The organism is Thalassospira sp. MCCC 1A02898 (assembly GCF_001618185.1).
In the GTDB taxonomy this organism is placed as follows: Bacteria; Pseudomonadota; Alphaproteobacteria; order Rhodospirillales; family Thalassospiraceae; genus Thalassospira; species Thalassospira tepidiphila.
The window spans coordinates 171,899-229,569 of sequence record NZ_LPXK01000013.1 but is presented as its reverse complement, the minus strand read 5'-3'; the positions used below and the strand labels follow the sequence as shown (position 1 = coordinate 229,569).

General features: G+C 53.4%; 55 protein-coding genes and 1 tRNA gene (2 of these 56 running past the window's edge). 37 read left to right on the top strand and 19 right to left on the bottom strand.

Annotation, left to right across the window (positions count from 1 at the left end; translation table 11 throughout):
* The 4 genes from AUQ41_RS17755 to AUQ41_RS17740 form a co-directional block, all read right to left on the bottom strand.
* Positions 1–244 carry the beginning of an ABC transporter permease gene (locus AUQ41_RS17755; RefSeq protein ID WP_008891030.1) on the bottom strand. The gene continues 449 nt to the left of window position 1, outside the view, so 244 of the gene's 693 nt are visible here — the first part of the coding sequence; the start codon lies at positions 242–244; its stop codon lies beyond the left edge, outside the window.
* A 114-nt stretch (positions 245–358) separates the two neighbouring features.
* Positions 359–1,156: a transporter substrate-binding domain-containing protein gene (locus tag AUQ41_RS17750; RefSeq protein WP_063089584.1), complete on the bottom strand. Its 798-nt coding sequence runs from the start codon at positions 1,154–1,156 to the stop codon at positions 359–361.
* Between the two features lie 88 nt (positions 1,157–1,244).
* Positions 1,245–2,006, bottom strand: a complete 762-nt coding sequence (locus AUQ41_RS17745) for an ATP-binding cassette domain-containing protein (protein WP_343834339.1) — start codon at positions 2,004–2,006, stop codon at positions 1,245–1,247.
* 363 nt (positions 2,007–2,369) lie between these two features.
* A complete protein-coding gene (locus AUQ41_RS17740; RefSeq protein WP_063089581.1) occupies positions 2,370–4,316 on the bottom strand; it encodes a methyl-accepting chemotaxis protein in 1,947 nt (648 codons plus the stop codon).
* 291 nt (positions 4,317–4,607) lie between these two features.
* On the opposite strand from AUQ41_RS17740, the gene AUQ41_RS17735 reads away from it, so the two are divergent.
* Together AUQ41_RS17735 and AUQ41_RS17730 are read left to right on the top strand one after the other, a co-directional pair.
* Complete coding sequence (locus tag AUQ41_RS17735) at positions 4,608–5,582, top strand: TAXI family TRAP transporter solute-binding subunit (RefSeq protein ID WP_063089580.1); 975 nt, start codon at positions 4,608–4,610, stop codon at positions 5,580–5,582.
* Between the two features lie 113 nt (positions 5,583–5,695).
* A complete protein-coding gene (locus AUQ41_RS17730) occupies positions 5,696–7,936 on the top strand; it encodes a TRAP transporter fused permease subunit (RefSeq protein ID WP_063089578.1) in 2,241 nt (746 codons plus the stop codon).
* 87 nt (positions 7,937–8,023) lie between these two features.
* Here AUQ41_RS17730 and AUQ41_RS17725 read toward each other — a convergent pair whose 3' ends face one another.
* Positions 8,024–8,362 (bottom strand): zinc ribbon domain-containing protein YjdM, encoded by a 339-nt coding sequence (locus AUQ41_RS17725; protein WP_063089576.1) that lies wholly within the window; start codon positions 8,360–8,362, stop codon positions 8,024–8,026.
* 109 nt (positions 8,363–8,471) lie between these two features.
* Positions 8,472–8,561, bottom strand: a tRNA-Ser gene (locus AUQ41_RS17720).
* Between the two features lie 161 nt (positions 8,562–8,722).
* Between AUQ41_RS17720 and AUQ41_RS17715 the strand changes: the two genes are divergently transcribed.
* The 9 genes from AUQ41_RS17715 (at position 8,723) to AUQ41_RS17675 (ending at position 18,016) form a co-directional block, all read left to right on the top strand.
* Complete coding sequence (locus tag AUQ41_RS17715) at positions 8,723–9,547, top strand: YdcF family protein (RefSeq protein WP_083952771.1); 825 nt, start codon at positions 8,723–8,725, stop codon at positions 9,545–9,547.
* A gap of 23 nt (positions 9,548–9,570) precedes the next feature.
* Complete coding sequence (locus tag AUQ41_RS17710) at positions 9,571–10,575, top strand: lytic transglycosylase domain-containing protein (RefSeq protein ID WP_063089573.1); 1,005 nt, start codon at positions 9,571–9,573, stop codon at positions 10,573–10,575.
* A 72-nt stretch (positions 10,576–10,647) separates the two neighbouring features.
* On the top strand, positions 10,648–11,694 hold the full coding sequence (locus AUQ41_RS21295; protein WP_063089571.1) for a septal ring lytic transglycosylase RlpA family protein: 1,047 nt from the start codon (positions 10,648–10,650) through the stop codon (positions 11,692–11,694).
* Between the two features lie 234 nt (positions 11,695–11,928).
* Positions 11,929–13,017: a D-alanyl-D-alanine carboxypeptidase family protein gene (locus AUQ41_RS17700; protein WP_232308443.1), complete on the top strand. Its 1,089-nt coding sequence runs from the start codon at positions 11,929–11,931 to the stop codon at positions 13,015–13,017.
* On the top strand, positions 13,014–13,670 hold the full coding sequence (gene tmk, locus AUQ41_RS17695) for a dTMP kinase (RefSeq protein ID WP_063089568.1): 657 nt from the start codon (positions 13,014–13,016) through the stop codon (positions 13,668–13,670). The genes AUQ41_RS17700 and tmk overlap by 4 nt, the downstream gene beginning before the upstream one ends.
* A gap of 2 nt (positions 13,671–13,672) precedes the next feature.
* A complete protein-coding gene (locus AUQ41_RS17690; RefSeq protein WP_063089566.1) occupies positions 13,673–14,779 on the top strand; it encodes a DNA polymerase III subunit delta' in 1,107 nt (368 codons plus the stop codon).
* An 86-nt stretch (positions 14,780–14,865) separates the two neighbouring features.
* On the top strand, positions 14,866–16,431 hold the full coding sequence (gene metG, locus AUQ41_RS17685; protein ID WP_063089565.1) for a methionine--tRNA ligase: 1,566 nt from the start codon (positions 14,866–14,868) through the stop codon (positions 16,429–16,431).
* On the top strand, positions 16,428–17,240 hold the full coding sequence (locus AUQ41_RS17680; protein ID WP_063089563.1) for a TatD family hydrolase: 813 nt from the start codon (positions 16,428–16,430) through the stop codon (positions 17,238–17,240). Before metG ends, AUQ41_RS17680 begins: the two co-directional genes overlap by 4 nt.
* Before the next feature lie 2 nt (positions 17,241–17,242).
* Positions 17,243–18,016 (top strand): MBL fold metallo-hydrolase, encoded by a 774-nt coding sequence (locus AUQ41_RS17675; RefSeq protein WP_063089562.1) that lies wholly within the window; start codon positions 17,243–17,245, stop codon positions 18,014–18,016.
* An 82-nt stretch (positions 18,017–18,098) separates the two neighbouring features.
* Here the strand turns inward: AUQ41_RS17675 and AUQ41_RS17670 are convergent, their stop codons facing one another.
* On the bottom strand, positions 18,099–18,527 hold the full coding sequence (locus AUQ41_RS17670; protein WP_063089560.1) for a 4'-phosphopantetheinyl transferase superfamily protein: 429 nt from the start codon (positions 18,525–18,527) through the stop codon (positions 18,099–18,101).
* A 258-nt stretch (positions 18,528–18,785) separates the two neighbouring features.
* On the opposite strand from AUQ41_RS17670, the gene AUQ41_RS17665 reads away from it, so the two are divergent.
* The 17 genes from AUQ41_RS17665 to AUQ41_RS17585 all read left to right on the top strand — a co-directional run bounded on the left by AUQ41_RS17665 (position 18,786) and on the right by AUQ41_RS17585 (position 34,112).
* Positions 18,786–19,187, top strand: coding sequence for a hypothetical protein (locus tag AUQ41_RS17665; protein WP_063089558.1), 402 nt, complete (start codon positions 18,786–18,788; stop codon positions 19,185–19,187).
* A gap of 11 nt (positions 19,188–19,198) precedes the next feature.
* The gene (locus AUQ41_RS17660; RefSeq protein ID WP_063089556.1) at positions 19,199–19,942 is read left to right on the top strand and encodes a beta-ketoacyl synthase chain length factor; all 744 of its coding nucleotides are present in this window, start codon (positions 19,199–19,201) and stop codon (positions 19,940–19,942) included.
* Positions 19,935–20,777 (top strand): 1-acyl-sn-glycerol-3-phosphate acyltransferase, encoded by an 843-nt coding sequence (locus tag AUQ41_RS17655; RefSeq protein ID WP_063089555.1) that lies wholly within the window; start codon positions 19,935–19,937, stop codon positions 20,775–20,777. Before AUQ41_RS17660 ends, AUQ41_RS17655 begins: the two co-directional genes overlap by 8 nt.
* The gene (locus AUQ41_RS17650) at positions 20,752–21,015 is read left to right on the top strand and encodes a phosphopantetheine-binding protein (protein WP_063089553.1); all 264 of its coding nucleotides are present in this window, start codon (positions 20,752–20,754) and stop codon (positions 21,013–21,015) included. The genes AUQ41_RS17655 and AUQ41_RS17650 overlap by 26 nt, the downstream gene beginning before the upstream one ends.
* Before the next feature lie 2 nt (positions 21,016–21,017).
* Positions 21,018–21,266 carry an acyl carrier protein gene (locus AUQ41_RS17645; RefSeq protein WP_063089551.1) on the top strand — a complete coding sequence of 83 codons (249 nt, stop codon included), beginning with the start codon at positions 21,018–21,020 and terminating at the stop codon, positions 21,264–21,266.
* A 64-nt stretch (positions 21,267–21,330) separates the two neighbouring features.
* Positions 21,331–21,840: a hypothetical protein gene (locus AUQ41_RS17640; RefSeq protein ID WP_143588716.1), complete on the top strand. Its 510-nt coding sequence runs from the start codon at positions 21,331–21,333 to the stop codon at positions 21,838–21,840.
* A complete protein-coding gene (locus tag AUQ41_RS17635) occupies positions 21,837–23,522 on the top strand; it encodes an AMP-binding protein (protein ID WP_083952773.1) in 1,686 nt (561 codons plus the stop codon). Before AUQ41_RS17640 ends, AUQ41_RS17635 begins: the two co-directional genes overlap by 4 nt.
* The gene (locus tag AUQ41_RS17630) at positions 23,519–25,204 is read left to right on the top strand and encodes a glycosyltransferase (protein ID WP_063089546.1); all 1,686 of its coding nucleotides are present in this window, start codon (positions 23,519–23,521) and stop codon (positions 25,202–25,204) included. Before AUQ41_RS17635 ends, AUQ41_RS17630 begins: the two co-directional genes overlap by 4 nt.
* Before the next feature lie 39 nt (positions 25,205–25,243).
* A complete protein-coding gene (locus tag AUQ41_RS17625; RefSeq protein WP_063089544.1) occupies positions 25,244–25,651 on the top strand; it encodes a thioesterase family protein in 408 nt (135 codons plus the stop codon).
* Complete coding sequence (locus AUQ41_RS17620; RefSeq protein WP_063089543.1) at positions 25,648–26,286, top strand: outer membrane lipoprotein carrier protein LolA; 639 nt, start codon at positions 25,648–25,650, stop codon at positions 26,284–26,286. The genes AUQ41_RS17625 and AUQ41_RS17620 overlap by 4 nt, the downstream gene beginning before the upstream one ends.
* Entirely contained in the window at positions 26,286–28,589 is a 2,304-nt protein-coding gene (locus AUQ41_RS17615) for an MMPL family transporter (protein WP_063089541.1), read from the top strand. The genes AUQ41_RS17620 and AUQ41_RS17615 overlap by 1 nt, the downstream gene beginning before the upstream one ends.
* The gene (locus AUQ41_RS17610; RefSeq protein WP_063089539.1) at positions 28,586–29,824 is read left to right on the top strand and encodes an NAD(P)/FAD-dependent oxidoreductase; all 1,239 of its coding nucleotides are present in this window, start codon (positions 28,586–28,588) and stop codon (positions 29,822–29,824) included. The genes AUQ41_RS17615 and AUQ41_RS17610 overlap by 4 nt, the downstream gene beginning before the upstream one ends.
* A gap of 8 nt (positions 29,825–29,832) precedes the next feature.
* Positions 29,833–30,444: a DUF3261 domain-containing protein gene (locus AUQ41_RS17605; RefSeq protein WP_063089537.1), complete on the top strand. Its 612-nt coding sequence runs from the start codon at positions 29,833–29,835 to the stop codon at positions 30,442–30,444.
* A gap of 2 nt (positions 30,445–30,446) precedes the next feature.
* Positions 30,447–31,652, top strand: a complete 1,206-nt coding sequence (locus tag AUQ41_RS17600) for a beta-ketoacyl-[acyl-carrier-protein] synthase family protein (protein ID WP_063089536.1) — start codon at positions 30,447–30,449, stop codon at positions 31,650–31,652.
* Positions 31,649–32,158 carry a hypothetical protein gene (locus AUQ41_RS17595; protein ID WP_063089534.1) on the top strand — a complete coding sequence of 170 codons (510 nt, stop codon included), beginning with the start codon at positions 31,649–31,651 and terminating at the stop codon, positions 32,156–32,158. Before AUQ41_RS17600 ends, AUQ41_RS17595 begins: the two co-directional genes overlap by 4 nt.
* Positions 32,155–32,880: a 3-oxoacyl-ACP reductase FabG gene (gene fabG / locus AUQ41_RS17590; RefSeq protein ID WP_063089532.1), complete on the top strand. Its 726-nt coding sequence runs from the start codon at positions 32,155–32,157 to the stop codon at positions 32,878–32,880. Before AUQ41_RS17595 ends, fabG begins: the two co-directional genes overlap by 4 nt.
* Positions 32,877–34,112: a beta-ketoacyl-ACP synthase gene (locus AUQ41_RS17585; RefSeq protein ID WP_063089531.1), complete on the top strand. Its 1,236-nt coding sequence runs from the start codon at positions 32,877–32,879 to the stop codon at positions 34,110–34,112. The genes fabG and AUQ41_RS17585 overlap by 4 nt, the downstream gene beginning before the upstream one ends.
* A 38-nt stretch (positions 34,113–34,150) precedes the next feature.
* Here the strand turns inward: AUQ41_RS17585 and AUQ41_RS17580 are convergent, their stop codons facing one another.
* The 5 genes from AUQ41_RS17580 to AUQ41_RS17560 form a co-directional block, all read right to left on the bottom strand.
* A complete protein-coding gene (locus AUQ41_RS17580) occupies positions 34,151–35,098 on the bottom strand; it encodes an SMP-30/gluconolactonase/LRE family protein (protein ID WP_232308441.1) in 948 nt (315 codons plus the stop codon).
* Positions 35,099–35,161: 63 nt separating this feature from the next.
* Positions 35,162–36,163, bottom strand: coding sequence for an ABC transporter permease (locus AUQ41_RS17575; protein ID WP_063089527.1), 1,002 nt, complete (start codon positions 36,161–36,163; stop codon positions 35,162–35,164).
* 9 nt (positions 36,164–36,172) lie between these two features.
* Positions 36,173–37,198 (bottom strand): ABC transporter permease, encoded by a 1,026-nt coding sequence (locus AUQ41_RS17570; protein WP_083952776.1) that lies wholly within the window; start codon positions 37,196–37,198, stop codon positions 36,173–36,175.
* Entirely contained in the window at positions 37,195–38,760 is a 1,566-nt protein-coding gene (locus AUQ41_RS17565) for a sugar ABC transporter ATP-binding protein (protein ID WP_198155651.1), read from the bottom strand. Before AUQ41_RS17565 ends, AUQ41_RS17570 begins: the two co-directional genes overlap by 4 nt.
* A gap of 74 nt (positions 38,761–38,834) precedes the next feature.
* Positions 38,835–39,947 (bottom strand): substrate-binding domain-containing protein, encoded by a 1,113-nt coding sequence (locus AUQ41_RS17560; RefSeq protein ID WP_063089524.1) that lies wholly within the window; start codon positions 39,945–39,947, stop codon positions 38,835–38,837.
* Between the two features lie 438 nt (positions 39,948–40,385).
* Here AUQ41_RS17560 and AUQ41_RS17555 point away from each other — a divergent pair, with 438 nt between their 5' ends.
* Positions 40,386–41,591 (top strand): hypothetical protein, encoded by a 1,206-nt coding sequence (locus tag AUQ41_RS17555; protein ID WP_063089523.1) that lies wholly within the window; start codon positions 40,386–40,388, stop codon positions 41,589–41,591.
* Positions 41,572–42,306: a response regulator transcription factor gene (locus AUQ41_RS17550; RefSeq protein ID WP_063089521.1), complete on the top strand. Its 735-nt coding sequence runs from the start codon at positions 41,572–41,574 to the stop codon at positions 42,304–42,306. The genes AUQ41_RS17555 and AUQ41_RS17550 overlap by 20 nt, the downstream gene beginning before the upstream one ends.
* Before the next feature lie 38 nt (positions 42,307–42,344).
* On the opposite strand, the gene AUQ41_RS17545 is transcribed toward AUQ41_RS17550, so the two are convergent.
* The gene (locus tag AUQ41_RS17545) at positions 42,345–43,766 is read right to left on the bottom strand and encodes a sensor histidine kinase (protein WP_063089520.1); all 1,422 of its coding nucleotides are present in this window, start codon (positions 43,764–43,766) and stop codon (positions 42,345–42,347) included.
* A complete protein-coding gene (locus tag AUQ41_RS17540) occupies positions 43,763–44,428 on the bottom strand; it encodes a response regulator transcription factor (protein ID WP_008891048.1) in 666 nt (221 codons plus the stop codon). Before AUQ41_RS17540 ends, AUQ41_RS17545 begins: the two co-directional genes overlap by 4 nt.
* 113 nt (positions 44,429–44,541) lie before the next feature.
* Between AUQ41_RS17540 and AUQ41_RS17535 the strand changes: the two genes are divergently transcribed.
* Entirely contained in the window at positions 44,542–45,696 is a 1,155-nt protein-coding gene (locus AUQ41_RS17535; RefSeq protein WP_232308440.1) for an ABC transporter substrate-binding protein, read from the top strand.
* Between the two features lie 26 nt (positions 45,697–45,722).
* Here AUQ41_RS17535 and AUQ41_RS17530 read toward each other — a convergent pair whose 3' ends face one another.
* Together AUQ41_RS17530 and AUQ41_RS17525 are read right to left on the bottom strand one after the other, a co-directional pair.
* Positions 45,723–46,568, bottom strand: coding sequence for a citryl-CoA lyase (locus tag AUQ41_RS17530; protein WP_063089518.1), 846 nt, complete (start codon positions 46,566–46,568; stop codon positions 45,723–45,725).
* Positions 46,565–47,782, bottom strand: coding sequence for a CaiB/BaiF CoA-transferase family protein (locus AUQ41_RS17525; protein ID WP_063089517.1), 1,218 nt, complete (start codon positions 47,780–47,782; stop codon positions 46,565–46,567). The genes AUQ41_RS17530 and AUQ41_RS17525 overlap by 4 nt, the downstream gene beginning before the upstream one ends.
* Before the next feature lie 119 nt (positions 47,783–47,901).
* Here AUQ41_RS17525 and AUQ41_RS17520 point away from each other — a divergent pair, with 119 nt between their 5' ends.
* The 6 genes from AUQ41_RS17520 to AUQ41_RS17495 all read left to right on the top strand — a co-directional run bounded on the left by AUQ41_RS17520 (position 47,902) and on the right by AUQ41_RS17495 (position 54,800).
* Positions 47,902–48,582, top strand: a complete 681-nt coding sequence (locus AUQ41_RS17520) for an IclR family transcriptional regulator (protein ID WP_063089516.1) — start codon at positions 47,902–47,904, stop codon at positions 48,580–48,582.
* A gap of 317 nt (positions 48,583–48,899) precedes the next feature.
* Positions 48,900–49,898 (top strand): tripartite tricarboxylate transporter substrate binding protein, encoded by a 999-nt coding sequence (locus AUQ41_RS17515; RefSeq protein WP_174713879.1) that lies wholly within the window; start codon positions 48,900–48,902, stop codon positions 49,896–49,898.
* Positions 49,899–49,942: 44 nt separating this feature from the next.
* A complete protein-coding gene (locus AUQ41_RS17510) occupies positions 49,943–50,431 on the top strand; it encodes a tripartite tricarboxylate transporter TctB family protein (protein ID WP_063089512.1) in 489 nt (162 codons plus the stop codon).
* Positions 50,424–51,962, top strand: a complete 1,539-nt coding sequence (locus AUQ41_RS17505) for a tripartite tricarboxylate transporter permease (RefSeq protein ID WP_008891055.1) — start codon at positions 50,424–50,426, stop codon at positions 51,960–51,962. Before AUQ41_RS17510 ends, AUQ41_RS17505 begins: the two co-directional genes overlap by 8 nt.
* 34 nt (positions 51,963–51,996) lie before the next feature.
* Entirely contained in the window at positions 51,997–53,679 is a 1,683-nt protein-coding gene (locus tag AUQ41_RS17500) for a methyl-accepting chemotaxis protein (protein ID WP_063089510.1), read from the top strand.
* Positions 53,679–54,800 carry an AbrB family transcriptional regulator gene (locus tag AUQ41_RS17495; RefSeq protein WP_063089509.1) on the top strand — a complete coding sequence of 374 codons (1,122 nt, stop codon included), beginning with the start codon at positions 53,679–53,681 and terminating at the stop codon, positions 54,798–54,800. Before AUQ41_RS17500 ends, AUQ41_RS17495 begins: the two co-directional genes overlap by 1 nt.
* 27 nt (positions 54,801–54,827) lie before the next feature.
* Here AUQ41_RS17495 and AUQ41_RS17490 read toward each other — a convergent pair whose 3' ends face one another.
* The 3 genes in view from AUQ41_RS17490 to AUQ41_RS17480 are tightly spaced (at most 49 nt apart) and all read right to left on the bottom strand, a layout consistent with a single transcriptional unit that may run on beyond the window.
* Positions 54,828–56,102: an NAD(P)/FAD-dependent oxidoreductase gene (locus AUQ41_RS17490; RefSeq protein WP_063089507.1), complete on the bottom strand. Its 1,275-nt coding sequence runs from the start codon at positions 56,100–56,102 to the stop codon at positions 54,828–54,830.
* Positions 56,103–56,151: 49 nt separating this feature from the next.
* Complete coding sequence (locus AUQ41_RS17485; protein WP_063089506.1) at positions 56,152–56,598, bottom strand: hypothetical protein; 447 nt, start codon at positions 56,596–56,598, stop codon at positions 56,152–56,154.
* On the bottom strand, positions 56,598–57,671 hold the 3' portion of the coding sequence (locus AUQ41_RS17480) for a c-type cytochrome (RefSeq protein WP_063089504.1). The gene runs 27 nt beyond the window's last position; only the last 1,074 of its 1,101 coding nucleotides appear in the window; the start codon falls outside the window, past its right edge; it ends in the stop codon at positions 56,598–56,600. Before AUQ41_RS17480 ends, AUQ41_RS17485 begins: the two co-directional genes overlap by 1 nt.

The following is a 57,671-nucleotide window of genomic DNA, read 5'->3' as shown; positions in this document are numbered from 1 at the left end:
CAAGGCTTTGGACAGCAATGGTGCCGCCGAAATAAATCAACAAAATAACAAGCAGCTCGGGAATGCCGCGAATAAGAACGGTATAGCTTTCCCCGATCACACGCAGGGTGCGATAGCGCGACAGCTTTGCTGAGGCGCCCAATAAACCAATAACAATCATGAATGGCAAAACGGTTAGGCAAAGCTGAACTGTAACCAGTCCCCCTTCAAGCATCTGCCAGCCGCGACCGTATAAATCAAGCATGGTATCTCCAGCTTTCCTTGATGCTGAACGTGCTTATCACCCCTGATTAAAAGCAACAGCCAACAATAAGGGAGGGGCGGCGAACAATTCGCCGCCCCGGATAGATCAGGCAGATCAATTCGGATGCAGATCGATCGCCGGGAAGTATTTCTTGTTCAGTTCTTCGTAAGAACCGTTTTCAAGCATTTCAGCCAGGGCTTTGTTGAAGATTTCCTTCAGGTCCTGGTCTTCCTTGCGAATACCGATACCGGCACCTTCGCCAAACCATTCGCTTGGTGCGAACTGGTTGGAAACGAAGCCGTAACCGTTGCCTTCTTCGGAGTTTACCCATGCTTCGAGGGTGCCAGAGTCAGCAAGGGTCGCATCGACACGGCCAGCGGTCAGGTCAAGCAGGGCTTCGTCCTGGGTGCCGTACATGCGGATTTCGATACCCGGGAAGTTGTCTTCAAGGAAGTTTGCGTGCGTGGTCGAACGCTGAACACCGATCACCATGCCATCAAGCGCGTCTTCAATGACTTCGCCGTCTTTGTACGCGGTGATGCTCATGCCGTCCTTACCAACGAACACTGCCGGAGTGTTGCTGTAATAGTCTGAGAAATCGATGGAGCGCTTGCGCTCTTCGGTGATCGACATCTGAGCGATGATCGCGTCATATTTCTTGGCCAAAAGACCCGGGATCATGCCGTCCCAGTCCTGAGCAACGATTTCACATTCGATCTTTGCGGTTTCGCAAAGCTTGTTGGCGAAATCAACGTCGAAACCGATGAGGTTGCCATTGTCGTCCATCATGTTGAACGGAGGGTAGGCACCCTCGGTCGCGATAACGACTTTTTCCCAGGCAGCACTTGCTGCCGAAGCACTCAGTGCAATGCCAATTGCTGCGGCAGATGCAACCTTGATCCAGTTTTTCATTCATAGTCTCCCTTGTTGATTGGAATGGCGCGCAACGACGTGCTCCCATTCTTGCGGCCAGAGCCAACCAGGCCCTGGTCTGCCCAAATCAGAAATCGCGCTGAAGAAACTGCTTCATGCGTTCCGATTTTGGATTCTCGAATACATCGGTCGGATTGCCGAATTCCTCAACCCGTCCCTGATGTAAATACATCACATGACTTGATACACCGCGCGCAAAGCCCATCTCGTGGGTCACGACAAGCATCGTGCGGCCTTCTTCGGCAAGATCGGTCATAACCCTGAGAACTTCACCGACCAGTTCCGGATCAAGTGCCGATGTCGGCTCGTCAAACAGCAAAACGTCCGGTGAAATCGCAAGCGCGCGCGCAATGGCTGCACGCTGTTGCTGGCCGCCAGAAACATGACCGGGATAATAATCCCGACGTTCATACATCCCGACCTTTTGCAGCAACGCGTCTGCGTTTTCGATTGCTTCTTTTCTCGGAACACCAAGCACGTGGATCGGTGCTTCGATTACATTCTCGAGAATGGTCAGGTGGCTCCAAAGATTGAAGCTTTGAAACACCATCGCAAGCTTGGTGCGAATACGCTGTAGCTGCTTCTTATCGGCGGCTTCCTGAGAGCCATCCTTGAGCCTCTTCATGCGGATCAGTTCACCTTTGACGTGAACAGCGCCAGCATTGGGCGTTTCAAGCAGGTTGATACATCTCAGAAACGTACTTTTGCCCGAACCGGACGAGCCAATAATCGAAATCACGTCCCCGGTATTGGCCGTAAGATCAATTCCTTTAAGAACTTCATGGTCCCCAAAGCTTTTGAACATCCCTTCGACCTGTAGGGCGGGTATGTCTTTGCTCATAACGAGTTTAAATTATCCCTGTTGAGAGTCTTCATTCTTCGTTCGTCTTAGCATCCCAAATCGGATGCTCCCCCACAAGACACGCCAAAGCGCCTCTCATTCCGTCAATAATTGCCTGTCCAACGAGAGCATTTCCACTGATATTTTGCAGTTTTATGAAGAAAACTGCGGTTTCAGACGGTTACACATCACCATTAACGACCGCATTGCACAAATCGTGCAGCAGTAAGGGATTTTACGCAATAAAAAACTACATGGATTTTAGGGAGAAGATGCGCCCACGACGGAATCCGGCCGGTGGTTGGCAAAGACGACGGTTTCAAACCATGCAAACCAGTGACCGTTTATTACCTAGTCGTTGTCGCGAACAGATTTCAGGAAGCCGATAACTTCTTCCCTGAGACGCTGGGCGAGTTTTCGCAATTCTTGAGATGACGAAAGGAGCGAGTTGGCTTCCTCACTTACCATGTTGGCGGTATCAGAGACGGCCGACACATTTTGCGAGACTTCCTGTGTGCCCGATGCTGCACGTTGCACGCTGTCTGCAATCTCTTGTGTCGCAGCCCCTTGTTGCTCGACCGCGGCTGCAATGGCATTACAGAATTCGTTGATCCGCTCGATCGTTCCGGAAATAGACCTGATTTCCGATACCGAACGGTTCGACGATCCCTGAATACCATCTACCTGAACCTGAATATCGCCAGTAGCCTTGTCCGTCTGATTGGCAAGCGATTTCACCTCACCGGCAACGACGGCAAAGCCCTTACCAGCATCACCTGCACGTGCTGCTTCGATGGTTGCGTTCAGCGCCAGAAGGTTTGTTTGCCCGGCAATATCTTGAATGAGACCAACGACTTTTCCGATCCGCTCAGCGGCCTCGGCAAGCTCCGTGACCGTTGCAGAGGTACTGTTGACGCCAGAAACTGCCTCGGTCGCAACTTCGATTGATTGCGTAACCTGTGCACCAATTTCGCGAATGGCAGCAGAAAGCTCCTCGGTTGCGGACGCCACCGCCTGCACGTTTTCCGTTGTTATGTTCGCAGCACTCGAAACAGCGGCGGCACGGGCCGTCGATTCCTCTGCATTGGCAGATAGCTGAGTTGCAACCAACTGCGTTTTTTCGGCCGCGTCAGCCACTGTTTCCACTATGGAAAGAACACTCTTCTCGAAATTGTCTGCCATTTGTTCCATGGCGCGCCTGCGCGCCTCAGCCGCATGTCTGGTCGCAGCCTCGTTCTCGCTCGCCAGACGATCCACTTCTGCAGCGTTGTTCTTAAACACCAGAACAGCCGCGGCCATCGCGCCGATTTCGTCCTTGAGTTCCGTTCCCGGGACATCGACATCCCTTTGACCATTGGCGAGGCGGGTCATGGCCGACGTCATACTCATAACCGGCCGCGAAACCCAAATTCGAACCAGCAGCCCCATCAGGCCCATTATGGCCAGAATGGCAATGATGGCGGTAATAATCGCAGTGTAGCGAAACTCGGTAAGCGACGCATATGCGGCATCGCGATCAAGTGCAAAGCCGAGATACCAGTTTACAGAAGGCAAGCCATTGACGCGGAAAAAGGTGAACAACTGATCGCCTGTGCCATCAATGATGTTCTCCATGCCTTCCTTTACCGTTGGTGTGTCGTCAGGAAACACTTCCGGCAGGGGTTTAAGGGTGAATTCTGCACTTGGGTGGATCAGGACCGTTCCCTGATCATTAACCAGAAAGCCATATCCGATCCCGCCCAAATCGATACTGCGAACCAAGTCACCGAGGATACCAATATCGATATCACCGCCAACAACCCCAAGAAGGTTTGATCCATCAAAAACAGGTGTGGTCGCCGTAACAATGAGCTGACCGGTGGATGCATCGGTGTAGGGTTCGGTAAGGGTACTGTCACCGACAGAAACTGCATCTGCGTACCATGGGCGTTGGCGCGGGTCGTATTCGGGCGGCAGATCATCGGGTGGATACATTGTCATTACACCGTCAGCACTGCCGAAATATGAATAGATAAATGACTCGGCAAATGCCTCACCGCTTGCGACTTCAGAGACATTGGTGGGAGAACTGTCACGGGCAATATTGTTAGCAAGGCTCTCAACCAACAGGCGCCGGCCATCAAGCCAGTTTGAAATGCCGGCAGTGGCCAACGAACCACTCTCGGTCAATTTAGCCACAAGCGCATTCTGGATGTATGTTCGTTGCTGATAGTCGAAATAGAGGATGAATGCCGTGAACGTCGCAACAACGATCATTGCCGCAGCAAGCAATATCCGGCTACCAATATTGAGCGACATGCAGCAATCCTCCGGAAGAAGTACATTACATTTAACAAATGTGGTTGCGTAACGCGATTACAAGCACTTGCCGCCGCGAACATTCAGGCTTTTGAAAAACTGATCCATCAGAATGTCTTCTCATTGCGGGATGCAACTAAAGTAGCACCCGACAAGAGATCGACATCACTATGAAATCTCTTTGTTTTCGGTATTGATTAAGAACCACATTGCTATCAACTTTGAGTTTCCCCATATGAGGAAATGACTTGTAGCGAACTCTCACAAAATACCGATAAACGGAGGAAATTAATGAAACGCGCATTATTTGCAGGGATGGCGGTCGCGTTCGCGTTCGGGAGCACTGCTGCCGTAGCGCAGGATCGTTCTGACTGGCCGGAGAGCTTTACTGTTGGTACAGCTTCACAGGGCGGGACTTATTTCGCGTATGGTTCTGGCTGGGCGAACCTTGTGGCGGAAGAACTCGGCATCTCGGGTGGCGGTGAAGTCACCGGCGGCCCGATGCAGAACATGGCCCTTGTCCATACCGGTGAAGCCGCCTTTGGTATGACAACGATGGGTCCGGCAGCGGAATCACTCGCAGGTACCAACCCGATTGCACCGGGTCTTCAGATGACCAATGCCTGTGCAATGTTCCCGATGTATCAGACACCGTTCTCGATCACGGCTCTTTCTTCCTCGGGAATTACCTCGGTTGCTGACATTCCGGCTGGCGCCAAAATCGGCTTTGGTCCGGCAGGTTCAACCTCGGATACATATTTCCCGCGTATGCTAGAAGAACTCGGTGTTGACTTCGAACGTCGTAATGGTGGCTGGGCCGACCTTGGTGGCCAGCTGCAGGATGGCCTGCTTGACGTTATTGCGTTTGCCGCAGGTGTTCCGGTTCCGGCTGTCAGTCAGCTTGAAGTCCAGACTGACGTGAACATCATCGAATTCACCGAAGCTGAACAGAAACAGATCATGGATGCCTTCCCGGTATCCGAGTTCGACATTGCTGCAGACACATACACCACGCTAACCGAACCGGCGCGTTCGGTTTCGATGTGGAACTTCGCGATCGCCAACTGCGAGCTTCCGGAGAGCTTTGTTTATGCCGCGACCGACGTTGTGATGTCTGACAACGAGCGGATGGTTTCAATCCACCGCGCGGCCCGTTCGACTGTTCCGGCAAACTGGGACAAGAACAAGGTAATGAAGTGGCACCCGGGTGCTGCCAAGTGGTTCAACGAAAATGGCGCATCCATTCCAGCAGACATGATCTACTAATTTTTGTCTGTTAAACATCTTGAAGGCGGACTGTCCGGGCGGACGGTCCGCCATCTTTCAATTATCAGCTTGCCTGTGGCCAAAAACAAACTTGCGTGAGAGCGGGGGAACAGATGACAAACAAAAGCCAGGTGGAAGACGAACACCTTATTGCCGATGGTGTTGACGAAGAGCCGGTCGAACATAATCGACGTCTTTTCGAAGGCAGTGGCCTGACCTTTATCACGATTTCCGCTGCAATCTATGCAGCCTTCCACATGCTTGCACTGAATGGTGTCTCGCTCTCGGGTATGACCGGCGGGATTGTTAATCTGCCATTTCTTCCTGATTTTCCGCTTGAAACATGGAACTTCCGTATCGTTCACGTTGCGGGCGCGCTTGCGCTTGGTTTTCTGTGGTACTCAGCAAACAGTTTTAATGACAGCCCGGGCACAGGTACACCGCTTTTGGGGTATCTGTCATATGTTCTTCTCGTGCCGGCATTCATGGCCACCGGTATGGCGTTTAGCTTCGCGCTCGACATTCAGAACGGCGTGATGTGGAACGGCATTGATGCGACAATCAAGTTTAATGAAACCTGGCTATTCGGTACACCGCTTCTGGTGGCGACAGTCGGTGGTATTGTTTTGTCCTGGTTCCACAAAACATCGCGCGAAAAATATTCGGCCCCCGACTTTGTGCTGTGCGTCTGTGCCTTCGCTGTCGCTGTTTATCTGATCACGATTTATGGCACATTGATGCGCAACTCAACGGGTACACCCTTTGCGCCAATCGGGATTTCGATCGCTGCTGTTGCTGGCACATTGCTGATCATGGAATTGACCCGAAGGGTTGCCGGTTTGGCACTGGTGGTCATTGCGACCATCTTCCTGATCTACGTTTTCGTTGGTGAATTCCTGCCAGGGTTCCTGCAGTCGCCATCTGTTACATGGCAGCGTTTCTTTAGCCAAGTTTACACCGATGCAGGGATCCTCGGCCCGACGACGGCTGTTTCGTCGACCTACATCATTCTCTTCATCATTTTTGCAGCCTTCCTGCAGGCGTCCAAAGTTGGCGACTATTTCGTGAACTTTGCCTTCTCGGTCGCGGGTCGTGCCCGTGGTGGCCCGGCAAAGGTTGCGATCTTTGCATCCGGTTTGATGGGCATGATTAACGGTACGTCTGCCGGGAACGTGGTGGCCACCGGCTCGCTCACCATTCCGCTGATGAAAAAGGTCGGTTATCACAAAAAGACCGCTGGCGCGATTGAGGCTGCGGCCTCAACCGGCGGTCAGATCATGCCGCCGATTATGGGGGCAGGTGCCTTCATCATGGCCGAGATCACCGGCATTCCATATACCGAGATCGCGATTGCAGCCGTCATTCCGGCCATTCTTTACTTCGTGTCGATCTATTTCATGGTCGATTTTGAGGCCGCGAAACTTGGCATGCGCGGCATGCGCGAAGATGAATTGCCGCGCTTTGACGTAATGATCAAAAAGGTATTCCTGTTCCTTCCGATCATCATTCTGATCATTGCACTGTTCCTCGGCTATTCCGTGATCAGGGCAGGGACCCTTGCCACTGTTGCGGCAGTCGTTGTCAGTTGGTTAACGCCAAATCGCGTGGGGGCCCGATCGGTTGCCAAGGCCTTTGAGCTGGCAGGCGGTATGTCGATCCAGATCATCGCGGTCTGCGCCTGTGCGGGTATCATTGTCGGTGTGATTGCGCTCACCGGGGTTGGTGCACGCTTCTCCAACCTTCTGCTTGGTTTGGCCGAAGCCTCCCAGCTTCTGGCACTTGTATTTGCCATGCTGATTGCCATTTTGCTTGGTATGGGAATGCCAACAACGGCGGCATATGCGGTTGCGGCGTCTGTGGTAGCACCTGGCCTGATTGAGCTTGGAATTGAACCACTTACAGCACACTTCTTCGTGTTCTACTTTGCAGTGGTTTCGGCGATCACACCGCCGGTGGCGCTGGCATCCTATGCTGCGGCCGGGATATCCGGGGCCAACCCAATGGAAACCTCGGTTGCGTCATTCAAGATCGGTATTGCCGCCTTCATCGTACCGTTCATGTTCTTCTATAACTCTGCCATCCTCATGGACGGAACCTATCTTCAGATAGGTCAGGCGCTGATTACGGCCGTTGTGGGCGTATTCCTTCTATCGTCTGGCGTTCAGGGCTGGTTCCTTGGCCGTTCGGCGGTTTGGTTCTTGCGCGTTCTGCTCGTTATCGCAGCGTTGTTCATGATCTCCGGCGGTCTGATTACGGATCTGATCGGGGTGGGGATGGCAATCGGCACGCTCTTCATCCAGCGAATTTTGAAGCCGAAACCAGGAACGACATTCCGGACTGGCGGGGCTGACTAAGCTCTTAGACACAAATACCCATAAAAAGAAAAAGCGCACCACATTCGGTGCGCTTTTTTGCTTTTGGTCGAACTTGTATTCAGTTGCCTAGTCAACAACCTTCTTCACAAACTCCGATTTCAGCCCCATCTGACCGATCCCCGGGATTTTGCAATCGATATCGTGATCACCGTCAACAAGGCGAATGCCCTTAACCTTGGTGCCGACTTTGACGACAGATGACGAACCTTTGACCTTGAGGTCCTTGATTACTGAAACCGTATCGCCATCGGCAAGTGGGGTGCCATTGGAATCGCGAACAACATTTGAATCCGCCTGACCCGTTGCGAGCGACCATTCATGGGCGCATTCAGGACAGATCAACAAGTCACCGTCTTCGTAGGTGTAGGGGGATTCACATTTGGGGCAGGGTGGCAGTTCGCTCATATCAGTGGCCTTTCGACGATTATAAGGTTCTGACAGATACGGCTTGGCAGCACGCAGAGAACATCACTGTGCGACTACTGAACTGGCGTTTGCACTGTCTTGGAGTAAATGGCGGAGAGGGTGGGATTCGAACCCACGGTACCCGTAAAGGCACGGCGGTTTTCAAGACCGCTGCATTCAACCGCTCTGCCACCTCTCCGCAAAACTGGTTGGAGCGTTTCGCTCTGGGCGCTTTCAATAAATTGGGGAGAATGACCTGTCAATAGGGCAATCCAATATTGCAGCGAAAGCTGGTGATTTATCCTGATTTCAGTATGGTAATGACATTCGATAAACCAATTCTTTTTGGAATTTTCACACGTGTTCTACTTCCTGTCCAAAACGCTGAGTGTTCTGATCAATACAGCTTTCATGCATGGTCTTTTACTGGCCATTCTGTTTTGCCTGTTGACCATCAAGCGAACGCGCCGATTTGCGATAAGAGGGCTGGTTTTCGTGACTGGATTCTCTTTGCTAATTACGGTTATTCCTGTTGGCACAATCTTGTCACGCACACTTGAAACCCGCTTTGATAAACCTGTTCTTACAGAGCAGGAGTTTGCCGGAGCGATAACTCTGGCAGGTAGTCTTGATCCCGACAGTTACACTGAGCGTGGTGAAATGCATGTTGGTGGATCTGCAGACCGGATATTTGCGATGCTTCGATTTGCCAGCTTGTATCCTGACAAACCTGTCTTGTTTACTGGTGGGGATGGCAACCTGACAGAACGTGGATTTAGCGAAGCAGTCGTCCTTGAAAACTGGTTGGACGAATCGGGCCTGAAGACGTCGAACATGTATTTTGAAAAAAAATCTCGGAACACGCACGAGAACGCGACGAAATCTCTGGAGATGGTTTATCGCGACTGGCCTGAACTCGCCAAAAAGCCTTGGGTACTAATCACTTCGGCGCAACATATGCCAAGGGCGGTAGGTGTATTCCGTCAGGCCTGCTGGAATGTGATCCCGTATCCAGTCGACAGATTCACCTCAGATGACATCCATTTAGCAAGTCTTAACGTCTCTGACGGTATCAAATCGTTGGGCCGTGCTTTGCGGGAATGGGTTGGTTTGACCGCCTATTACTGGACCGGCCGCACAGACGCATGGTTCCCTGGGCCGAAAGATCCCGGGGCGGAAAACTGATTACATGATTGGATGAGGCTTAGATGAAATTCTGGAAACTACTGACTGCCGCCTCCGTCGTTGCTTTGATGGCGGCAAATGCACCGGCCTTTGCACAGACCGATGAAAAACTTCCAGAATTCACCACCGAGGGATTTGACGAATGGCTCGTTGAATTCAAAAAGGAAGCCGCAAGCAAAGGCATTTCCGATGCCACACTTGACGTTGCCTTTGCCAATACCAAACCGATCCCCAAAGTGATCGAATATGATCGCAGTCAGCCGGAATTCAAGCTGACCTTTGACCAATATCTTGATCGGGTTGTGCCGCAATCCCGCATCAATGAAGGTCGTAAGAAATACGCCGAAAATCGCGAAATCATTGACGCCGCGGCCAAAAAATACGGCGTGCCGGGCCATTATCTGACAGCGTTCTGGGGCATTGAAACCGGATTTGGGCGTTTCACCGGCGGCTATTCCGTTGTTGATTCACTTGCGACCTTGGCATTTGAGGGACGTCGTGCTGAATATTTCCGCAAGGAATTGATGAACGCGCTGACCATCATCGATGCGGGCCATATCGCGCCTGAAAACATGTCCGGTTCTTGGGCCGGCGCCATGGGGCAGGCGCAGTTTATGCCATCTACCTTCCTAAATTATGCACGCGACGGAAACGGAGATGGCAAGATTGATCTTTGGGGGGCCAAGGAAGACGTCTTTGCCTCTGCGGCAAACTATCTTTCCTCGGTCGGATGGCACGCCGACGAACGCTGGGGCCGCAAAATTTCGCTGCCGGAAAACTTCAATACCGAGCTTGAAGGTCGCGATATCCGCAAACCAATTTCTGAATGGCAGGAACTTGGCGTTCGCATGCCAAACGGTGCCGATTTGCCTGCGGCTGACATGGAAGCATCAATTGTCATCGTAAATGACGGTGAAGGTCCCGCATATATGGTTTATAACAATTTCCATACCATCATGCATTGGAACCGTTCGACTTACTTTGCGATTGCGGTTGGCACATTGGCCGATGCGATTGCCGGTCGTTAAAAACAACGTCCGGAAAACGGACATCATGTCTGAACGAGCATGGACAGAGCATCTACAAGCGGGGACACCTTGATGCCCAAACCACGAAAAAGTGCCTTCGCACATCTGCGAGCCAAATGCCACATCACCCTTGCGGTTGCTGCATTTGGCGTATTGCTGGCGGGCTGTGCTGAAACGCAACTGGCCGTCCATGGCGTCAAACGGCTTGGCGGTCAGTCACAACAACCTGCCCAAATCGGAAACTACAAGATCGGCAATCCATATGAGATTGCCGGCCAGTGGTATTATCCGGCCGTAGATTACGAATACACCGAAACCGGTATTGCATCCTGGTATGGCCCCAAATTCCATGGCAAGAAGACCGCCAACGGCGAGATTTTTGATCAATATGAGGTTTCGGCCGCCCATCGAACCTTGCCACTACCCAGCATCGTTCGGGTGACAAACCTTGAAAATGGCAAGTCGATCAAGGTTCGGGTCAATGACCGTGGACCATTCGCCCATGGGCGGATCATCGATATGTCGCGACGCGCAGCCCAACTTCTGGGGTTCGAGCGAAAAGGTACGGCGAAGGTTCTCGTCGAAGTGGTTGAAGCCGAAAGCCGTCAGGTCGCAGCAATAGCGCAAGGTAAAGCCGCCCCGCAAGTTACCTCGGCCGAACAAAGCACCGTTACGGCAGCACCGCGCGATGTTGTTGAAACTGTCCGCCTTGATGACGGCCCCATTACCGATGCAGGCGAACCCACCACTTCGAGTATCAAACTGACACCGCCGTCTTCCAGTGCCAGTGTGCAATCCGCACCATTTGATGGCGTGGTTGAAGAGGCCGCCGTGGTTGAAGTTGCGCCTGTCGCATCTTCTTCGATCTATGTCCAGGCAGGTGCCTTTTCCATTTATGACAATGCCTTAAACCTGCGCAATCGCCTGTATGATCTTGCGCCTAGCAAGATTGAGTCAATAGACGTCAAGGGCACGACCTTTTACCGCGTGCGGCTTGGTCCGTTAGAAACTGTCCCGGAAGCGGACATTCTGCTTGAACGGGTGATTGCAACCGGCCAAAACGGGGCAAAAGTTGTCGTTGAGTGTGCTGATGGCGGCTCGGCGACATCTGTCTGTTGATTGAAAAAAAGCCGGTTATGCGACCGCATTAGAATGCCGGATTTGTTGGTGTTGCACAATTCTGCCGAATTTGCGACATAAGCAAATCAGCGGATACACCGTTTCCCGGTGCATAGAGAAATTATTTTACAGGGTTAGAATGCCATGACTTTGATGCCGCCAGTTCCGTTCAAAAGCACTCTGAACCGGGTAGTGGCCGGAGCCTTAATTTTTGGCTCAGTCATGGCAATGTCGATGAGCTTTGCAAGCGCGCAGGCAATAGAGACCAGCGCACGTGAAGCTTTCATTATGGACTTCGATACTGGCGCAGTGCTGCTTGATAAAGAAGGGGACACCCTGACTGAGCCAGCTTCGATGACCAAAATGATGACCGTTCATATGCTGTTCAAGTATATCAAGGACGGTCGCGTTTCGATGGACGACACCTTCCACGTCAGCGAGAAAGCCTGGCGTAAGGGCGGATCGAAAATGTTTGTCGAGGTAAACTCCAACGTTTCGGTCTCTGACCTACTGCACGGTATTATCGTTCAGTCGGGAAATGACGCGGCAATCGTCGTCGCAGAGGGAATTGGTGGATCCGAAGAAGCCTTTGCCGAGGCAATGACCGAAGAAGCCCGCGCAATCGGCATGACCAAGTCCGTCTTTAAGAACGCCACCGGCTGGCCGGCGGACGGCCACCTTGTGACAGTTCATGATCTTGCCATCCTTGCGCGCGACACCATTCGCAGTTTCCCGGACCTTTACGAGCTCTATTCCGTCAAGGAATTCACCTATAACGGTATCCGTCAGCCCAACCGCAACCCGCTGCTGGGCACGAGTGCCGGTGTTGACGGCCTCAAAACCGGTCACACAGAAGCGGCCGGATACGGTCTTACGGCCTCGGCCGAGCGTGACGGGCGTCGGTTGATCCTTGTGGTCAACGGTCTGGATTCTGTACGTGAACGTCGCACGGAGTCCCAAAAGCTTCTGGATTGGGGCTTCCGCGAGTTTGACAACTACGATCTGTTCGCAGAGGGCGAAACCGTCAGTTCCGCTAATGTTTGGTTGGGTTCGGAAACCAAGGTTGATCTTGTCGCTGACAAGGAAATCCTTTTGACACTGCCGCGTAGTGCCAGCCGCGATATGAAGGTCACCGTCGTCTATGATGGTCCGGTGCCGGCCCCGATCAGTCAGGGCGATCAGATCGCAACACTTAAGGTCGAAGTCCCCGATCAGGACACCATCGAGTTCCCGCTTTATGCCGCCCATGATGTCGGACGCCTTGGATTTGTTGGCCGTATTGGCGCAGCCTTCAAATATCTTCTCTGGGGGGCAAACGGGTGAAGTCGAAGCCCGGTTTGTTCATCAGTTTCGAAGGCGGTGAAGGCAGCGGAAAGTCCACCCAGATCCACCATTTGGCAACCTGGTTCCGCGAGCAGGGCCGGGATGTTGTCGTCACGCGCGAACCCGGTGGCTCGCCGGGTGCCGAGGAAATCCGCAACCTTATTCTGACAGGCGATCCCGGTCGCTGGGACGCCGTAACCGAAGCGCTTCTGATGTTTGCGTCGCGTCGCGATCATGTTGAACGCACCATTCGTCCGGCCCTTGCCGAAGGCAAAGTCGTTCTTTGTGACAGGTTCGCAGACTCATCAGTTGTCTATCAAGGCTACGGCCATGGCCTTGGTGCAGACTATATCCGCAATCTTTGGAAACTGGCGATCGGCGATTTCAAACCTGATCTGACCGTAATTTTTGATCTGCCGCTTGAAGTTGGTCTTGACCGAGCTGGGGCACGTTTTGCCAATGTCAGTGCCGCTGAGGACCGCTATGAACGCATGGGACTTGCATTTCACGAGCGCATACGTGACGGTTACCGCGAAATTGCAGAAACTGAAAAAGACCGTTGTGTCGTCATTGACGCCAGTGGAGACATCGAAAGCGTAGGTGAACGTGTCATCGCCGCTGTTCAGGGGCGCATTGCCGGGCAGGGGACCTGATCATGGCCAAGGACGACCTTCCCGAAGAAGAAAACCCCTTTGACCCGCGACGCAATGATGCCCTTCTTGGCCACGAAGAGGCCGAGAAAGTCATTCTTGATGCCTGGAACAGCAAACGCATGCATCACGCTTGGCTGCTCTGTGGCCCCAAGGGCGTCGGCAAGGCAACGCTTGCCTATCGTATGGCACGTTTCATCCTATCCGGCGGCGGAAACAATGCCGGTGCCGGGCTCTTTGGCGACCAGAATGACGGTCTTTATGTCGATCCGGAAGACCCGGTAGCACGACGGATTGCCGGTGGCGGTCATGGTGATCTTAAGGTTATCGAGCGTCAGTACGACGACAAGAAGAAACGCCTGCAGGGCGAAATCACCGTAGCCAGCGTGCGGACGGTTGGAAATTTCATGTCGAAGACATCGGCAGAGGGCGGATGGCGGATCGTTATTGTTGATGCCGCCGATGAACTGAACCGCAATGCTGCCAACGCGATCCTCAAGGTTCTCGAAGAACCGCCAGCCAACGCCATGATGATCCTTGTTGCCCATCATCCGGGACGGTTGCTACCGACAATTCGGTCGCGCTGTCGGCGCCTTAATCTTGGCCCACTGCAAGATCATCAGGTTGTCGATCTTCTTGGGCGCTATTGCCCGGATATGGATCTTGGCGCACGTGACGCACTTTCGGGTCTCGCAGAAGGCAGCATCGGTCGTGCACTTCAACTCCATGAAGTGGGCGGGCTTGAGCTTTATACTGAACTTGTCGATATCATCGCCGCACTCCCCAATGCCGATGTAGCAGCCCAACACAAGTTTGCAGAGCGATTTTCACCTGCAGACAAAGACGCGGCCTTTGCAACAATCACCGAATTGATGCATTGGTGGCTTGCGCGAATGATCCGGTTTGCCGCCACAGGGCAGGCGCCCCGCGAAGTCGTTGACGGTGAATTGCCCGCCATGCAGCGCATGGCAGCCGCGCAACCGCTTGATCAATGGCTGGAGGTATGGGAAAAGATCAACGAATTGATGGGCGCGACCCGCGGTTTGCATCTTGATCGCAAGCAGGCCTTGCTGAATGCATTCTTCATGCTTGAAGAAACCATGCGAACCTGACATCACTGCCCACATGCCGAAATTTTGACCATCACGGCCCATTTCGGGCCGTTTTGTTTCACGACTTGCGCGAAGGATTTGCCACCATGACCGGGCACAAACAGCCCTATTACATCACGACACCGATCTATTACGTCAACGACAAGCCCCATATTGGCCATGCCTATACCACGCTTGCCTGTGACGTTCTGGCCCGCTTCAAGCGCCTGGACGGTTATGACGTGATGTTCCTGACCGGAACCGATGAACACGGTCAAAAGGTCGACAAATCGGCCGCAGCGAAGGGCATTGCCCCGCAGGCGTTTACAGACCAGGTTTCGCAAAACTTCCGCGATCTTGCCGTTCACATGAACTATTCCAACGATGACTTCATCCGCACCACGGAAGAACGTCACAAAAAGGCCTGTCAGGCGCTTTGGAATACGTTGCTTGAAAAGGGCGAGATTTATCTGGGCTCCTATGATGGCTGGTATTCGGTCCGTGACGAGGCGTTCTACGGCGAGAAGGAACTGATCGAAAAAGACGGCGAAAAACTCGCACCAACCGGCGCACCGGTGGAGTGGGTGTCTGAACCGAGTTATTTCTTCAAGCTGTCTGCTTGGGGTGATCGCCTGCTGGAGTTCTACGAACAGAACCCGGACTTCATCGCACCGCAATCACGCCGCAACGAAGTGATAAGCTTTGTGAAGGGTGGCATGCATGATCTCTCCGTATCACGCACCAGCTTCAAGTGGGGCGTTCCGGTGCCAGGTGACGAAGACCACGTCATGTATGTCTGGCTCGATGCCCTGACCAACTATCTGACCGCGATCGGTTACCCGGATGCAGATCCGGCCAAACTTGAAAAATACTGGCCCGCTGACCTGCATATGGTCGGCAAGGATATCCTGCGTTTCCATGCTGTTTACTGGCCTGCCTTCCTTCTGGCGGCCGGTATCACACCGCCGAAGCGAGTCTTTGCGCACGGATGGTGGACCAACGAAGGCCAGAAGATCTCCAAATCGATCGGTAATGTGATTGACCCGTATGACCTGACCGATAAATATGGTCTGGATCAGACGCGTTATTTCCTGATGCGTGAAGTGCCGTTTGGCAATGATGGTGACTTTTCCCATCGTTCCATGGTCAACCGCATGAATAGCGAACTGGCCAACGATCTTGGCAATATGTGCCAGCGTGTTCTGTCGATGATCCACAAGAACTGTAATGCTGCGATCCCGACACCGGGCGAGTTCACCGACGCAGACAAGGAAATCCTCGCCAAGGCACACGGCATGCTTGATACCGTGCGTCCGCTCTTTGACGAACAGGCGTTCAACAAGGGGCTGGAAGCGATCTGGAGCCTTGTGGGTGATGCCAACCGCTATGTCGATGAAATGGCGCCTTGGGGCCTGAAAAAGACCGATCCGGCGCGCATGGAGACGGTTTTGTATGTCCTGGCCGAGGTCATTCGCCACGTCGGCATCCTTGTACAGCCAATCATGCCGGACTCCGCGGCCAAAATCCTTGATCAGCTGGTGCTGGCCGATGATCAGCGCGGGTTTGATGCGCTTGGACCGAACAACGCCCTGAAACCGGGGTCGGAAATTCCGAAACCGGCTGGCGTTTTCCCGCGCTATGTCGAGACCGAGGATGAAGGAGAGAAGGCATGAATGTCGCCCTTGTCGACAGCCACTGCCATCTGGACTACCCGCAGTTTTCCGATGATCTGAGCGGAACCCTTGCGCGGGCCAAAAATGCCGGCGTTGGCATGATGGTCAGCATCGGCGTGAAACTTACGACCTTTGACAAGGTCCGCGCGGTTGCCGAACAATCTGATCATATCTATTGCACGATTGGAGTTCATCCACACGAAGCGGGCGAGGAGGGGCTTTCAAGCCCGGATGCCCTGATCGAAAAGGCATCCGACCCGAAAGTCATCGGCATCGGCGAAAGCGGTCTTGATTATTTCTATGACAATGCCCCGCGCGATGCGCAGCAGCAAAGCTTTCGTGCCCATATCGCGGCTTGCCGCGAAACGGGTTTGCCCTTGATCGTCCATACCCGTGATGCCGATGACGACACCATGGATATTCTGGAAGAAGAATATGAAAAGGGGCCGTTTACCGGCGTTATTCACTGCTTTTCGAGCTCCGCTGCTCTGGCGCAGCGCGCTCTGAAGATCGGGTTTTATATTTCTTGTTCAGGCATCATTACCTTTAATTCGGCCAAGGAAATTCGTGCCGCTGTTGAAGACGTACCGCTGGATCGGCTGCTGGTGGAAACCGACGCGCCGTATCTCGCACCAGTGCCCAAGCGCGGCAAACCGAACGAACCGAGCTACGTTGCCCATACGGCGGCGAAGCTAGCCGAAATCAAGGGTGTTGACATCGAAGAAATCACGCGAATAACGACGGATAACTTCTTCACACTGTTCACAAAAGCTGATCGGAAAAACCTGCTTGCGCTGGGAGCCGAATAACAGTGACGAAGGTAACCATCCTGGGCTGCGGCTCCTCAAATGGTGTGCCATCGGTTGGCCTTGGATGGGGAAAGTGCGACCCGAACAATCCGAAAAACCAACGTTTACGCAGCTCGATCCTGATCGAGGAAGCCGGGAAAAAGATCCTTGTCGACGTGACACCGGATTTTCGCCAGCAGGCGCTGACGCACGGGATCGACCACGTCGATGCCATCCTGTTTACCCATTCACATGCCGATCATGTGCATGGCATTGATGATGTTCGCTGGTTGAATGTCGCCATGGAGCGTCCGATTGATATCTATGCAAATGCACAGACAATCTCGGACATTGATCATCGCTTCAATTATGTCTTCACGCCACTGCCAGAAGGCGTTGAGTTCTATTTCAAGCCGGTATTGATCCCGCATGTCATCACGGGGCCAATCACGCCAGCAGGGGTTCCAATCACGGTGTTCAGCCAAGACCACGGCTATGGCGAGACCCTGGGTTTCAAGATAGGGAAGTTTGCCTATTCAACGGATGTGGTTGAGTTCCCTGAAGAATCCAAAGATCATCTCTATGATCTGGATGTCTGGATCGTGGATTGCTTGCGGCATCGTCCGCACAACACGCACGCACATCTCGAAAAACTTCTGGGCTGGGTCGAAGAGTTCAAGCCCAAGCAAGTCTACATGACGCACATGAGCATCCAGTTTGACTACGCACAGGCGATGGCAGACACGCCAGATCACGTCGAACCAGCTTATGATGGCTTGGTTATTGAGGTGAACTAAGCACCTAAGACTTCAGAGGTGAGGTCGAAATGCCCTAACGCGACACAGCACCGAATAGTTCTATAATATATATTATGACAAATTATCGATTTGAACTATCGCTGGGTTCTGACGCCCACACCAACATTCCGCTATACTGCGCCGGCACCGCCAAGGCACAAACGCACATCTCAGGCTGCTCGTTTCGAGCGGTAATGCCGGTCGCTTTAAACCGTGCCTCATAGAGACACCACTCATTATAAAATGCTCCTGCCGACAGTCCCACATCGGCCCAGCCAAGCGACCGGATCATACCCTCAATATTTCTGTCAGGTTCGTGAAACTCAACATCGATGCCAACCGCGATTTGTTCATCGCATCCGAGTGCGACGCAGACCAAATCTCGGCTATGGCTGATACTTGCCATCAGGGCTTTATCTGAAAGCCTGACTACCGGCCTGCCCGACGGCTCCTTGGACACCTCAAATGCCTGCGAAGGTCCTAAATGCTTCAGCGCGAGGTTACGCAGCATTGATTGCGCGGCACTTGACGATCGCAGGCGCTGTGCGCGACGGCTTGCGTTCGCCCCATGCTCCAATCGCAAAATGGACCATAAAACACTTCCATTTCCCGCAACATTAACGGGAACTGATGGGAAATTTTCGTCTGAAGGCCAAGTTTTGGTTGAATGGTTCATCATGGTTTCATTACACAATTAAGTATTGTTGTAACATGCAACAATCATCCGCATCGGATGCACAACATAATATCGAAAATTGGTAGGTTGGATATGCGCCGTTTAAAGTTTGCCGTCGTCGGTTTGTTGACACTTCTTGTCGCGGCCTGCCGTACGGCACCTATCGAAAATGTCACTCACCATGCATTCCCGGCCGGCACTGAAAAGCTCAGCCTTGCGCAAATTGAAGAAAGCATCATCAAAGCCGCGTCCGACCGTGACTGGATCATTACCCGTCAGGCGGACGGCGTACTGTTCGCCACCTACTCGCCACGCTCGCACATGGCAAAAGTTAGAATCGGCTTTGACAAAACCGAATTCTCCATCGTCTATGCCGATAGTACAAACCTGAACTATGACGGCACCTCGATCCATTACAATTACAATCGTTGGGTCAATAACCTGCGTCAGGATATCTTGCGTGAAGTGTCGGCCAAAGCCGCACTTGCCAACTGACCGCGCCACTTATGGCAGTGCAAGTCAGCTTTACAAACTGGGCGTTCTGGTGCGGGTCTAACGATCACGCTGATCTGAAATACGGAACGCCCGGGCTGCTTCAATCCAGCAAAACCGGGATCGGCAAGGCTGACTTGGCTGGCGGTTTGAAACCGGCATGGAAACGCCGACTGGATCTGTATGGCCGTGCCGCAGCAGAGGTCTTGGCGACAACCTTGCGCACAGACGACAATCCATACATCGTGTTTGCATCAAGACACGGAAATATTGAACGCACTGTAAAGCTTCTGCACCAGGTCATAACGGACGAAGCACTGTCTCCGGCCGACTTTGGCATGTCGGTTCACAATGCGCTGGTGGGCATCGCATCGATTAATTGGTCAATAACTGAAAGCCATACTGCCGTTGCCGCCGGGCCGGATAGCCTTATCGCCGGTATGACAGAGGCAATTTGTCAGATCAATGACACCAACCTGCCCGTCATACTGTGCTATATCGACCTGCCGCTGCCTGCTGTTTACAGACATCTTGAACAGGGTGACCAAACTGGAACCGCGCTGGCCGTGCGGCTCGAACCTTTATCACATGCCAGCCAATCCAACAGCTACACGGCCGAATTCGGCACGACTTCGGAAACGCCCCGGATATCGGCACCTCTCGAGGCAGAACGCTTTGTCGAGTTTTTGGAAAGCGGTCTAGGAAAACACACACTTTCCGGAACCAACGGCTGTTGGACCGTTACCAAAAATGACTGACAATATAGCTCAGCGGCCAGGACCTCAGCGCAAAGGCACCCAAAAAGGCTTTAACTGGTACTGGCGCCTTGTAGCCACGGGCTTTGCCTTTGCCAGTTTCGGGCTCGGCGGGCTTTTTATGGCGCTTACGATTTTTCCGGCCATGATGCTGGTACTTCAGGACCGCGAAAAGCGAAGGCGCTATGCGCAGCTCGTGATTTGTCGCGGTTTCCGAGTTTTTGCCAGAATGCTTGATGTAATTGGCGTCGCCTCGGTCGAAACCAAGAATATTGCGCAGCTTCGTGCAGCAAACGGGTCGATCATCATCGCCAACCACCCTACTCTGCTTGATGTTGTGATGATCCTGGCACAGCTTGATAAGTGCCAATGTGTCGTAAAGCACCAGCTGTTTCGGAATCCGTTTTTGTTCGGTGTCGTGCGGGCTGCAGGCTTTATTCGCAATGATGACAACCCGGAACACCTGATTAAACAGGCGAAACATCATCTGAGTGATGGTGCGTGCATCCTGATTTTCCCGGAGGGAACGCGCACGCCAAGCAACCAAACATTGGGGAAATTCCAACGTGGCGTTGCCAACATTGCGATAGAAACACAAGCCGACTTGATTCCGGTGGTTGTGCACTGTAATCACGATACTCTGAAAAAAGGGGTACCGTGGTATAGGATCGCACCATCGAAAATACGCTATCGTATCGTGGTGGATAAGCCGCTTGCATTTGGGGATTTGCATGATCCGGAACTCAGCCGTGCCAAACAGGCCCGGTATGTTACCCGGTTCATCAGGGATTATTTTGTGGACAGACTGAAGAATGACCGCGCTGGAAAACGAACTTAAAGCCTTTATTATCGAGACGCTTAACCTTGAAGACGTCACAGTCGAAGAAATTGACAGCGAAGAACCGCTTTTTGTCGAGGGACTTGGACTTGATTCCATTGATGCGCTCGAACTCGGGGTCGCCATTCAGAAGAAATATGACGTCCGTATTGATGCCAAGAACGAAGATGTCAAAACCCACTTCGCTTCGGTCCGCAACCTTGCGCGCTTCGTCGCGCAATCCGGCAAGGAGGGGTGATCATGCATAGCCGTGAAGACGTTTATCAGCAGCTCCACGATTACCTTGTCGATATGTTCGAAGTCCCGGCCGAGGACATCCAACCTGATGCCCGCTTGATGGAAGACCTTGATCTCGACAGTATTGATGCGGTTGATCTTATTGTGAGGTTTCAGGAAATTACCGGCAAGAAAATCCCGGCTATGGAATTCCGGTCGGTGCGTACGGTCGATGATGTGGTAGAGAAAATTCATGACCTGGTCAGTTCCTAGGAGGATTTTGACCATCGTTATTGCCCTGTTGGGCATAGCCTATCCGGTTATCGTGTATTTCGGTTTGGGCGTGATTTCGCCACGTGCCATCCTGATCGCGGCCATCATCTTTGTCATTGCACGCGGTGTGATGTTCTTCATCGCCAACAAATATGGTGCGGGACTGATCGCCGGCATTGTTGCCGTTATCCTGGGCGCAGCAGGCTTTGCCAGCGAGATCTTGGCTTTGCGTTTCTACCCGGTCATTATCAGTGCAACGCTTGCCCTGGTGTTTACGCTGTCGCTGTTCTCTGGAATGCCGATTATTGAGCGGTTCGCCCGCCTGCAAACACCGGAACTGGATACGTTCGGGGTGATTTACACCCGCAGACTGACCAAAGTATGGATCGCGTTTTTTATTGCGAATGGTCTGGTTGCCTTGTGGACCGCACTTTACGCAACACTTGAAATTTGGACCCTATATAACGGGTTGATTTCATATATTTTGATTGCAGTTTTGTTTGTCGGGGAATGGCCTGTTCGCCGCATCATCAAAGCCCGCCACCAACATCATATCAATGATCATCGAGTATGACCGGATTTTTGACAGCCCTTTACCAGACAGAAAGCCGCAATAGGCCCCAATGCATTGTTGGTGAACGGCTAATTACGCGTGCGGAGTTGATGAAGGATGCCATCACACTTGCAGCAAACCTTCCGGGTGAAAAACGCATCGCAGTTCACTGTCAATCTGCACATCTGTTCACGATTGCCCTGATGGCAATATGGCAGCGTGGCTCGACGGTAATCCTGCCTGCGACCGACAAACCCGCCTATCTCGGCACCATCGATGATCAGTTTGATCTTTTCCTTGATGACGCATCAATCGAAGATCTGATGAAAGCTGGTCAAGCAACCTGTCCTCAGCAACCAGACACAATACCGACTCCAACACGTTGTTTTGCCGTGTTTTTTACATCCGGCAGTACAGGCCTTCCGAAGCCCATCACGAAAACACTTGAACAGATTGAGCAAGAAGTCACCATTCAGGACCCGCTGTGGTCACCGATGATTTCACCAAGCGCACGGATTGTCGGGCTTGTTTCGCACCAGCATATTTACGGCCTGATCTTTCGTGTGATCTGGCCGGTTATGTCTGGCCGGATATTCACCGCTGACCCTGCGCCATTCTGGGAAATGATGCAGGGTGACCTCAATCAGGGAGATGTCCTGATCACCAGTCCCGCACATCTCAAAAACCTGCATCCGGGTCTGGCCGATATAGCACGACCATCTCTGATTTTCTCGTCCGGCGGACCACTTGACTACAAACATGCACAAGCGACGCGGGACATGTTCGGGACTTGCCCTATCGAAATATATGGCAGCACGGAAACCGGCGGCATTGCTTATCGACGCCAAACGTCCACTGAAACAGACTGGACGCCCCTGCCCGGCGTAAAACCGCGTCTGAATGATAAGAGATGCCTTGCGGTGCAGGGACCGCATATTGCCCAGTCAGACTGGTATCAAACCGAAGACAAAGCCGATATTGACCAGACTTCCGGGAAGTTTCGCTTGCTGGGGCGTGCCGACCGAATTGTAAAGGTTGAAGGAAAACGTGTTTCACTGAGTTCGGTGGAACAACATTTGATGGTCTCTGATCTGGTATCGGAGGCGGTTGTTTTACTTCCCGACGATAAGGATCGCCGACTTGGTGCGATCATTGTTCTTAGCGATGCGGGGGTTGCCCGGCACAAAGAATTGGGCACTTTTCGGATGGGCCGTTTGTTACGTCGTGAGATCGCCGACTTTGAAGAAGACGCCGCTCTGCCGCAGCGCTGGCGGTTTGTTGACCAGATCCCGACAGACAGCCAGGGCAAGCGCCCCTTTCATCTGTTACGCGCTGTTTTCACGCAAAGGCCAACAGAACCCGATATTCTCTACACTGTTCAAACCAACGATCAGGTCGCGCTCAAACTGAGACTGCGCGAAGACCTGATTTACTTTGCCGGTCATTTCCCGGACATGCCGATTTTACCAGGCGTCACCCAACTGCATTGGGCGACGTCATACGCGTCATCCATGTTCGGAACGCCGGAAACGACCTGTGAGGTTTCACAGCTTAAGTTCCGAAAACCGATGCTTCCGGGGCATGTTGTAAACTTGGAAATGCGCCTTGATGCAAATCGTCAGAAAGTAAAATTCCGTTACTTCTCGGACATTGATGGCGATCTGAGTTCAGGCATATTGAAGTATGGTGGTGACGCCGCATGAAGCTTTGTGCCGTTGTCCCCACCCATAACCATAGTTCCATACTGGAAAGTGTCGTAACGCGCATTCGTGCGCACGATATCCAGGTCTTTATCGTCGACGATGGTTCGGACACCGAAACCCGGAATGCCGTAAGCAGATTACATGCACCTGATGGCGGTATTTTCTGCCAACGGCTTGATGAAAATGCTGGCAAAGGCGTGGCCGTGATGACGGGTATGGCCGCGGCCAAGCGTCACGGTTTCACCCATGCCTTTCAGATTGATGCGGATGGTCAGCATGACCTTGATCGCATCGATGACATGGTCAAGCTTGCGCAACAATCCCCGAACGCCCTTATTACCGGACTTCCGATATATGATGACAGCATCCCCACCGGGCGCAAGATCGGCCGCTGGGTGACCCATGTCTGGGTGTGGATTGAAACACTGTCGCTTCAGATCCGCGACAGCATGTGCGGGTTTCGGGTCTATCCCATTGGCCCAAGCCTTGATATCTGGAAACGCCATGGCATCGGCCACAGGATGGACTTCGACACCGAGATCATGGTTCGCCTTTTCTGGCAGGGCCTGCCCGTAATCCATATGCCCATCAAGGTCACCTACCCGGTTGGAAACACGTCGAACTTCCGCATGTGGCGCGATAACGTTCTGATCAGCTGGATGCATACCCGACTGGTGTGCGGCATGCTTGCAAGGCTTCCACGCTTCATTGCCAAGGGCGGAAAGTTTGCGTCATCCACAAACGCAAACACCGAAAATCATTGGTCTGAAATCGATGAACGCGGCATTTATTGGGGCATGCGGTTTCTCGGGCAGGTTTATCGTTTTGGCGGACGAAAGCTCTGTCTGGCAGTGATGTCGCCGATCATTGCCTATTTCTTCGTGACTGGGCGCACGGCACGGGCGGCATCGCAAGACTTCCTTGAGCGCGTAGCAGCACATAATGGTCATCCCAAGCCGACCTGGCGTGACAGCTTTGGCCATTTCATGAAGTTCGGGGAATCTGCCCTTGATAAAATCGCTGCCTGGTGCGGCGAAATGAACATTGATGATCTTGATCTCCCCGAATATGCGGACAGTTTGTTTTCCTACATCCCCCGGGATCAGGCGGTAATCCTTTTTGTCTCACACTTTGGCAATATTGAGCTCGTTCGTGCCATTGCCAGCCGCGATCGTAACTTTCGGGTCAATGTGCTGCTTCATCAGAAAAACGCCGCCCGGTTCGGCCGCGTGCTTCAACAGCTTGCCCCGGAAAGCCAGGTTGACCTGATCGAGGTTAGCGATATCGGCCCGGATACCGCGATGCTTCTTCGTGAAAAGGCGGAACGTGGTGAATGGATTGTGATTGCTGCTGACCGTGTGGCTATTCGCGCCCGGGATAAAACGGTTTCTGTGCCCTTTATCGGCCAGAATGCCCCATTTCCTCAGGGGCCATTTATCCTTGCTCACCTTCTGCAGTGCCCGGTCTACATGGTCGCGGCCTGGCGAGATGGCAAACGTTTCAACATTTCTTGGGAAAAACTGGCCGAGCGCATAGACTTGCCGCGCAAGACACGCACGGCCACAATCACGAAATATGCAAAAACATATGCAAGCTGGCTGGAAAAGCTTGTTGTGAAACAACCGCTGCAATGGTTCAATTTTTACGATTTCTGGGCAGACAAGAAGGATAAAAATGAATAACCACCAGGAACACGCCATATGTGGCAATGAGGGCGTTTGATGATCAGCGCATCAGTCACAGAAATCGTACAGTTTTATCATCTCGACCCGATGAACGTGGTCTGGCATGGCAATTACGTTCAGTTCTTCGAGAATGCCCGGTGTGCCCTGCTCGACAAGATTGACTACAATTACCCGCAGATGGATGAGTCCGGCTTTGTCTGGCCAATCGTCGACATGCGTGTCAAATATGTCGCCCCCTGTCGCTTTGGTCAGGAAATCACAATCACGGCAACCCTGCGGGAATACGAAAATCGCCTGAAGATCGACTATCTGGTTACAGATGCGAAAACGGGCCAAAAACTGACCAAGGGATTTACCATTCAGGTCGCTGTTGAAAAAGACAGCGGCGAAATGCTGTATCGCAGCCCGGATTTCTTCATCGAAAAGATGGAGGCTCTCCTGTGATCCGCTGTTTTCTTGTTCTGATCACACTGTGCGCAATCGTCATTGTCGGTCTGTCGACTGGGCAGCGGGCATTGCATGCTGAGACAGTCAAACCTGCACCACTTGATGAGAACGAGTACCTTCACGGCACGTTTGAGCTTGCCCGTCATCTGGACGGATTTGAAAAGCCGCTGCTATCGCGTGGTGAATTCGTTATATCGCCTCAAAATGGTTTGATCTGGAAAACAACTTTCCCGTTTCCCGGAATAACCGTCCTTGAGGGTGATGGAATTTTTACGATTACCCCGAATGGTGACCGAAATGCGATGGCAAGCGGGTCAGAGACGCTACAGTTTGTCGGCATGATTTCTTCGGTTTTGTCAGGTAACTGGAACAACTTGCAAAGCCAGTTTGATATTACCGAAAACACCAAAAACTCAAACACATGGGAAGCCATCCTGACACCAAACACCAACAGCGCGGTCGCAACCCAGGTGAACAGGATCGCGGCGTCAGGCGATATCTTTGTGAAAACGGTGACGATTGAAAAACCATCATCTGATCGGGATGTCATTACGTTTGATGATCAGGTCGTTGGCATGCTTCCTCTTCCCCCTGAATTCGCCAAATTCTTTACAGACGGGATACCCGAATAATGCGCAGCGCATTCATTTGGACCATTTGTCTCGTCGTGATGGCCAGCTTCTCTGTTTGGCAGTTAACGACAGACCGGACCCAATTGGATGCTGACTTTCTGTCATTGATTGGCCAGGAACAGGAACGCAATCAGGATGGCATCAGCGATATTGATGCGGTACGCGCCCTGCTAAGGGAAAATGGTCGACAGGCGATTTTGATGCTGTCGCATACTGACCGGGATCAGCTAGAGACCCTTGCCGAACAGCTCAAAACTGAAATCTCGCAGATTGCTGGAACTGAAAACGTCACGCTCCCCGGACAAAGCGCCGGACGCCTTGAAGACGTGCGCGGCCTCTATGGCCCCTATGCCAGCGGGTTGTTGTCTGACAGTGACAGGACTGCACTTGCCAACGGGCAAGCAGATCTGCTGTATCAGCGCACACTTCAACAGCTTTATTCGCCTGCATCATCCTTCACCAGCACAACGTTAAAGCAGGATCCGTTCCTGTTGATGCCGGAATTTCTGACTGGTTTGGCGACCAAACTCGGCCCCGGGAATGACATCGTCACCAAAAATGATCGCAGTTATCTTCCATTGATTGTCTCACTGCAAAGTGGTCAATCGGGCCGCCATGCTCAAAACTGGGTCGATCAGATCAACCTGATCATCAGCGACGCGCACCAAAATTCCCCCGAACTGAATATCTTAAAAACCGGTCAGATATTCTTTGCCGTGAACGAAGCCGCCACAGCCAAAAGTGACGTTCAAACCATTGCTTTGATTGCGACACTTGGGATCGCAATCATGATCGGCCTGACCTTTTTTTCACCGTTACCACTTATCGGCGCGATTGTGGTTGTCGGAAGTGGACTGATTGCGGGTGCTGCAGCCCTGACTGCCTTTTTCGGCACCATTCATGCGATTGCCCTGGTGTTCGGCGCGACAATGATCGGGATTTCAATTGACTATGCCTTGCATTTTCTCGTGGTTCCGACGGGTAAAACGGGGTCCGATGATCGCTTTAAAGCAATCCGAAGCGGTCTTGGTTTGGGGCTTTTAACCTCGGTGATCGGCTTTATCGCGCTGGCACTGAGCCCCACCAGTTTGTTGCTGCAAATCGCCATCTATTCGATTGCCGGACTGCTTTCGGCCTATTGTTCGGTAAAATTCCTGCTTCCACTTTTCCCGGCCCGCAAAGTTCGGACTAACTCGCCGATAACGGTCATACACAACAACCTTATGGTCGCCTTGTCCTACGTTGTTGTTTCAGCACGGCTGCGGCTAATTGCGGCAGGCCTCCTGATCGCCGCCCTTCCCGTTACGGCTTATCTTGTTCCCGGCCATGATGACATACGCGCACTTGGCCAAAGCAATCCGACCCTGGTTTCAGACGCCGGGACCATATCCGAAACCCTTGGCTTGGGCGGAAGTCCGGCATTTATCCGGATTGACGGTGACAAAGCGCAGGAGCGCCTTGAGACATCCGAGGCGGTTCGCCAAGCCATCTCACCGCTGATCGCCGACGGGAAAATTCAGGGTGCTATGGCATTATCAGATTTTGTCCCCTCCATTGCGCGCCAGAAAGCCAACAGAGAACTGGTTCGAAACAACCTTTACCAACCATTCGCCCCAGAACTGGTCGAAGCTTTGCAAATTTCCATCAACACCCCGGATTTGGACGATCCGTACCTTACTGCAGACAAGGTAGGCAATGCCTTGCCAGAGGTAACAAATCTTCAAACTGGTACATCCGATATCATCCGGTTGCGTGGTGTTTCAGATGGTTGCGCAGTCGCCAAGGTCCTTGAGCCTTTTGACGATGCCCGCCTGATCAGCCCGACGGAAACGATCAGCACGCAATTCGCGGAATACCGCTATTGGGCTTATGTTGCACTTGGCTCGGTTCTGCTGATTGCGCTGTTTCTTGCCTCGATCCGCTATGGCGTTAAAAAAGGTATCCGTATCTTTTCCGCCCCTGCCGGCGCAATCTTGTTTGCGCTCCTTGGCGGGACTGTGTTGGGTGTTTCGATCAGTTTCTTTACAACGATGGCAATGTTCCTCGTCTTTGCGATTGGCGCGGATTACGTCCTTTTCCTCAGTGAAGGAAATGACGGGGAACACGCATCAAATACCCAGCTTGCGGTCTTTCTGTCGCTGATTAGCAGCGTTCTCGCATTCGGCCTTTTGGCGACCAGTTCAGTCCCGTTGGTTAGCGATATAGGCACTGTGATAGCAATCGGGTTGGTTGGCGCCTGGTTTCTTGCCTTCTGGATGACAGCACCAAACAAGCTCACCACAAAAACAGGACGTGGAAATTGAGACAGGATTGCGATATCGCCGTCATTGGCGCCGGTCCCGCTGGCAGCACAGTGGCAAAACTGCTTCACGATGCAGGACTTCATGTCACAGTGCTCGAGGCACAGGAATTTCCACGCTTCGTCATCGGCGAGAGTCTGCTGCCCAATTGCATGAATGTGCTTGAACGTGCCGGTTTCCTGCCCGCCCTTGAAAAAGCAGGTTTCCAGCACAAAAACGGCGCTGTCTTTGAGTGTGGCAAAAAACATCGCACTATTGATTTCCGCCAGAATTTCGAGACCACTGGTTGGGGCACAACCTATCAGGTAAAGCGTGCCGAATTTGACCATATCCTTGCCAACGAGGCTGCACGCGCTGGCGTTGACCTTCGATTTGGTCATACGGTCACAGCAGTACAGACCTCAGATGGTGATTGTCTCATCACCTATCAGGACAAAGTGGGCGCAACATCCCAATTACGGGCTGGTTTTATTGTCGATGCCAGCGGCTATGGCCGTGTTTTACCAAAACTTTTGGGACTTGCCCGTGCACCGCAATCAATTGCCCGGCGTGCATTGTTTACCCATGTAACCGACCGCATTGACGACCCTTGCTATGACCGTGACAAAATCCTGATCACTGTTCATCCCGATCGTCGCGATATCTGGTATTGGCTGATTCCGTTTTCAGATGGCACCGCATCCGTTGGGGTTATTTATCCGGATGGTGACCCTCAATTTGCCGGTATGGGTGAACAGGATATCTTTGACCGGTTGATATCCGAAACCCGTCTTGGTCATTTGCTGGTCAATGCGAAACAAACCCGACAATTGCAATCAATCGCCGGATATAGTGCAGAGTCTGAAAAGCTGTACGGCGATGGGTATGCATTGCTTGGCAATGCTGCCGGTTTCCTTGATCCGGTATTCTCGTCAGGTGTTACAATTGCCCTTCATTCTGCGGAATTGGCTGCGGATATGTTGATCGCGCGCCATCAGGGACGCACGGACATCGACTGGGAAACGGGCTTTGCCAAGCCATTGATCCAAGGCGTGCAAACCTTCAGATCGTATGTTGATGCATGGTATGACGGCCGTTTGCAGACAATTATTTTTGAACAACCAGATGATGATTCCCAACTGAAACGTATGGTCGTTTCCATCCTGGCAGGTTATGCATGGAACATGGAAAATCCACTGGTTGCCAAAACCGACCGTTATCTTGAGATGTTGCACGACCTATGCACTCCCGCATCCTGAAATCCGCAATGATCTTGGCCTGCATGATCGGCCTGTCGGCGTGCGAGACAATGAACCTGCCTCAGGTAGCCCTGCCAGAAGTGTTTTCAGGCAATGCTGGGCATAAGGTTGCCTTGGCTGACGGGCTTGAATTCACGCTGCCCGCTGCCCCTTGGGATGAAGATGAGACAATTGATGTTGTCCAACAGGTTGAAGCAACCTGGAACAATCAAACCCAGTCCGGAACCACAACCTTTCAGGGACGCATCAATATTCAATCCGATCGCGCGCAAATTGTCCTGATTGATGATCTTGGCCGTCGTGCTGTTGAAATCGACTGGACCGCTCAGGAAATCGTAATCCAGAATGCGAATTGGCTACCGCAAGAATTTGATACCAAAAGACTTCTTGCGGACATTGTCATGACCTATTGGCCACTTGATGCTGTTGAAGATGCCCTGCCCGATAATATGTCGGTTCATGAGGGATTTGGTGAACGAACCATTCGGCTTGACGATACGGGCCGTAAATACGCCACCATCGAACACCCGATCAAAGACGTCTGGCAAGGTCAGGCCATTCTGGAAAACCAGCAATTCAACTATCGCATCAAGATCAATTCGATACGGACCGGGAATTAAGTATGGCCCGGCATCCATTCTATCTGTCATCGCTTGGCATCATTTCCGCGTTGGGAAGTGGCAAGGCAGAGACCGCGGCGACACTTGCCGGACGCAGACCGGCAGACATGATAAAACGCAGCGTTTTTTTACCGGACCGTGACGCCATTCTTGGCTCTGTTACGGCAGACCTGCCTGCCCTGCCGCCGCAATTATCCGCACATGACACCCGCAATAACCGTCTTCTTTGGGCCGCTACAAGCCAGATCGGGGATGAGATTGAAGAGCTGATTGCCACCTATGGCCGGCAACGGATTGGCGTTCTGATCGGGACCAGCACCTCCGGGATTGAAGAAGGCACCAAATACTATCAGCATCGCGTCGAAACCGGCGCGTTTCCTGATACATTCCGCTATGAACATCAGGAAATAGGATCCCCGTCCTCATTTTTACGGGATGCCTTTCGGCTTGGGGGCCCCGCTTATTCTGTTTCTACGGCCTGCTCATCGAGTGCGAAGGCTTTTGCGTCGGGCATGCGATTACTAAAGGCGGATATCTGCGATGCCGTTATTGTTGGGGGCGTTGACAGTCTGTGTCGGCTGACCGTTGGCGGGTTTGATACGTTGCAATCGCTGTCCATGTCGATTTGCAACCCGATGAGCCGGAACCGCGACGGCATCAATATTGGTGAAGGTGCCGCCCTTTTTATTCTGCGCAAGGATGCTGGCGATATCGAATTGCTTGGTGTTGGTGAAAGCTCGGACGCCTATCACCCCAATGCCCCGCACCCGGATGGCGTTGGTGCGGCACGTGCCATGCGCACCGCCTTGGCGCATGCAGGCCTGACAGCGGACGACATCGGCTATATCAACCTTCATGGCACGGCAACGCCACTTAATGATGTTATGGAGGCCAAGGCCGTTACAGAAGTTCTGGGGTCAGACGTATCCGCCAGTTCGACCAAACCACTGACCGGGCATAGCTTGGGGGCAGCTGGCGCAATCGAGGCCGCAATTCTTTGGCTTTCGCTGAGCGAAAACAAGACTGGTGCACCGCTCCCGCAGCATCGCTGGGATGGCGAACGGGATGATGACATTCCGGAGTTGAACCTTGTGGCTGCACAGCAATCCCTGGCGCCGGCAGATCGCCTGGCAATGATGAGCAACTCATTTGCCTTTGGCGGCAGCAATGTCTCTGTCATCCTTGGAAAAGGATGGACAACTTCATGACCAACATGCCACAGCGCCATAATCATGCCCTGCCCCCGATCAGTGAACTGGTTATGCATGCCAAGCCGATGCTGTTGATTGATCGGGCCATGTCCGCTGACGAAACCTCAATGACCGCCGAAGTCGACATCACGGTCAACAGCATGTTCTGCGTTCCCAACAAAGGTGTGCCGAGCTATGTGGGCATTGAATACATTGCGCAGACTGTTGCCGCCTATAGCGGCTGGCGCGCAAAAAACACTGATCCTGACGCGACACCACGTGTCGGATACCTTTTGGGATCGCGTAAGGTCACGCTGTCACGCAACTGGTTCCCTATCGGCCGCACCCTGTCGGTTCACATAAGCAACATCTTTGAAGATGGTGAAATGGGTGTGTTTGACGGGGAAATCCGTTTGGGCGAGGAAATACTTGTCGCCGCACGTATCAATGTATATCAGCCCAAAGACAATGAAACTTCTTTAACATCACCTTCGGACAACAACCAAGAAACAACAGACCAATGACCAGGACCATATTGGTAACAGGCGCCAGCAAAGGCATAGGTGCCGCAACGGCACGACGTCTTGCACGGGACGGCTTTGACATCGTTCTTCATTATAACTCTGATCGTGATGGTGCTGAATCTGTCGCTAAAGATGTTCTGGCATCCGGGGTTCAAGCCCGCCTGGTGCAGTTTGATATCTCTGATCGGGACGCGACACGCGAAGCCTTGGAAAACGATATCGCCGAACATGGCGCACCATATGGCATTATTCTGAATGCGGGTGTCACTCGGGATGGTCCATTTCCCGCCCTTGAAGACGACGACTGGGACAGCGTCATTCACACCAACCTTGACGGGTTTTACAACGTTATCAAGCCGCTATTGATGCCTATTATTCAGCAGCGCAAAGGTGGCCGCATCGTGGCCCTGACATCAATTGCAGGAATTGCTGGCAACCGCGGCCAGGTGAATTATTCGGCGTCCAAGGCCGGGATCATTGGGGCGGTAAAGTCCCTCGCCCTTGAACTCGCGAAACGTAAAATCACCGTCAATGCTGTGGCACCGGGGATCATCGAAACACAGATGACCAAAGACCTCCCCGAAGATGAGGTCAAGGCCATGATCCCGATGCGCCGTTACGGAACAGCCGATGAAGTCGCCGCGACCATTTCATTCCTGTGCAGCGACGATGCATCATATGTCACCCGTCAGGTCATTAGCGTTAATGGGGGCATGTTATGACCCGCCGCGTCGTCGTCACCGGAATGTCCGGCATTACAGCACTTGGCAACGACTGGCCAACCATCAAAGCCCGCATGCAAGCTGGCGAGACCGGTATTGCTCGAATGTCGGAGTGGGATGACAAATACGATCTGCGTACCCGTCTTGCCGCACCTGTTCCGGACTTTTCGCTGAAAACTCGTTTTAACCGTAAACAGTTACGCAGCATGGGGCGCGTCGCGCAGATGGCTGTCGCGGCAACCGACGACGCGCTTGAAATGGCTGGTTTGCGTAATGACACCGCATTGTTTGAAGGCGGGCGGCTCGGCATCGCATATGGATCGTCATTTGGGAGCACCCCGCCGGTCCTTGGCTTTACCCGCCTGATGGAACACGGCGATAGCAACGCGATCACCGCCACCAGCTACATTCAGATGATGAGCCATACAGCAGCGGTCAATATTGGTGTTCTTTACGGGATTACCGGGCGTATCATTCCCACCTCGACCGCCTGCACATCTGGCAGCATGGGGATCGGATATGCTTACGAGGCAATCAAATATGGCAAGCAAGATGTCATGATCGCCGGTGGCGCTGAAGAACTATGTCCGACCATGGTGGCAGTGTTTGATACGCTGTTTGCAACCAGTGTCAGCAATGATGCGCCAGAAGCAACACCCCGTCCTTATGACGTCAAACGCGATGGCTTGGTGATTGGCGAAGGTGCTGGCACCCTGATCCTTGAAGAATACGAGCATGCCAAGGCACGCGGAGCACAAATTCTGGGCGAGATTGTTGGGTTTGCGACCAACTCGGATGGCTCACACATAACGCACCCGGCAAGCAAAACAATGGCCCGCACCCTTCAGGGGGCTCTTGATGATGCTGGTCTATGTGGCAACGATATCGACGTTGTCAGTGGGCATGGCACGGCAACTGACCACGGAGACATCGCCGAAAGTGAAGCTACACGTGCTGTTTTCGATCGTGCGGTCCCGATCCACACCCTTAAGGGGCACTTTGGTCACAGCCTTGGTGCTTGTGGCGCGATTGAAGCTTGGCTGGGGCTGGAAATGATGCGTGAAAGCAACTTCGTGGCGACTGCAAACCTGTCAGAGGTCGATCCCGCCTGCGCCGAGCTGGACTACATCTCAGGCAGTGCCAGAAATATCCAAGCGGAACATTTGATGAGCAACAATTTCGCATTTGGCGGGATTAACACCTCGCTTATTTTCAGGTTCGACGGCTACTAAGCGACTGCGCCGGATCTAAAATCCGCCAACCACTTAGCCTATCGAACCAATGCTTCGCTGTTGACATGTATGGCGTAGACGCTTGTCGTTGCCGTAATCAAAAGCTCGTTCCCCCGTGCACCGCCGAACGTTAAATTCGATACGGTTTCGGGCACCAGTATCTTGCCGAGCAACACACCTGTCGGATCAAAGCAGTGCACGCCGTCGGCCGCAGAACTCCAGACATTGCCATAGCAATCAACTCTGATCCCGTCCGGCAGGCCTTCATCGATCTCGGCAAAGTCACGACCGTTCTCAAGTCTGTTTCCGTCAACAACGTCGTAAACCCGAATGACGGCGGGAACTCCCTCTTCGTGGCTACTACCTGATTCGGCGACATAAAGCAGCGCCTCATCGTTCGAGAATGCCAGCCCGTTTGGTTTATGAAACTCGGGTGTCACGCTGGCTAAAGTGCCCGTTTCGGGATCAAGGCGAAATACATTGTTGTATTTTTGCTCCGGTGTGGCCTTGTAGCCCTCATAATTCGACAATATTCCGTAGGTCGGGTCCGTAAACCAGATCGACCCATCGGATTTGACGACAACGTCGTTTGGAGAATTAAGCCGCCTGCCCTCAAATCCATCGGCAAGCGTGGTGATTGCGCCGTTATGCTCGGTTCGTGTCACCGATCGCGTGCCGTGCTGACAGGTAATCAGACGACCGTTCAAGTCAATCGTATTGCCGTTGGCAAAGTCGGAATTCTCCCGGAACACGTTGACCGAACCGTCACACATCCAACGGAAAATCTTCTGATTTGGAATGTCAGAAAACAACAGGCATTGATGCGCTGGAAACCAAACAGGTCCCTCTGTCCACAAATGCCCGCCAGAAATTTTTCTCAGCCTGACATTTGGCAAGACAAGGTCGCGGAACCGACGGTCCAGAACCTGATAGGGTTCCACCATACCGAATGCATCTTGATGCTTGTCTGCGGCACAGTTAGCCAATTGAATGTCCTTTGCTAAATGTATCTGATGTCCGAAAGTTTACGCCCCTAAGCGCAAAGGCCGTTAACGCACCAACTGTTGCCGCCCATAGATCAACAACATCCCGATGATCACAACCCCGAACACCACCTGTCGGAAGGTATCGGCAGGAATATCGACACCGAGTTGGGCAAAATACCGCTGCGGCTGAACCACCGAGAGCATCGATTGCAGGATTGTAATCAAAATGACGCCGGCAACCGTCCCAACATACTTACCGCGACCACCCAGAACATTTGTCCCGCCAAGAATAATCGCCGCAATGGTCGGCAACAGGTATGGATCGCCCATCGCCTGGTAGGACCGGTTGGCCCACCCCGCCAACAGAACGCCCGTCAATGCAGCACACGCGCCGGAAAAGATAAAACAAGCCAAAATGACCTTGCGTGTATCAACGCCACTGAGAAAGACTGAACGTTCCTGATTTCCGACAGCATAGATCCGTCGACCAAGAACGGACCGGTTCAGCATGAAGACAATCGCTGCCCCCAAAATGATCCAGATCAGAAGCGGATTGGGAATGCCCGGAATGAAGTGTCCGACAGCTAATTCGCGCATGAATTCCGTCGCCCGATCCTGCGGGGCAAAACCGCCGGTGTGATAAACCATAAGGCCTTGCGCCACGGCATTCATGCCGAGCGTGAAGATCATGGCTGGCGCACGCAAATATGCCACACCCAGTCCATTTACCGTCCCGATCAATGCACCGCATAGAACGCCAAATGGAACGGCAAGTGTAACGCCCCACTCCGGCCCCAAGAACCCGGTGGCACCGGTTGCCATCATGCCGCCGACGCCGATTGTCCAGGGAATGGACAGATCAATATGCCCCAGCAGAATGACAAGCATCACCCCGCTTGCAACCACACCAAGAAAGGATGCGGTATGGAGCTGCTGGATCAAATATTTCGGTGACAGAAAGGCAGGTTCAACCATTGCTCCGATCAGAAGCAGAACAATCACACATGCAAATGCAATAAGGGTTGCCCGATCAAATTGCCTTGCGATTACGCCTGAAACACTCATTTTTCCGCCTTACCGATAAATATCTAGTCTGTTCTTGATTCGGAGCACACGCAGCGACCCGAGGCTGACTGCAACAAGCAGTACGACGCCGACAAAAAGCGGCTGCAAGACTGGGTTGATGTCAAACACGATCAACAGATCTCCAACAGTCCGCATGACAAAGGCCCCGAAAATCGAGCCAACCGCGCTACCGACACCGCCAAACAAAGACGTGCCGCCAATGACAACTGCGCCGATGGAGTTGAGTGTGTACTCGTTGGCAATCGACATCTTCGCTGCGCCGGAATAGGTCAATGCCGTCAGAAGGATGCCCCCGATTGATGCCAACAACCCGCTTAGGGTATAGGCCAGCATCTTCGCGCGATTGATCGGAATTCCGGACATATACGCCGCCTGTTCGGACGAACCGATGGCAAAGGCGGCCCTTCCCAGAACTGATCGGCGATACGGGATCCAGATGAACACAACGACAGCCAGCAACAGCAAAACGCTATGCGGTACGGCAAAAGATGATCGCGTCATGAAGTCGGCAAGTTCAAAATTGACCGATCCGCCCGGTTGGGGCCGAACGGCAAGCGCAATACCGAAATAAACCGCACTGGTGGCCAGTGTCGCGATCAGCGGCTGCAACCGTCCATAGACGATAATCAAGCCATTTACGGCCCCGCAAGCCAGCCCAAGCAGCAGGACACCAAAAATGCCGAACGTGGTTGCAATCGGCCCATCAACGACAATCGTCGACGCAAGGCAGTTCGCCAGAACGAATGTCGCCCCCACCGACAGGTCAAGCCCGCGGGTAATAACCGGCAGTGTTTGCGCCATGGCGACAAGTGCGAGCAATGCGCCCTTGTTGGCCGCGGTATTTATCATGTTGGGCGTAAGGCCCGCTGCCTGCTTCCAGCCATAAACGATGAACATGGTGGCAAAGATAAGCATTGCGATCAGAATACCGCGCTGTGCTGCCGACAGGCGGCCCACCCAGCCGAAGTATTTTTGGCGAGAAACCAGATCTGCTGGTTCTGAGCTCACAGTCATAGCGACGCTTCCTGTAGTTTTTTTGGTTCGTGACGGTTTGCTGCCTGTTCCGGCAGATTAAGCGCGGCTGACACCAGATTTGTTTCGTTAAGATCATCGCCGGCAAGCGTTCGCACGATCCTGCCGTCATACATCACCAGCACACGGTCGCAGCAGCCAATCAACTCATCGTAATCGGTTGAATACAAAAGGATTGCACATCCCTCTGCCGCCAATTTCTGCAACAGTTGATAGATTTCCTGCTTGGTGCCGACATCAATTCCACGCGTCGGATCGTTCAACAGAATGATGCGTGGCTTGGTCATCAACCACTTGCCGATAACGACTTTCTGTTGGTTCCCGCCGGATAGCGCCCCAACAGGGCCATCAATGCCGTCTGCCTTGATCTTGAGGAGTGCGATCATCTCGTCAATCGCGGCCTCTTCTGCGCGCTTATCAACAACACCCATCCGGCTCATTTTTTCGACCGCTGCGAAGGACAGGTTTTCACGCACCGTCATCGACAACATCAGGCCTTCGTATTTGCGGTCTTCGGGCACCAAAGCAATGCCGATGTCATCTGACTTCGCCATCTTCGGGCTGTTCAACTTGACCGGCGCACCATTGATTTCCACTGATCCGCTCGACCCGATCAGGGTCCCAAACAGCCCCAATTGCAGTTGTCGTTGGCCCTGCCCATCCAAACCGCCGAGCCCGACAATTTCGCCCGGCCGCATTTCCAGATCGATGCCATTAAGTTCATCGTTCCAGGAAAAGTCTGTGACCTTCAGGATCGGCTTGGTTGCGGTGGGTCGGGTGCTTTTTGCCGGATAGACACTGCTGTATTCGCGACCGATCATCATCTCGACAACGGCGCTGTCCGATTTTGTGCCGTTTTTGAATGTCTCGACTTTCGTGCCATTGCGATAAACCGTACAAGTATCGGCCAGTTCAGCGATTTCGGGCATGCGGTGCGAAATATAGATGATCGCCATCCCTTCATCGCGAAGTCGATGAAGCATCTTAAAGACCTTGTCGACATCGGCCGCCGTCAGGGCAGACGTCGCTTCATCCAAGATCAGAATTTTTGGGTTGCGTGCCAGTGCCTTGGCGATTTCAACCATCTGGCGCCGCGACAGTGAAAGATTGCTGACGGTTTCCATCGGATCAATGTTTTCGCCGCCCACACGCGCAAGGGCCTCTTCGGCGATGCGGCGCTGGGCCCGATAATCGATCATTCCGAATTTAAGTGGCGGACGGGTAATGCCAATGTTGTCGGCCACTGTCAGGTCCGGCAACAGCGACAATTCCTGAAAAATGCACGACACGCCCAGATCATTGGCCTGTTGCGGGTTTGCAAAGCTTACGGTGTTGCCATCAAGTTCGATCGTTCCGCTATCAGGCTGCACAACACCCGATAAGATCTTGATCAGCGTCGACTTCCCCGCACCGTTTTCACCAAGCAGCGCATGGATTGATCCGCGGTGCGTATCGAAGCTGACATTTTCCAGTGCGCGGACACCACCGTAACGTTTGGTGATGCCCGACATCGATAACAGATAAGGAGATTTGCTCTCTGACACGGCAGTTTTCCTAACTTCTTTGAATACCGTCGACGCCACGCACGGCATCGACGGTACCCGGACGTTTATTGTTGTTAGTTGTTTTCGCCTGTCTGAGACGCGATTTCTTCAGCCGTAAAGCCAATGTTGCAGGCTTCAAAATTGTTACCCGCAAAGAAGCTGCCCGGCAGTTTCGGGAACATCTCGACACCTTCCTTGAACGGGGAATAGGAAATCGAGGTCGGTAGCGCGATTTCTGACGGAACGACTTCACCCTTCAAGGCCGCGATGGCGGTTTTGATGGTCACAGATGATTGTGCCGGTCCCGTTCCACCCGACTGGCAGCTTAGCTCTGCGCTGTTGCAAAGCTGACGAAATGCGTTCTCGGTCTCGCCGGAAATCGGGGCCTTAAACACGCCAGCATCGAGCATTGCGGTGGCAACACCCTGTGAGCCGCCCTGAACGTAAATACCGTCAAATACACCGCCAGCGGCAATGGCATCCGCAGTTACTTTTTGTCCGTCACCAGGCGCCCAGTTGCCGACAACATCGACGACTTCGATATCACGCCCGGATTCTTTGATCACCTCATGGAAACCTTCATTACGTGCGATGTCGACGGGTTGGCCAGCCGGACCACGGACATGCAGGAACTTGGCCGGGCCATCACCGCTTTGTTCCAGAAGGAACTTACCGGCCGACATTCCAAGCCCTTTTTGATCAACGTTGATTGCGATCTGGTTGGGATCATCAATCACATTGTCAAACGACAAAACGACGACGTTGGCTTCGTTGGCTTTACGCACCACCGATCCGAATGCGCGCGTGTTGTTGGCGTTAATGATAATGGCGTCAAAGCCCTGATCGATAAAGTTGTTGGCCGCGGCGATCTGTGCGGCGATGTCCTCACCGACCGACACAACCTTGAATTCTTCGATCTCGGCTGCGACTTCCGGCTGTGCTGCATAGGCCTTTGCGACTGCGATCATCTGAACGCGCCAGTCATTGGCGATAAAGCCGTTTACAAGCGCAATCTTGTAGGGGCCTTCCCGCGCAGGCCACTGGAAATAGGCAGTGTCATCTGAAACCGGTGTGAAGCAGGCCGGATCAGCGCCCGGACCAGCAACAGTGTTCGGCCCGGCAAACGCAACTTGTGCAGTCATCATCAATGCGACAGTGGCTGTCGTCATCGTCAGTAATTTTTTCATGGTAGTCCTCCCGTTGGATGCGCTGTTCTTTATCGCTTCCTCAGCAGGTCAGCGCCCCTGCCCGCATTGTGCAAGTTCTTGACGTCTCTTTGTCGCATGCCGACGACGAGCCTTCTGATCAAAGATCACAAGGGTCGGTTCTTCTGGTATTTTCAGAGAAATTTCGTATTCACGCCGTTTTGGCGTAAACCGAGATTTCCCCCCTGATGTCAGCATGTGACTTATTGTTTTTGTTTGGCTCTTTACCGTCTTGCGGCAAAGAGTGGTCAATGCCTGAAAATCAAACACCAAACCATGGCGCAATCTTCATCAGTTCCGATTAAATCGTAAAGAGCAGTTTCCGCAGAACGCATACGGTGTTACGCATCCAAGTTGCGGGTTCCCGCAAGACAAGAGAAATGCCTGTGAATATTATCGAAGAGCTGGAGGAAACCACTCATGTCGGATCTTGCTCATTACCTTCGCATCTCCAACTTGCTTGCGGGGAACCTTGATATTCACTCGGCGCTCAGCTCGGTCAAAACCGAGATCGAGAAGATTATCGAGTTTGATCACCTTGATGTGTGCCTTATTGACACGGACAAAAGGTGGGCGACGGCCTATGAGGTTGGTGTGGAAACAGCCTGGAGCAAGATGCGCTCCCATGTGCGCAAGGCGCCAATCCGCGATATTTTGCTGGGTAAGACCGACCATCTATTGACGGGAAATGCCCTTGAGGATCCCCGTTTCCTTTTCCCCGGCGCGGTAAGTGCCCCGATTATTGACCACGAACTTCGCAGCCGCGTCAGTGTCGGCATGAAGGTTCTCGGTGAAGTCGTTGGATCGTTGAATTGTTCTTCGAAAAAGGAAGATTTCTACGACGACAGTCATCTTGAACAGATGCGCATTTTGGCCGACATGCTGGCCCCGTATTTCTATGCCTTGCGCGCCAACGAAAAGGCCAACAAGGAGGCGATCATTCGCGCGGAAATCCTTGCACGCGAAGAAGGTCTGCGTCTTGGCGCACTCAGCCTTACCGACGCGCTTGAGGCCGAACGCCAGCGCATCGGTATGGACCTTCATGATCAAACTTTGGCTGATCTGACACGCATCGCACGGGACCTTCGCCCGGGGCTGAGCGAAGCACAGTATCTAAGACTGCAGCAGCAAGTCCAAAACATGATCCAGGGACTGCGCGATATCATTGATACCTCGATCCCATCGATTCTTGACCTGTTTGGCTTCCACCATGCTGTCCAGACGCATCTGGAACGGGCTGTAAGCTATGACAGCGCAATGCGCTTCAAGGTCGATGATCAAACAGATGGGGCGATTGATCTATTGCCCGAAACAACCCGCATCGCAGTCTTTCGTATCTGCCAGGAAGCCATCAACAATGCAGTGCTGCATTCGAATGCGTCACTTGTTTCGGTCTTGATTACCAAAAGCCCGGATGACTGTCTGACCATTCGTGTTTCGGATAACGGAACATTCCAGCCTCATCCAAGAAAACCGTCCAGTGGGTTGGAACATATGAAAACACGCGCCCGCCTGATCGGTGCAAAATATGACCTTTCAACTTCCGACGGAACACAAATAACAATTCAGTTGCATCAAGCGACCAGACAACAAGGAGAAACGATCAATGAAAATATTGCTGGTTGAAGATGACAACATGCACGCGGATTTCCTGATGGAAATCGTTGAAAACGCGTTGCCGGAATTTGACGAAATCCTTGTTGCCCATAACGGCAAGGAGGCCGAAAAACTTGCCCATCTACATCAGATTTCAGCCGTCGTAATGGATCTGCGCATGAAGGAACATAACGGCATTGAAGCCGCACGAACGATCTGGGCAGAACGCCCCCACACAAGGATACTTTTCTGGTCGAACTATTCGGATGAGGCATATCTGCGGGGAATTACCCGGATCGTTCCTGATCAAGCGGCCTATGGATATGTCCTTAAAACCGCAACACCGGACAAGATGCGACTGGCATTGCGTGCTGTCCTTATCGAAGCGCAGATTGTTGTTGATCGCGAAGTACACCAGATCCAGGCACAGCAGATGCGCTCGCGCAGTGCGCTGACAGAATTCGAATATCTGATCTTGCTTGATCTGGCGTTGGGACTTCCGGACAAGGCAATTGCCATGCGCCGAAAACTGTCGCTCCGTACCGTCCAGAACAGATTGCTGTCGCTTTATGACAAGCTTGAAGTTGAGTCACAGGACCAGAACGAAATGGGCATTGTGCTTAACAAACGCACACGCGCCGTTTCCAGTGCCATTGCCCGGAAGGTCATCAATCGTGAGGGCTTGATAAGTGCCAACAAGGAACTGTCCGCCTGGCTTGCCGGTCAACCAGTACCGCTGGATTAGGTTCTTGTTCGGCACCATCAGTCAGCAGGACTGGGCAATCAGCTTTCTTTGCGCTCGTCCAAAGGTGCCATATCGAAACTGATACTGAAGATGCACCCGCTATGCTCTTTGGGTTGCGTCAGTTTTACCTTGGTCTCGTGGCGGGCAGCGATTTCCTTTACGATCGAAAGTCCCAGTCCGCATCCCTCGTCATAGCCGGCATCATTGATCCGATAGAACCGCTTAAAGACATCCTTGCGATGTTCGACCGGAATACCCGGGCCGTTATCTTCGACGGTCAATGTCACCTTGTTTTTGGCAGTGTTCAGTTCTAGCCGAACGGTCACGGCACTGCCACTTGGGCAGTAAGTCAGTGCGTTATGGACAAGGTTTTTTAGCAACTCTTCAATCAAGGTCGCATCACCCATAATCCACGCAGGATCGGTGATCCCCTCATATCCAAGGTCAATGCCACGCTCGATCGCGACCGGCACTTTTGATCCGGTTACCGCACGGGTAATTTCACACAGATCGATCTTGTCAAATGGTCGGCCGGCAAGACCTTCGGGCGCTGCACGTGCCGATGCCAACAACTGATTGGCCAGATGCGATGTCTGCCGGGTCGAGGCCGCGATGGTATCCATGATCTGGTGGATTTTCTCAGGATCCTTTTCACGCTGCCCAAGTTCGGCCTGGGTTCTAAGGGCTGCCAACGGCGTTCTAAGCTGATGCGCTGCATCTGCGGTAAAGCGTTGCATGGTCTTAAGGCTGTTTTCCAGCCGGCCGAAAAGCTGGTTGATGGCGCCCACCAGATGGCGCACCTCGATCGGCACATCGTGCAAAATCGGCCTGAGATCACTCGGAGAACGGCGATTGAGCGCTTCCTCCAGGCGGGCCAGCGGTTTGAGGCCCTGACCAATCCCGAACCAGACGATCATGGCGGCAATGACAATCAGCAAGATCTGGCGTGCCGCGGCACTGGCAAGAATATCCTCGCTAAGCCTTGTGCGGGTTCCCATGGTTTCGGCAACCAGCACATGAAAACGGGTCGCTTTCCGAACACTCGCCACATAGCGTGAAAGCGCGCCAATCCGGACCGTCTCGCCGTTATATACCGCATCGTAGAAAACCGGTTCTTCACGCAATGGCAGGAACTTTTCGGGCACCGGCGGCAGGTCTTCGTAGCCGGTAATGAATTCGCCCTGTGCTGTACTGACCTGATAGAAAACCCGGTCTTCTGCCGCACTTGTCAGCATCTCAAGCGCGACATAGGGCACGTCCACCTCTATCTTACCACCGATCAGGACAACACGGTCCGCAATGGCCAATGCAGAACTTAAAAGTGCACGGTCAAATGCCTGATTTGTCGAATTAACTGCGTTACTGCGAACTTCAAGCAGCATCAGGGAACTGACCACCAAAAGCGGGATCAGAAGCGATATGACAAGCCTGCGCCGAAGCGATCGATTACGCCATTTCATGTTTTTTTCAACAGATAGCCAAGACCGCGAACGGTCTGGATTTTGACATCGGCCGCCTCGACCCGTTTGCGCAATCGACTGATATAAAGTTCGACCGCGTTGGCACTGATATCGTCTTCAAACCCGGCCAGCTGATCAACGATTTGCTCCTTGCTCAGAACATGACCGACCCGCATCAACAGGATTTCAAGGATATTAAGCTCACGCTTTGGAATATCGACATCCGTGCCATCAACCGTTACCCGTCGCGCCACAGTATCGAAACTGAGTTTGCCACATTTAAGCTGGGTGTTATGCGTCCCGGCATTGCGCCGCATAAGCGCCCTCACCCGCGCTTCAAGCTCGACCAGCTCGAACGGTTTGGCAAGATAGTCATCCGCACCAAGATCAAGTCCCTTGACCCTGTCTTCGATATCACCGCGTGCGGTCAGGATCAGAACGGCACTTTCCGCTCCGCGATGACGCAAACGTTTGAGGATCTCGAGCCCGTCAAGTTTCGGCAGGTTCAGATCAAGTACCACCAGGCCATATTCCTGGGTGCGCAGAACGTCGTCAGCTTCCTCGCCATCGGCAATCACATCGACCGCATAGCCAGACTGTCGCAGGGATCCTGCAATTCCATCTGCCAGTGCGGCATGATCTTCGACAACAAGGACTCTCATTGTTTGCGCGACTTTTCCCTGATAAACCTCGACAGAGGTAATTTCTATTCTGCCATTTTCCCGGCAAAGGCATTCAAGAACAAGCGATATCCTCGCCCCGGCACCATATGCCAATGACCATCCGCGACACAGAGTATTGCAGCATGATTTCGGGCCGTATCTGTATTGGTTTATGTTTCATCGCCATCGCGATGCAAGTTTCTTCTGCGATGGCCGAAGTTTTCACCTATCCGGCATTGCGTTCGTCCCAGGCGTCCGATCCAGAACAATCACTGCTGACCAGCACACAACCGATGGCCGTTATCTATGGCTCCGCCGATATCGGTGCCTTTGTCCCGGTTATCGAAGCCTTTCAGCAAGACAACCCGTTTATTGGCGTCGAATATCATCAGCTGCAAACGCTTGAGATGTATGACATTACCCAAAGCCAGCGTGCCAACGGGGAACCAGCGGCGGACCTGATCATCAGCTCCTCGATGGATCTGCAGATGAAACTGGCCAATGACGGATATGCCACCTCCTATCAAAGCAGTGAAACAGACGCTTTGCCCCATTGGGCACGCTGGCGCAACGAAGCCTTCGCCGTAACACAAGAACCGGCCGTCATCGCCTATAACCGCGAGTTTTTCCGCGAAAACGAACTTGAACCGCCCAGAACCCGCGAAGACTTTATCCGGCTGCTTGTCAACCACGACGAGTTGCTGAGTGAAAAAGTCACGACCTATGACATTGAACGCAGCGGTGTCGGCTTCCTGTTTCTGGCGCGTGATGAACGATTTTTCCCCGGTATCTGGGATTTTGTCCGCATTCTGGGTCAGGCGAAGGTAAAGCTTTATTCCAACACATCTCCGATGCTTGAAAAAATCGCCTCCGGTCAGGTGGTGCTTGGCTACAACCTGCTGGGATCGTATGCGGAAACCTTTACCCAACGAAACCCGAACCTTGGCGTCATCCTGCCTGACGACTTTATTGTCGTTTATTCAAGGATCGCCATCATCCCCCGTGGTGCACGCAACCCCGACCTTGGCGGACGGTTCCTTGATTTCATGTTGTCGATCAAGGGCCAAAGCGTCTTGCAGAATGAAGGCAACTTCAACCCGGTACGCGCCGACGTTCCGCCCAGCACATTCTCGTCACTGATCTTTGACCGTTATGGCGAACGCGTACGTTCCTTCCCGGTCGGGCCGGGATTGCTGGTTTACCTTGATCAGGCCAAGCGTCAGCGCTTCCTGCGCCGCTGGCAGGATGCGCTTCTGAACCGCAGATAACACATCCTGCCCAACCACGTGTCTTGTTAAGACTTGGCGCTATCGGGTACCGGACGACGATCCGGACCGGTATAGTTCCAGATCATCCGGCGCGGGATCGGTCCCTTGTTGCGGCCACCCTGTTGGGTTTGTTCCCATGCATGGGCCAGAATACCGACCGACCGCGAAAGACAAAACAGGCCACGCGCCAGTTCCGGCGCAAATCCCAATTCGGCATAGATAACCGCCGTCGCACCATCGATGTTCATCGGGATCCGTTTGCCTTTACGCGCCAAAAGCTCCGCCTCGATCGCGCTGGCAATTTCGCCATACCTCCCCGACACATGACCTTCCTGTGCTGCATCGCGTACGAGCGCCAAAAGCCGTGGTGCACGCGGGTCAACCGGGTGGAACCGATGGCCAAAGCCCGGCACATGTTTGCCATGCTCGGCAATCTGATGATCAAGGCCGTCTGAAACTGCCGTTGTCATGTCCTGTCCAGCATCTATGCGCGCTGCGATATCATGATAAAGGGCAACCGCCTGCTCGCCCGCACCACCATGCACATCACCCAGCACATTAACCGCACTGGCCATGGCATTGTTCAGACCAACGCCACACGTTGCCGCCATACGGGCAATGGCGATGCTGGGGGCTTGCGGCCCATGATCGATGGCCGAAACAAGGGCTGCTTCAAGCAACTTGGCCTGCGGTGCCGATGGCAATTCGCCGCGTGTCATCAACCAGATCATGGTCGGAAAGCTGATATTGCCGATCAAATCCTCGATCGCGTAACCGCCATAATGGATTTTGCCCGGCTCCATATCGATGATGCCGGTCTGCCACCAGTCACGTACTTCGTTTTCAACGTATTCAACGGTTTTCGAACTCACAGCACGCCCTCCTCGGCAAAGTTATCGATTTCTTCATTGGAAAAGCCAAGCGACGACAGAATGTCCTGATTGTCTTGTCCAAGTTCTGGCGGCGGTGCACTCACCGACGGAGCATCACCATCCATTTTGATTCCGGTTCGAAGGATGCGGATATCCCGATCGGCACCCGGCACATTCTCAAACGACGCCAACATCCCGCGATCAGCAATCTGTGGCAGGGAAAGCGCCTGTGACACGGTCAGGACCGCACCGGCCGGGACACCAACGGCGTTAAGCTTTTCAACCCAGTAATCGGTTTCTTGTGTGACCAGCACTTCTTCAAGCAGTCCGGTCAAAGTCGATCTGTTTTCGAGCCGTTCCTTGCGCGACACAAATCGCGGATCTTTGATAAGCGCCTCAAGACCAAGAACACCACACAGGGCTTCGAATTGTTCCTGCTTGTTTGCGGCGATGTTGATCTGGCCGTCGGCCGTGGCAAAGGCACCGGATGGTGAAGACGTGAAGTTGTCATTGCCATTGGCAGTCGGCTCCTTGCCGGCAATCAGATAGTTCGATACCACCCAACCCATCGTGGCAATCACCGATTCCAGCATCGAAATATCAATGAAGCTGCCCTTGGCATCCTTGTTGCCCATGGCCCGCCCCGCCAACGCCGAGCTGATCGCAAAGGCCGCTGTCATACCGCCAATGGTATCGGCCATCGGATACCCGACGCGATAGGTCCCTTTATCTTCTTCTCCGGTGATCGTCATGATGCCCGAAAGGCCCTGAACAATCTGGTCATAGGCGGGAAGCTTCTTCATCGGGCCACTCTGGCCAAAGCCGGAAATCGCGCAATAAACCAGCCCCGGATTGACCTTTGAAAGCACATCATAGCCAAGCTCAAGACGATCCATGACACCCGGACGAAAGTTCTCGACCAGAACATCGGCCTTGGCCACGAGCTTTTTGAGGATTTCCTTCCCGCGCGGATCCTTAAGGTTCAGCGTGATCGAACGTTTACCCGCGTTTTGTGCCATGAATGAAACGCCCATGAGCTTTTCATTGAGCTCCATGTCGGCACCAAGCTGGCGGGCAAGATCGCCACGCCCGGGCGCTTCGACCTTGATGACATCCGCCCCCATATGGGCCAGCTGGTGACAGCAAAACGGCCCGGCCAACACATTGGTCAGGTCAAGAACCGTTATTCCGGAAAGAGATTTTGGTCCGCTCATGGATATTTCCTAAATTCTGTCTGGTAGAATTATGCTCTATTATATAGAATTTTGGACCTAGGGAAAATGATGTTCGCCGCGCCAAGGCAACACCCAGCGAACCAGAACAGGTAAAATCCATGTCAGAACAAAACGTTACAGCGGTTGAGCGCGCCTTGGGAATTCTAGATGCCTTCACGGATCAGGACCATGACCTGTCGCTCAAGGATCTGTCCGAGCGTACCGGAATGTATAAAAGCACCATCTCAAGGCTGGCGGGAACGTTGGAGTCTTGTGGTTTTTTGATGATTTCCGGTCGTGGCCGCTATCGCCTTGGCCCGGCACTTTGGCGTCTGGGCTCCATTTACCGACGGTCATACGGCATGGACGATATCGTCCGCCCACACCTTTCGATCCTTGTTTCGGAAAGCGGCGAAACCGCGTCCTTTTACGTGCCCGAAGGCGCCAATCGCCTGTGCCTGTTTCGCGAAAACTCCCCAAGCAGCCTGCGACATCATCTTGAAGAAGGCGCTATTCTTCCTTGTGAATTCGGGGCGGCTGGCCACGTCATCCGCGCATGGGGTGATGGCGTCGATGACCGTTCGTTACAGGTTCTCGAAGACAGGTTTGCCCTGAGCGAAGGTGAACGCGATCCGGATGTTTCGGCGATTGCCGTACCGGTACTGGACCGGCAGAACCACCTGCTTGGTGCTCTTGCCCTTTCTGGTCCGATCAGTCGGTTCACCCCGGAAAAGCGGCTTAAATGCCTGGCTTCGCTGCAATCACGTGCAGCGGATTGCGGTAAACGCATGTCTTCATGATCACAAACGGTCGCCCATCTTTGCCGTTAACGCATAAATCATGTGAACTTTTTTCACCCATTTTTTGCCAATGACAGGTTGGTGACAGGTTTGGCTGTTACCGTCCCGCCACTGCCGATCCGTGAGTCATAAATTGGCCCCGGAACAAACAAGAAGAAAATTCGGCAAGGGAGGTCAGGTCAATTTCCGGGGTCAGGTGGGCATTCATGCCTCTGAAAGCGGTGTTCGGACTCCCCTTGCTGGCGTTTTGTTCCATTGATCGGCTTGCCACTATTCGGGTGGCTGGGAAATTGCTTTAGTGTCTGGAGGAGACCCTGATGAACAAACTGTCGATGTTCTCGCGTCGCGGATTTATCGCAGCAGCCACGGCTGTTGCTGTTTCGACTGCTGCATTTGGTGCAATGGATGCCAAAGCTGCAGAAATCGACGAAATTCACTTCGTCATTCCGGGCGGCGCAGGCGGCGGCTGGGATGGCACAGCACGTGGTACCGGTGAAGCCCTGACCAAATCGGGTCTTGTTGGCACCGCGTCCTACGAAAACATGTCGGGTGGCGGCGGCGGCAAGGCGATCGCTTACATGATCGAAGCTGCTGATCGTCTTGATAACACCCTGATGGTCAACTCCACCCCGATCATCGTGCGTTCGCTGACCGGTGTCTTCCCGCAGTCGTTCCGCGACCTGACCCCGATTGCAGCCGTTGTTGCCGAATATGCAGCATTCGCTGTTCCGGCTGACAGCCCGTATCAGTCCTTCACCGACGTTGTTGACGCGGTCAAAGCTGATCCGTCTTCGGTCAAGTTCGGTGGCGGTTCGGTCCGTGGCGGTATGGACCACATCGTTGCAGCCTATGCTGTTCAGCAGGGCGGCGGCGATGCCAAACAGGTAAAATACATTCCGTATGACGCAGGCGGCAAAGCAATCGCTGGCCTTCTGTCGGGTGAAACCGAAGTTCTGTCGACCGGTCTTGGTGAGCTGCTTGAACTTGCCAAGGCAGGTCAGGTTCGCATTCTGGCTGTAACCTCGAAAGAACGCGTTGAAGCTGCTCCGGACGTTCCGTCGCTTGGTGAACTCGGCATTGATGCAGAATTCGTCAACTGGCGCGGTTACTTCGGTTCGCCGTCTCTGTCAGCTGAAAAAGCGGATGCCTATGCTGCGATCCTCAAGGACGTCCAGGCAACCCCGGAATGGGAAACCGTTCGTACCCGCAATGGCTGGGAAAAAATCTACAAGCCGCGTGCTGAGTTTTCTGCCTTCATGGAAAATCAGGAAAAGGTCGTTGGCGACCTGATGCGCGACCTTGGCTTCCTGAAATAAGCCGTTAATACACAAGTAAAAAGACCTCCGAAGGAAACCACGCCATGTCCATCAATCGCGACAAATTCGGCGCGCTGCTATTTCTTTGCCTTGCGCTGATATATGGCTTCTATGTCGATGACATCCCGCTGCTGTTTGGCGACGAGGATGCCCCGTTCAATGCCAGAACCCTCCCTAACGCCCTTGCATGGTTGCTTGGTGTGGTTTCCTTCATCCAACTGGTGCTGCCGACCAACAAAGAGGCCGGCAGCCTCGAACACGCTTTCCGCGGTCTTAAGTGGAAACGCGTTGTTATTCTGGCGGCACTGATGTTGTTTTATGGCCTGACCATCCGCCAGCTGGGCTTCCCGATTTCAACATCCCTCTTCCTGATGGGCGGTTTTTATACGCTTGGCGAACGGCGTCCGCTGGTTCTGATCCTGACGGCTGTCGGTGTCACGCTTGCTTTCTGGGGCTTGCTCTATGCCATGGGCATCTACCTGACCCCGGGCGATTTCTTCTATTATCTCGGTTGGATGTCAAACGATGCTTGAGGGAATTTTCTCCGGTCTTTCGACCGCTGTCATGCCGATCAACCTGTTGATGGTTGCGGTCGGCTGTTTCGCAGGCACCTTTATCGGGATGCTTCCCGGTCTTGGCCCAATCACTGCCATTGCCCTGATGATCCCGATCACCTACGGGTTTGATCCGTCCACCGGCCTTATTCTGATGGCGGGCGTGTATTACGGGGCAATCTTTGGCGGCTCGACCTCTTCTATTCTGATCAATGCGCCGGGTGTTGCCGGAACGGTTGCGACCGCCTTTGACGGTTACCCGATGGCCCAAAAGGGCCAAGCTGGCAAGGCACTGGCCATTGCCGCCTACTCTTCTTTCTCTGGCGGTACGATTGCCGCAATCTTCCTGCTGGTGGCCGCACCGGCTCTGGCATCGGTTTCGTTGTCGTTCCAGTCGGGTGACTATTTCGCATTGATGGTGCTTGGCCTGACGGCTGTGTCCGCCTTTGCCGGCAAGGGACAGGTTCTCAAGGCGATTACCATGACCCTGTTCGGGATCATGCTTTCGACCATCGGTACCGACCCGGCGGCTGGGGTTGCCCGCTTTACCTTTGGCAGCATGGATTTGGTCGATGGCATCAGCTTCCTTTTGCTGGCCATGTCGACCTTTGCCCTTTCCGAGGCCCTGCTCTCGATCCTGCGTCCGACCAAGGACACGCGTTCCGAGGAAGAAAAGGCGCTTAAAAGCCTGGGCTCGATGAAGCTGTCGAAGGAAGAAGTCAAGATCATGATACCAGTCATTGGCCGTTCGTCGGTTCTTGGCTTCTTTACCGGCGTTCTGCCGGGTGCCGGTGCAACGATTGCATCCTTCCTTGCGTACGGCATGGAACGCAATATTGCCTCGGCCAAGGAAAAGCTCGGCTTTGGCAAGGGCTCCATTCGTGGTCTTGCGGCGCCTGAAACCGCAAACAACGCTGCGTGTTCCGGTTCCTTCGTGCCGCTTCTGACCCTTGGCATTCCGGGTTCGGGCACCACGGCAGTGATGATGGGTGCTCTGATTTCCTATGGCGTTCAGCCGGGTCCGCGTCTGTTTGTTGAACAGCCTGACGTGTTCTGGTCGGTGATCATTTCGATGTATATCGGCAATATCGTCCTGCTGGTTCTGAACCTGCCACTCATCCCGTATATCTCGCGTCTTCTGGCCCTGCCGCAACAGCTTCTTGTTCCGTTCGTTCTGTTCTTCTCGCTGGTTGGTGTCTATCTGGTGACCTTTAACACCATGGACATCCACATGATGGTGATTGCAGCTGCAATCGCGATCGGTCTGCGTCTTTTGAACTATCCGATGGCACCGATGCTGCTTGGCTTCATTCTGGGCAAGATGATGGAGGAAAACCTCCGTCGTGCACTGGCCATCAGCGACGGTTCCATTTCGTTCCTTTGGGAACGCCCGATCACGCTGGTGATCCTGTTGATCAGCATTCTGTTCCTTGCAGCCCCGTTGATCGGCAATCTGCGCAGCTGGTTGGCAAACCGCAAATCAGCGCTTCCCAATGATGGTGAACTCTAAGATCTGCCTCTGAGCGACGTGAAGGATATTGGTAATGCGGTTTCTTGATAATCTGTCGATTGGTCCCAAAACCCTTTTGGTTCCGGTCTTCCTGATGATCGTCATTGTCGCGATGGGGATTGCCACTGTGGCAACCCTTGAAAGCGAGAAAGACACCCTTACCAGCCTTCGCGTTGAAGCCTATGAACGGCGATCCGATGCGCTAACACTCAGCAACGCCCTGAACGAGGCGCACGGATCGCTGTTTCGTATTCTGACCTGGGACTCCAACGGCATTAATGCTGCTGTTGTGCCCGATCTTCGCGAACAGGTCGCCAAACTGGAAGAAGAACTCGCCCCCCTTGCCCAGCGTCTTGCCGCTGTGGGTGGCGATGCCTTTACCGAGAACTATGCGAAATACATGGGACAGGTGAACCAGTTCCTTGTTGAAAGCGAAATGAACATCTATGGCGCGCTGGAAGTCATTGCCCAGGCGGATGAAACCTTCCAGGCCCTTCAGGCGCCGCTTAACGATATCCTTGCCCAATCACATGAAATTGCCACCACATCGTTTGCCGATGCCTATGCGCAGGCCGAAGCCCTGCAGCGTGTCTTTGTCATCGTTGCACTGATTGTTGTGGTTGTTGCGGTTGTTGTGTCGGTCTTCGTCTCCCGGCGCATTTCACGACCAATGACCGACCTTGCCGAATTGATCGAACAAATTTCCAATGGCGATCTTGATGTGAGTGTTCGCGGCGGACAACGTGCTGACGAGATCGGCAAAGTCGCGCGCTCTGTCATGGTGCTGCGGGATCAGTCGAAGGAAGCAGAAGTCCTGCGTCAGGAACGCGAACGTGTGCGTGGCCTTGAAAGACAGCGCCAGCAAAACCTGATCGACGCCACCAACCACTTCCAGCGCGTCGTCCAGGAAGCCCTGTCCGGGTTTGATCAGGAATTCAGCTCGCTCAACGGATCTGCCAGCGACATGGAACAGATTGCAACCCTTGCAAGCGCACGGTCCGCCGACGCAAACCAGCATTCCGAGCAGGTTCTTCATCACATCGAAGCTGTTTCCCAGACGACCGCAAGCTTGTCCGAAGCCATTGCCGAAATAGGCCAACAGGCCCAGAACTCGGCCGAGGTTGCCGGACGTGCACGTTCCGAAAGCGAACAGTCACGCGCCCTGTTTGAACAGCTGACCAACGCCACCCAGCGGATCGGTGATATCGTCAGCCTGATCGAAGACATCGCCAACCAGACGAACCTTCTGGCCCTAAATGCCACGATCGAGGCCGCACGCGCCGGTGACGCCGGTAAGGGATTTGCGGTTGTTGCAGGCGAAGTTAAAAACCTTGCCTCCCAGACTGCACGCGCAACCGAAGATATCGCAAGTCAGGTCGAAGAAATCCGCGGCCTTACCGACAACGTGGTCAATGCCTTGCACGGTGTTGCGGATGTTATAGGCGAAGTGGATCAGTCGGCTGCTGCCATCGCCGCCGCCGTTGAAGAACAGCAGGCCTCCACAGCCGGTATTTCCGACAGCATTCAGGATGCCAATGGCGGTATGCGGACCGTGGCCGAGGCGGTTGGTGCACTGGATAACGAAACAGCCCGCGTCCATAACGGTTCTGCAAACGTAACGCGCGCCACCAGCACATTGAACGACGAAGCCACCAAACTGCGTAACGCAATTGATGGCTTCCTTGAACAAATCGAGAAGAACAAGGCCGAAGCATAATGACGAGAACACCGGATGGTCGCTCAGGCGACCATTGGATCAACCGACTTTCCGGTGTTTTGACACCCCAGTTTTTCAAAAAACTGTCGATTGCTTTGGGGATTGGCCTTGTGGGCGGCTTGATCGCCCATTTCATCAATATGCCTCTGGCCTGGATGATGGGCCCGATGCTGGCCACGTTTGTCGCAAGTCTCCTGCGCGTGCCGATGGGGGTGCCTATGCAGTTTCGCTCTGGCATCCTTGGCGTTATCGGAATTTTCCTCGGCGCATCCTTTACCCCCGATACACTCGATCAGGCCGCAAAGTGGCCGATCAGCATGATCGCGGTTCTGCTGTATGTTCCGATCATCACATTCGTGATCACCTGGTTCTATTCCCGCATTGCACGCCTGGATCCGGCGACAGCATTGTTTTCCGCAACACCGGGTGGCCTGACACCGATGGTCGTTCTCGGGGCCGCGGCTGGCGGCAATGAACAGGAAATTGCCCTGACGCAGGGTTTGCGTGTTTTGCTGCTGGTGATGTCGGCACCCCTGATTGTTTTGATGATCACAGGCGTTGTGGCAAACGGCCATGGCGATAGCCAATCGGTTCAAATGACACTGAACGAAGGTCTTTTGACCGCCGGTTGCGCGATCATCACAGTTCTGGTCTTTCGCAAGCTGCGCATCCCGGCGGCCTACATGACCGGTGCGATGGCGGCTAGTATGGTATTGCATGTATCGGGCATCGTCGAGGGCAACCTGCCCGATTGGCTGCTTGCCGGAAGCCTGTTGATCCTTGGTTCTGCCATTGGCAGCCGGTTTTCGGGCGTCAAGATCGCTGTCCTTGTCCGCCTTGCAGGCTATTCTGTGCTGGCAACCTTTGTTGTCCTGGCCTTCACGGGCGGGGTTGCATGGTTCGTATCGCAATGGCTGGATCTTGATTTCATTGCCGTATTGCTGGCCTTTGCGCCGGGTGGCGTTGCTGAAATGTCATTGATTGCGCTGGCCCTCAATGTCGAACCGAGCTTTGTCGCCTTTCATCATATCGTGCGCATTTTCGAAATCGTGTTGCTGGCGCCACTCCTTGCCAAGTGGTTTCAACGCCACATACAAAAGAAAGCCGCACGGCAAGATTAATCTGTTTCGGACGCTTCTCTCGTCTGATTAGCCAAACATGTCCTTGGTGATCCCGTCATACCAGGCAACAGATTCCTCAAATGTATGCCGGCGGACATCGGCACTTTCATCGGGTTGACTAATAAAGGATGACGTGCTGGCGATCGCGCCGTCAACATTGCCATATTGCGCCCCGACCTTGATCCCGTCATTGGTTTCAACAAGGCTCCAGCACGTATTGAGATAACGCGCTGGAAAGACCCGCGTATCCATCAGATCCGCCATCAGGTGCATCACCACGACTTTCGCCTGACTGTTGGCAGCTGATCCTGACTTTGGCATGGCGCCTGCGATGGACGCATCGCCGATGACAAAGATGTTCTGATCGCGTTTGGACCGCATGCTTTCGGCATCCACCGGGCAGAAACCGCTGTCATCCGAAAGCCCCGCACTGATGGCAATGCTCCCGGCCTGCTGTGCCGGAATGATGTTGAGCAACGCACCGCTAAAGGTATCAAAATCGGTCTCCACTGTTCCGGCTTCGACATCGACACCCTTGATACCCCCGTGGATATTGGGCCCGTACCATTCCACCATGCCCGGATAGTATTTCTCCCACCCTTCCGCAAAAAGCCCCTGTTTGGAGAATTTCTCCTTCGGATCAAGAACAACAATCGTGCAGTCAGTGAGCCCGCGTGCCTTAAGCGTATGGGCAATCATTGAAACACGCTCATACGGGCCGGGCGGACAGCGATACGGATTGGGTGGCGCAACCATCACCACCTGATCACCGTTTTTAAGGCCATCAATTTTTGATTTAAGCAATTGTGTCTGCGGCCCGGCCTGCCAGGCGTGCGGGGCAATTTCCGCCAGCTCCGCCGAATATCCCGGAACACTACCGAATATCAGATCAATACCTGGTGACAGGACCAGCCGGTCATAGGGGATGGTTTCCCCGGTTGATGTGCGCACCTGCTGCGCTGTGCGATCAATTTCTTCTGCCCGGGCTGTTACTTTGCGAATGCCATAATCATTGATCAGTCGATCATAGCCATGCGTGATCGACGCAAAATCGCGATAACCGCCCAGATAAAGGTTGGAGAAAAAGCAGGTCGTGTATTTCTCGGAATCCTCAATCAGGGTGATGTTGATTGCCCCACCGGCCTTTTCGGCCAAATGACGGGCCACCGTTGCCCCACCGGCACCGCCGCCAACAATCACGACATTCTTGCGGCCTTGCGCGCGCAAAATGCCCGGCATTGCCATGACACCTGCACCGGCACCGAGAAACTTGTTGAACGTTCGCCTTGTGACACTGCTCATTTTCTTGTTCCTGATCCGTTGATTAACGACGTTTCACAAACTCCAACCTTTAGTCCTTCGTCGAGAAATAGGTCGCAAGCGCTGCCAATTCTTCCATACCAAGGCTTGCCATGATTGCCTGCATCACTGAATTGTCGCGCAGGCGGTATTTGTATTCCAGCATCGCCTCGACAAAATACTCGCGCGGCAAACCGTCGATCACCGGGATCGCATGATTGGCAGCTTGTCGCTGATGACACGTCACACATTCTGTCGCGAGATAAGCGCCATAATCCGCATCACCGGGCATTGCCAATACCTGTCCGATGGCCTCACCCAATGGCATGTCCGGTGTCGTTTTCTCCGCACCCGCCTCAGCAAACGAAAAGTTCGGGATCCAGAAGATCCCGAACGCGACACACAGCCAGATCCTATCAGTGCCCAGCACCCGAAACACGCGCGCTGTCAAAACCCTGCCACCATCCGTTTCATGATGTTTCCGGTGACAGTTGCGCATTAATCGATCCCCCCGGCACCGTTTTCTTCATCGCCGTCCGGCGTAACATCAAGAATACGCGCGCGCATCACGATCTCGGCCGGACCGTCGCCACAATTTTCCATGCAGGGTTCAACATTGGTCGCGAAATTTTCCTCTTCCAGACGATCATCGGGATAGAAATTTTCTTCGTTAGGCAACGAAATCTCGCTGAAGGTTTCATTGGATAACTCAAAGTCTTCTTCTGTGACAATGTCGTTCAAATACAACAGGTAAGCCGTAATTGCGTAAGTCTGGTCCGCACTCAGCGACCGGGCATTACCAAACGGCATTGCCCGATGGACATAGTCGAAAATCGTCGAGGCGAACGGCCAATAGGACCCGATGGTCTTGACCGGACGGTCCGCCGTCAGGGTATCAAAGCCACCCGATAATACCGGCCAGCGTCCCTCACCTTCACCAAACACGCCGTGACACACCGCACAGTTCTCATCATAGAGCACGCCACCATCGGCAACCGTACCACTGCCAACAGGCAACCCGACACCGTCCGGACGCACATCAATATCCCACGCAGCAACTTCTTCGGGCAGTGCTTCGCGGCCAAGATGATAAACACCATGCTCAGGGATCACTGCATCCGCTGCATTCACAGCAGGTTCCGCCGTAGATGCGGCTTCAACAGGTGCTGCTGCCGGTGCAGACTCAGGTTCCGCTGCGGCTTGCTCCGCACTTTCCGAGAAGGTTGCCAGATAGGCGATCACATTGGCGATCTCGTCGTCCTTTTTCAGGCCGGTAAAGGCCATCTTCGTACCTTTGACATAGTCGCGCGGTTTCGCCAGATATTCGGTCAGACTGTCGTGGTCCCAGACCAAACCTTCTTCACCGGCCTTGGTCATCGCCTTGGAATATTTGAAATCCTCAAGCGATCCTGCGACACGCCCAAAGATTTCATTGAGTTCCGGTCCGACCTTGTTTTTGGCCCCTTCACCCACGGCGTGACAGGCGGCACATTTGCGGAAAACCTTCTCGCCTGCATCTGCATCTTGCGCGTTGGCATTGGTTGCCCATGCTGCGCCAAGCAGAACGATGCT

Bases quoted from the DNA above. Each gene is read 5' to 3' on its own strand.
- AUQ41_RS17750 (WP_063089584.1), bottom strand. From the start codon at position 1,156: ATGAAAAACTGGATCAAGGTTGCATCTGCCGCAGCAATTGGCATTGCA.
- AUQ41_RS17740 (WP_063089581.1), bottom strand. From the start codon at position 4,316: ATGTCGCTCAATATTGGTAGCCGGATATTGCTTGCTGCGGCAATGATC.
- AUQ41_RS17735 (WP_063089580.1), top strand. From the start codon at position 4,608: ATGAAACGCGCATTATTTGCAGGGATGGCGGTCGCGTTCGCGTTCGGG.
- AUQ41_RS17730 (WP_063089578.1), top strand. From the start codon at position 5,696: ATGACAAACAAAAGCCAGGTGGAAGACGAACACCTTATTGCCGATGGT.
- AUQ41_RS17725 (WP_063089576.1), bottom strand. From the start codon at position 8,362: ATGAGCGAACTGCCACCCTGCCCCAAATGTGAATCCCCCTACACCTAC.
- AUQ41_RS17710 (WP_063089573.1), top strand. From the start codon at position 9,571: ATGAAATTCTGGAAACTACTGACTGCCGCCTCCGTCGTTGCTTTGATG.
- AUQ41_RS21295 (WP_063089571.1), top strand. From the start codon at position 10,648: ATGCCCAAACCACGAAAAAGTGCCTTCGCACATCTGCGAGCCAAATGC.
- AUQ41_RS17700 (WP_232308443.1), top strand. From the start codon at position 11,929: ATGAGCTTTGCAAGCGCGCAGGCAATAGAGACCAGCGCACGTGAAGCT.
- AUQ41_RS17690 (WP_063089566.1), top strand. From the start codon at position 13,673: ATGGCCAAGGACGACCTTCCCGAAGAAGAAAACCCCTTTGACCCGCGA.
- metG (WP_063089565.1), top strand. From the start codon at position 14,866: ATGACCGGGCACAAACAGCCCTATTACATCACGACACCGATCTATTAC.
- AUQ41_RS17680 (WP_063089563.1), top strand. From the start codon at position 16,428: ATGAATGTCGCCCTTGTCGACAGCCACTGCCATCTGGACTACCCGCAG.
- AUQ41_RS17670 (WP_063089560.1), bottom strand. From the start codon at position 18,527: ATGCTGCGTAACCTCGCGCTGAAGCATTTAGGACCTTCGCAGGCATTT.
- AUQ41_RS17665 (WP_063089558.1), top strand. From the start codon at position 18,786: ATGCGCCGTTTAAAGTTTGCCGTCGTCGGTTTGTTGACACTTCTTGTC.
- AUQ41_RS17660 (WP_063089556.1), top strand. From the start codon at position 19,199: ATGGCAGTGCAAGTCAGCTTTACAAACTGGGCGTTCTGGTGCGGGTCT.
- AUQ41_RS17655 (WP_063089555.1), top strand. From the start codon at position 19,935: ATGACTGACAATATAGCTCAGCGGCCAGGACCTCAGCGCAAAGGCACC.
- AUQ41_RS17650 (WP_063089553.1), top strand. From the start codon at position 20,752: ATGACCGCGCTGGAAAACGAACTTAAAGCCTTTATTATCGAGACGCTT.
- AUQ41_RS17645 (WP_063089551.1), top strand. From the start codon at position 21,018: ATGCATAGCCGTGAAGACGTTTATCAGCAGCTCCACGATTACCTTGTC.
- AUQ41_RS17635 (WP_083952773.1), top strand. From the start codon at position 21,837: ATGACCGGATTTTTGACAGCCCTTTACCAGACAGAAAGCCGCAATAGG.
- AUQ41_RS17630 (WP_063089546.1), top strand. From the start codon at position 23,519: ATGAAGCTTTGTGCCGTTGTCCCCACCCATAACCATAGTTCCATACTG.
- AUQ41_RS17625 (WP_063089544.1), top strand. From the start codon at position 25,244: ATGATCAGCGCATCAGTCACAGAAATCGTACAGTTTTATCATCTCGAC.
- AUQ41_RS17615 (WP_063089541.1), top strand. From the start codon at position 26,286: ATGCGCAGCGCATTCATTTGGACCATTTGTCTCGTCGTGATGGCCAGC.
- AUQ41_RS17605 (WP_063089537.1), top strand. From the start codon at position 29,833: ATGATCTTGGCCTGCATGATCGGCCTGTCGGCGTGCGAGACAATGAAC.
- AUQ41_RS17600 (WP_063089536.1), top strand. From the start codon at position 30,447: ATGGCCCGGCATCCATTCTATCTGTCATCGCTTGGCATCATTTCCGCG.
- AUQ41_RS17595 (WP_063089534.1), top strand. From the start codon at position 31,649: ATGACCAACATGCCACAGCGCCATAATCATGCCCTGCCCCCGATCAGT.
- fabG (WP_063089532.1), top strand. From the start codon at position 32,155: ATGACCAGGACCATATTGGTAACAGGCGCCAGCAAAGGCATAGGTGCC.
- AUQ41_RS17585 (WP_063089531.1), top strand. From the start codon at position 32,877: ATGACCCGCCGCGTCGTCGTCACCGGAATGTCCGGCATTACAGCACTT.
- AUQ41_RS17575 (WP_063089527.1), bottom strand. From the start codon at position 36,163: ATGAGTGTTTCAGGCGTAATCGCAAGGCAATTTGATCGGGCAACCCTT.
- AUQ41_RS17570 (WP_083952776.1), bottom strand. From the start codon at position 37,198: ATGACTGTGAGCTCAGAACCAGCAGATCTGGTTTCTCGCCAAAAATAC.
- AUQ41_RS17560 (WP_063089524.1), bottom strand. From the start codon at position 39,947: ATGAAAAAATTACTGACGATGACGACAGCCACTGTCGCATTGATGATG.
- AUQ41_RS17555 (WP_063089523.1), top strand. From the start codon at position 40,386: ATGTCGGATCTTGCTCATTACCTTCGCATCTCCAACTTGCTTGCGGGG.
- AUQ41_RS17550 (WP_063089521.1), top strand. From the start codon at position 41,572: ATGAAAATATTGCTGGTTGAAGATGACAACATGCACGCGGATTTCCTG.
- AUQ41_RS17545 (WP_063089520.1), bottom strand. From the start codon at position 43,766: ATGAAATGGCGTAATCGATCGCTTCGGCGCAGGCTTGTCATATCGCTT.
- AUQ41_RS17540 (WP_008891048.1), bottom strand. From the start codon at position 44,428: ATGAGAGTCCTTGTTGTCGAAGATCATGCCGCACTGGCAGATGGAATT.
- AUQ41_RS17535 (WP_232308440.1), top strand. From the start codon at position 44,542: ATGACCATCCGCGACACAGAGTATTGCAGCATGATTTCGGGCCGTATC.
- AUQ41_RS17525 (WP_063089517.1), bottom strand. From the start codon at position 47,782: ATGAGCGGACCAAAATCTCTTTCCGGAATAACGGTTCTTGACCTGACC.
- AUQ41_RS17520 (WP_063089516.1), top strand. From the start codon at position 47,902: ATGTCAGAACAAAACGTTACAGCGGTTGAGCGCGCCTTGGGAATTCTA.
- AUQ41_RS17515 (WP_174713879.1), top strand. From the start codon at position 48,900: ATGAACAAACTGTCGATGTTCTCGCGTCGCGGATTTATCGCAGCAGCC.
- AUQ41_RS17510 (WP_063089512.1), top strand. From the start codon at position 49,943: ATGTCCATCAATCGCGACAAATTCGGCGCGCTGCTATTTCTTTGCCTT.
- AUQ41_RS17505 (WP_008891055.1), top strand. From the start codon at position 50,424: ATGCTTGAGGGAATTTTCTCCGGTCTTTCGACCGCTGTCATGCCGATC.
- AUQ41_RS17500 (WP_063089510.1), top strand. From the start codon at position 51,997: ATGCGGTTTCTTGATAATCTGTCGATTGGTCCCAAAACCCTTTTGGTT.
- AUQ41_RS17495 (WP_063089509.1), top strand. From the start codon at position 53,679: ATGACGAGAACACCGGATGGTCGCTCAGGCGACCATTGGATCAACCGA.
- AUQ41_RS17490 (WP_063089507.1), bottom strand. From the start codon at position 56,102: ATGAGCAGTGTCACAAGGCGAACGTTCAACAAGTTTCTCGGTGCCGGT.
- AUQ41_RS17485 (WP_063089506.1), bottom strand. From the start codon at position 56,598: ATGCGCAACTGTCACCGGAAACATCATGAAACGGATGGTGGCAGGGTT.